At 65.8% G+C, this 57671-nt stretch carries 53 protein-coding genes (2 of these 53 running past the window's edge); 21 read left to right on the top strand and 32 right to left on the bottom strand.

Translation table 11 applies throughout. The features are described from left to right. The 4 genes in view from ODR01_RS06685 to ODR01_RS06670 are tightly spaced (each overlapping or abutting the next) and all read right to left on the bottom strand, a layout consistent with a single transcriptional unit that may run on beyond the window. Positions 1-1014, bottom strand: the 5' portion of a protein-coding gene (locus ODR01_RS06685) for an ABC transporter permease (RefSeq protein WP_316976832.1). It extends 687 nt beyond the left edge of the window; the window shows 1014 of its 1701 coding nt (coding positions 1-1014); the start codon lies at positions 1012-1014; its stop codon lies off the left edge, out of view. Next, a complete protein-coding gene (locus ODR01_RS06680) occupies positions 1011-2126 on the bottom strand; it encodes an ABC transporter ATP-binding protein (RefSeq protein WP_316976831.1) in 1116 nt (371 codons plus the stop codon). The genes ODR01_RS06685 and ODR01_RS06680 overlap by 4 nt, the downstream gene beginning before the upstream one ends. After that, positions 2123-3217, bottom strand: a complete 1095-nt coding sequence (locus tag ODR01_RS06675) for a hypothetical protein (RefSeq protein ID WP_316976830.1) — start codon at positions 3215-3217, stop codon at positions 2123-2125. Before ODR01_RS06675 ends, ODR01_RS06680 begins: the two co-directional genes overlap by 4 nt. Further along, positions 3171-4151: an extracellular solute-binding protein gene (locus tag ODR01_RS06670; protein ID WP_316976829.1), complete on the bottom strand. Its 981-nt coding sequence runs from the start codon at positions 4149-4151 to the stop codon at positions 3171-3173. Before ODR01_RS06670 ends, ODR01_RS06675 begins: the two co-directional genes overlap by 47 nt. A gap of 242 nt (positions 4152-4393) precedes the next feature. On the opposite strand from ODR01_RS06670, the gene ODR01_RS06665 reads away from it, so the two are divergent. From ODR01_RS06665 to ODR01_RS06640, 6 genes are all read left to right on the top strand, one after another. Continuing rightward, the gene (locus ODR01_RS06665) at positions 4394-5299 is read left to right on the top strand and encodes a LysR family transcriptional regulator (protein WP_316976828.1); all 906 of its coding nucleotides are present in this window, start codon (positions 4394-4396) and stop codon (positions 5297-5299) included. A 260-nt stretch (positions 5300-5559) separates the two neighbouring features. Continuing rightward, entirely contained in the window at positions 5560-6498 is a 939-nt protein-coding gene (locus tag ODR01_RS06660) for an ABC transporter permease (protein ID WP_316976827.1), read from the top strand. Then, positions 6498-7331: an ABC transporter permease gene (locus ODR01_RS06655; RefSeq protein WP_316976826.1), complete on the top strand. Its 834-nt coding sequence runs from the start codon at positions 6498-6500 to the stop codon at positions 7329-7331. Before ODR01_RS06660 ends, ODR01_RS06655 begins: the two co-directional genes overlap by 1 nt. Positions 7332-7390: 59 nt before the next feature. Beyond that, on the top strand, positions 7391-8938 hold the full coding sequence (locus tag ODR01_RS06650; protein ID WP_316976825.1) for an ABC transporter substrate-binding protein: 1548 nt from the start codon (positions 7391-7393) through the stop codon (positions 8936-8938). A 16-nt stretch (positions 8939-8954) separates the two neighbouring features. Then, the gene (locus tag ODR01_RS06645) at positions 8955-9512 is read left to right on the top strand and encodes a hypothetical protein (RefSeq protein WP_316976824.1); all 558 of its coding nucleotides are present in this window, start codon (positions 8955-8957) and stop codon (positions 9510-9512) included. Positions 9513-9525: 13 nt separating this feature from the next. Further along, positions 9526-10041, top strand: coding sequence for a hypothetical protein (locus tag ODR01_RS06640; RefSeq protein ID WP_316976823.1), 516 nt, complete (start codon positions 9526-9528; stop codon positions 10039-10041). 6 nt (positions 10042-10047) lie between these two features. Here the strand turns inward: ODR01_RS06640 and ODR01_RS06635 are convergent, their stop codons facing one another. From ODR01_RS06635 to ODR01_RS06620, 4 genes are all read right to left on the bottom strand, one after another. Beyond that, positions 10048-11277 (bottom strand): NAD(P)/FAD-dependent oxidoreductase, encoded by a 1230-nt coding sequence (locus ODR01_RS06635; protein WP_316976822.1) that lies wholly within the window; start codon positions 11275-11277, stop codon positions 10048-10050. A gap of 202 nt (positions 11278-11479) precedes the next feature. After that, positions 11480-13303 (bottom strand): aldehyde ferredoxin oxidoreductase family protein, encoded by a 1824-nt coding sequence (locus tag ODR01_RS06630; RefSeq protein WP_316976821.1) that lies wholly within the window; start codon positions 13301-13303, stop codon positions 11480-11482. 19 nt (positions 13304-13322) lie between these two features. Next, positions 13323-13805: a 4Fe-4S dicluster domain-containing protein gene (locus ODR01_RS06625; protein WP_316976820.1), complete on the bottom strand. Its 483-nt coding sequence runs from the start codon at positions 13803-13805 to the stop codon at positions 13323-13325. A gap of 405 nt (positions 13806-14210) precedes the next feature. Further along, positions 14211-15245: a hypothetical protein gene (locus tag ODR01_RS06620; protein WP_316976819.1), complete on the bottom strand. Its 1035-nt coding sequence runs from the start codon at positions 15243-15245 to the stop codon at positions 14211-14213. 230 nt (positions 15246-15475) lie between these two features. On the opposite strand from ODR01_RS06620, the gene ODR01_RS06615 reads away from it, so the two are divergent. Continuing rightward, on the top strand, positions 15476-16753 hold the full coding sequence (locus ODR01_RS06615; protein WP_316976818.1) for a hypothetical protein: 1278 nt from the start codon (positions 15476-15478) through the stop codon (positions 16751-16753). Positions 16754-16904: 151 nt separating this feature from the next. After that, the gene (locus ODR01_RS06610) at positions 16905-17765 is read left to right on the top strand and encodes an abortive infection system antitoxin AbiGi family protein (protein WP_316976817.1); all 861 of its coding nucleotides are present in this window, start codon (positions 16905-16907) and stop codon (positions 17763-17765) included. Between the two features lie 254 nt (positions 17766-18019). Here ODR01_RS06610 and ODR01_RS06605 read toward each other — a convergent pair whose 3' ends face one another. From ODR01_RS06605 to ODR01_RS06540, 14 genes are all read right to left on the bottom strand, one after another. Then, entirely contained in the window at positions 18020-18412 is a 393-nt protein-coding gene (locus ODR01_RS06605; RefSeq protein WP_316976816.1) for a type II toxin-antitoxin system VapC family toxin, read from the bottom strand. Beyond that, positions 18409-18678 carry a type II toxin-antitoxin system Phd/YefM family antitoxin gene (locus ODR01_RS06600; protein ID WP_316976815.1) on the bottom strand — a complete coding sequence of 90 codons (270 nt, stop codon included), beginning with the start codon at positions 18676-18678 and terminating at the stop codon, positions 18409-18411. The genes ODR01_RS06605 and ODR01_RS06600 overlap by 4 nt, the downstream gene beginning before the upstream one ends. Positions 18679-18919: 241 nt before the next feature. Next, on the bottom strand, positions 18920-20134 hold the full coding sequence (gene hemA / locus ODR01_RS06595; RefSeq protein ID WP_316976814.1) for a 5-aminolevulinate synthase: 1215 nt from the start codon (positions 20132-20134) through the stop codon (positions 18920-18922). A gap of 255 nt (positions 20135-20389) precedes the next feature. Continuing rightward, entirely contained in the window at positions 20390-21865 is a 1476-nt protein-coding gene (locus ODR01_RS06590) for a thioredoxin-like domain-containing protein (RefSeq protein ID WP_316976849.1), read from the bottom strand. Positions 21866-22179: 314 nt separating this feature from the next. Continuing rightward, complete coding sequence (locus ODR01_RS06585; RefSeq protein WP_316976813.1) at positions 22180-23619, bottom strand: mannose-1-phosphate guanylyltransferase/mannose-6-phosphate isomerase; 1440 nt, start codon at positions 23617-23619, stop codon at positions 22180-22182. A 57-nt stretch (positions 23620-23676) separates the two neighbouring features. After that, complete coding sequence (locus tag ODR01_RS06580) at positions 23677-24591, bottom strand: ABC transporter permease (protein ID WP_316976812.1); 915 nt, start codon at positions 24589-24591, stop codon at positions 23677-23679. Continuing rightward, positions 24588-25541, bottom strand: a complete 954-nt coding sequence (locus ODR01_RS06575; RefSeq protein WP_316976811.1) for an ABC transporter permease — start codon at positions 25539-25541, stop codon at positions 24588-24590. Before ODR01_RS06575 ends, ODR01_RS06580 begins: the two co-directional genes overlap by 4 nt. Continuing rightward, the gene (locus ODR01_RS06570; RefSeq protein WP_316976810.1) at positions 25541-26536 is read right to left on the bottom strand and encodes an ABC transporter ATP-binding protein; all 996 of its coding nucleotides are present in this window, start codon (positions 26534-26536) and stop codon (positions 25541-25543) included. The genes ODR01_RS06575 and ODR01_RS06570 overlap by 1 nt, the downstream gene beginning before the upstream one ends. Beyond that, complete coding sequence (locus ODR01_RS06565; RefSeq protein ID WP_316976809.1) at positions 26533-27504, bottom strand: ABC transporter ATP-binding protein; 972 nt, start codon at positions 27502-27504, stop codon at positions 26533-26535. The genes ODR01_RS06570 and ODR01_RS06565 overlap by 4 nt, the downstream gene beginning before the upstream one ends. 110 nt (positions 27505-27614) lie before the next feature. After that, entirely contained in the window at positions 27615-28721 is a 1107-nt protein-coding gene (locus ODR01_RS06560; RefSeq protein ID WP_316976808.1) for a glycerol dehydrogenase, read from the bottom strand. Positions 28722-28830: 109 nt separating this feature from the next. Then, complete coding sequence (locus ODR01_RS06555; protein WP_316976807.1) at positions 28831-30492, bottom strand: peptide ABC transporter substrate-binding protein; 1662 nt, start codon at positions 30490-30492, stop codon at positions 28831-28833. An 87-nt stretch (positions 30493-30579) separates the two neighbouring features. After that, positions 30580-32541, bottom strand: coding sequence for a tripartite tricarboxylate transporter permease (locus ODR01_RS06550; RefSeq protein WP_316976806.1), 1962 nt, complete (start codon positions 32539-32541; stop codon positions 30580-30582). A gap of 105 nt (positions 32542-32646) precedes the next feature. Beyond that, positions 32647-33636, bottom strand: a complete 990-nt coding sequence (locus tag ODR01_RS06545; protein WP_316976805.1) for a tripartite tricarboxylate transporter substrate binding protein — start codon at positions 33634-33636, stop codon at positions 32647-32649. Between the two features lie 200 nt (positions 33637-33836). After that, on the bottom strand, positions 33837-34583 hold the full coding sequence (locus tag ODR01_RS06540; protein ID WP_316976804.1) for a hypothetical protein: 747 nt from the start codon (positions 34581-34583) through the stop codon (positions 33837-33839). A gap of 176 nt (positions 34584-34759) precedes the next feature. Between ODR01_RS06540 and ODR01_RS06535 the strand changes: the two genes are divergently transcribed. Continuing rightward, on the top strand, positions 34760-35497 hold the full coding sequence (locus tag ODR01_RS06535) for a response regulator (protein WP_316976803.1): 738 nt from the start codon (positions 34760-34762) through the stop codon (positions 35495-35497). After that, positions 35494-36951 (top strand): sensor histidine kinase, encoded by a 1458-nt coding sequence (locus ODR01_RS06530; protein ID WP_316976802.1) that lies wholly within the window; start codon positions 35494-35496, stop codon positions 36949-36951. Before ODR01_RS06535 ends, ODR01_RS06530 begins: the two co-directional genes overlap by 4 nt. Here ODR01_RS06530 and ODR01_RS06525 read toward each other — a convergent pair. From ODR01_RS06525 to ODR01_RS06505, 5 genes are all read right to left on the bottom strand, one after another. Continuing rightward, positions 36948-37634, bottom strand: coding sequence for an orotate phosphoribosyltransferase (locus tag ODR01_RS06525; RefSeq protein WP_316976801.1), 687 nt, complete (start codon positions 37632-37634; stop codon positions 36948-36950). The genes ODR01_RS06530 and ODR01_RS06525 overlap by 4 nt on opposite strands. 105 nt (positions 37635-37739) lie before the next feature. Beyond that, entirely contained in the window at positions 37740-38168 is a 429-nt protein-coding gene (locus ODR01_RS06520) for a universal stress protein (protein ID WP_316976800.1), read from the bottom strand. A 19-nt stretch (positions 38169-38187) separates the two neighbouring features. After that, complete coding sequence (locus tag ODR01_RS06515; protein ID WP_316976799.1) at positions 38188-39588, bottom strand: TRAP transporter large permease; 1401 nt, start codon at positions 39586-39588, stop codon at positions 38188-38190. Next, on the bottom strand, positions 39585-40136 hold the full coding sequence (locus ODR01_RS06510) for a TRAP transporter small permease (protein ID WP_316976798.1): 552 nt from the start codon (positions 40134-40136) through the stop codon (positions 39585-39587). The genes ODR01_RS06515 and ODR01_RS06510 overlap by 4 nt, the downstream gene beginning before the upstream one ends. A gap of 34 nt (positions 40137-40170) precedes the next feature. Continuing rightward, complete coding sequence (locus ODR01_RS06505) at positions 40171-41172, bottom strand: TRAP transporter substrate-binding protein (RefSeq protein WP_316976797.1); 1002 nt, start codon at positions 41170-41172, stop codon at positions 40171-40173. Between the two features lie 300 nt (positions 41173-41472). On the opposite strand from ODR01_RS06505, the gene ODR01_RS06500 reads away from it, so the two are divergent. From ODR01_RS06500 to ODR01_RS06490, 3 genes are read left to right on the top strand one after another with little or no spacing between them, the layout of a single operon-like run. Further along, on the top strand, positions 41473-42456 hold the full coding sequence (locus ODR01_RS06500; protein WP_316976796.1) for a mitochondrial fission ELM1 family protein: 984 nt from the start codon (positions 41473-41475) through the stop codon (positions 42454-42456). A 20-nt stretch (positions 42457-42476) separates the two neighbouring features. Next, complete coding sequence (locus tag ODR01_RS06495) at positions 42477-43145, top strand: O-methyltransferase (protein ID WP_316976795.1); 669 nt, start codon at positions 42477-42479, stop codon at positions 43143-43145. Between the two features lie 20 nt (positions 43146-43165). Then, on the top strand, positions 43166-44719 hold the full coding sequence (locus ODR01_RS06490) for an amidohydrolase family protein (RefSeq protein WP_316976794.1): 1554 nt from the start codon (positions 43166-43168) through the stop codon (positions 44717-44719). Positions 44720-44722: 3 nt separating this feature from the next. On the opposite strand, the gene hemN is transcribed toward ODR01_RS06490, so the two are convergent. Together hemN and ODR01_RS06480 are read right to left on the bottom strand one after the other, a co-directional pair. After that, positions 44723-46072, bottom strand: coding sequence for an oxygen-independent coproporphyrinogen III oxidase (gene hemN / locus ODR01_RS06485; protein WP_316976793.1), 1350 nt, complete (start codon positions 46070-46072; stop codon positions 44723-44725). Positions 46073-46107: 35 nt separating this feature from the next. Further along, positions 46108-47442 carry an MFS transporter gene (locus tag ODR01_RS06480; protein ID WP_316976792.1) on the bottom strand — a complete coding sequence of 445 codons (1335 nt, stop codon included), beginning with the start codon at positions 47440-47442 and terminating at the stop codon, positions 46108-46110. A gap of 320 nt (positions 47443-47762) precedes the next feature. Between ODR01_RS06480 and ODR01_RS06475 the strand changes: the two genes are divergently transcribed. Then, positions 47763-48233, top strand: coding sequence for an aminoacyl-tRNA deacylase (locus ODR01_RS06475; protein WP_316976791.1), 471 nt, complete (start codon positions 47763-47765; stop codon positions 48231-48233). Between the two features lie 23 nt (positions 48234-48256). Here the strand turns inward: ODR01_RS06475 and ODR01_RS06470 are convergent, their stop codons facing one another. Then, entirely contained in the window at positions 48257-48664 is a 408-nt protein-coding gene (locus tag ODR01_RS06470; protein ID WP_316976790.1) for a hypothetical protein, read from the bottom strand. 238 nt (positions 48665-48902) lie between these two features. Between ODR01_RS06470 and ODR01_RS06465 the strand changes: the two genes are divergently transcribed. Then, on the top strand, positions 48903-50228 hold the full coding sequence (locus ODR01_RS06465) for an NAD(P)-binding protein (protein WP_316976789.1): 1326 nt from the start codon (positions 48903-48905) through the stop codon (positions 50226-50228). Positions 50229-50312: 84 nt separating this feature from the next. Here ODR01_RS06465 and ODR01_RS06460 read toward each other — a convergent pair whose 3' ends face one another. Continuing rightward, positions 50313-51161, bottom strand: coding sequence for a fumarylacetoacetate hydrolase family protein (locus ODR01_RS06460; protein WP_316976788.1), 849 nt, complete (start codon positions 51159-51161; stop codon positions 50313-50315). 251 nt (positions 51162-51412) lie between these two features. On the opposite strand from ODR01_RS06460, the gene ODR01_RS06455 reads away from it, so the two are divergent. Continuing rightward, entirely contained in the window at positions 51413-52024 is a 612-nt protein-coding gene (locus tag ODR01_RS06455) for a TadE/TadG family type IV pilus assembly protein (RefSeq protein WP_316976787.1), read from the top strand. Between the two features lie 18 nt (positions 52025-52042). Beyond that, positions 52043-52603 carry a TadE/TadG family type IV pilus assembly protein gene (locus ODR01_RS06450; RefSeq protein ID WP_316976786.1) on the top strand — a complete coding sequence of 187 codons (561 nt, stop codon included), beginning with the start codon at positions 52043-52045 and terminating at the stop codon, positions 52601-52603. Positions 52604-52746: 143 nt separating this feature from the next. Here the strand turns inward: ODR01_RS06450 and ODR01_RS06445 are convergent, their stop codons facing one another. After that, complete coding sequence (locus tag ODR01_RS06445; protein ID WP_316976848.1) at positions 52747-54219, bottom strand: TadE/TadG family type IV pilus assembly protein; 1473 nt, start codon at positions 54217-54219, stop codon at positions 52747-52749. A gap of 276 nt (positions 54220-54495) precedes the next feature. On the opposite strand from ODR01_RS06445, the gene ODR01_RS06440 reads away from it, so the two are divergent. The 4 genes from ODR01_RS06440 to ODR01_RS06425 all read left to right on the top strand — a co-directional run. Beyond that, positions 54496-54693, top strand: a complete 198-nt coding sequence (locus ODR01_RS06440) for a Flp family type IVb pilin (protein WP_316976785.1) — start codon at positions 54496-54498, stop codon at positions 54691-54693. A 157-nt stretch (positions 54694-54850) separates the two neighbouring features. Then, positions 54851-55354, top strand: coding sequence for an A24 family peptidase (locus ODR01_RS06435; RefSeq protein WP_316976784.1), 504 nt, complete (start codon positions 54851-54853; stop codon positions 55352-55354). A gap of 25 nt (positions 55355-55379) precedes the next feature. After that, positions 55380-56288: a Flp pilus assembly protein CpaB gene (cpaB, locus tag ODR01_RS06430; RefSeq protein WP_316976783.1), complete on the top strand. Its 909-nt coding sequence runs from the start codon at positions 55380-55382 to the stop codon at positions 56286-56288. A gap of 14 nt (positions 56289-56302) precedes the next feature. Then, positions 56303-57671, top strand: partial view of a type II and III secretion system protein family protein gene (locus ODR01_RS06425; protein ID WP_316976782.1) — the 5' portion only. 26 nt of this gene lie beyond the right edge of the window; the window shows 1369 of its 1395 coding nt (coding positions 1-1369); it begins with the start codon at positions 56303-56305; the stop codon falls past the right edge of the window.

The following is a 57671-nucleotide window of genomic DNA, read 5'->3' as shown; positions in this document are numbered from 1 at the left end:
CCATTTTTCGGCAAACGACGAATAGAGCACCATCAGATGGGGGAGAAGCGCCACGAACAGCAACCCCCAACAATAGGCGTTGGCGAAGATCATGGCACCCAGCCCCGTCATCTGCGCCGATCGGCGCGTGCCGCCGGTGACTGTGACGTGGCCGCGTCCCTTGTTCACCCGAGTCAGGACCAGGATGGCGCCCAGCGTCAGGATGACGTTGACCATGGCGATCGCCGAGGCGCCGTTCAGGTTGAAATAGCCATGCACCTGAAAATAGATCATCGTTGGCAGGACGTAGTATTCGCCGCCCAGAATGGCCGGAACGCCGAAATTTCCAAGCGCCTTGATGAAGACGATGATCGAGCCCGCGGCAATCGATGGCAGCACCAGCGGGAAGGTAATCGTCCGCAAGACCCGCCAGCGGTTGGCGCCCATCACGAACGCACATTCCTCGATATAGGGATCGGAGGCCGCCAGCGCGCCCTGAACGATCAGCAGGACATAGGGAAAATAGCTCAGCGAAAGGGCCAGAATGATGCCGAACGCCCCATAGATGGATGGCAACTCGACCCCGAACCAGGACTGGATGTAGTGGGTGACGATGCCGCTTTTGCCGAGAAGGATGACCCATGAGTAGGCACCGATGAACGGCGGCGAAATCAGGGGAATCACCGACAGCGAAAGAAGGACGTTGCGAAACGGCATCGAGATGCGGCTGATCGCGAACGCCGCCGGCAAGGCAAGCAGGGTGGCAAAAACCGTCGCTGCCAGCGCTACCACCAACGAATGGAAGAAGGCGCGCTGGTAACTTGGGCTGGAGAAGAATTTCTCGAAGTTGAGCAATGTGAAATTGGCAAGATCCAAGGAATCGCCACTTTTCACGAAGCTTGAAAGGACGGACTTTCCGATCGGGTAGAGCAGGAAGGCGACAAGCACGAACAGAGTCATGGCGCCGACAAAATAGGGCAGCCAATCGAGCTTTTTCTCCAGCGCTCCTCCGGAACCTGTGGCGGCGGCCGTCATTGATCAACTCCGCCATGAAAGAGAATGGCTTCGGCTGCGGGAATGGTGATCGATGCCTCGCAACCTTCCCCAATTCCGGGAATGAGGCGCGGCGAGTCGACGAAAACCTCGCGCCGGGAGTCGCGACATTCGAGCATGTAGCGGGTGTAATTGCCGAGAAACAGGATCCTCCGCACCGTGCAGGATGCGCCACCGCTGTTGGCCTGGCCGAGACCCAGGCACTCGGGGCGGGCCATCACCACCGCGTCGAATCCGGCCTCGATTGTCGCGGCTTCCTCCCGGGGGATCTGGGTCGATGCTGCCACTTCGACCTCCAGGCCCGTCGTCAATAAAACGCGCGCGCCCGAACCGTTGCGGTTGACCACGCGGGCGGGAAAGAAGTTGGCTTGCCCGATGAAGTCCGACACGAACAGCGAACGGGGTTTGGCATAAACCTCGTGGGGTGGCCCGACCTGGATGAGTCGACCAAGATTGAAGACGGCCAGACGGTCGGAAACCGACATCGCCTCTTCCTGGTCGTGCGTGACATAAATCGACATGATCCCGAGGTCTTTCTGGATACGGCGGATTTCTTCGCGCATCTGGACACGAAGCTTGGCATCCAGGTTGGCCAGGGGTTCGTCCAGCAACAGCATGCCGGGGTCGTAGACCAGCGCGCGGGCGATGGAAACCCGCTGTTGCTGCCCGCCGGACAGATCGGGCGGACGGCGGTGGGCCAGCACATCCAGTCCCAGGAGTTCGAGGATGCGCCCTACGCGTTCCTTGATCTCGGCCTCCGGAACCTTGCGGATACGCAAGCCGTAGGCGGTATTCTCGAAAACTGTCAGGTGGGGAAACAGGGCATACGATTGGAAGACCATGCCGATATTGCGCTGGAACGTCGAGAACTTGGTGAAATCCTGATCGTCGAACAGCACGCGCCCCGAGGTAATCGTCTCAAGCCCGGCCACCATGCGAAGGGTTGTCGTTTTGCCGCACCCCGATGGGCCAAGCATAGTGAAGAATTCATCACCCTGAATGGTGAGGTTGACCGCCTCGACCGCCGTGACTGGACCTTGGTCCGTATCGAAAACCTTGGTCAAGTCCCGGATCTGGAGAATATGGGATGTCACTCTGCACTCCTTTCCACGGGGCATAAGGCGCGCCGCAGGATCAGGACGGTACGGTCGTCGGTGAAAAGACCGTTGGCGGATCCCTTGGTGCTGGCATAGTCGCCGGTTTTTTCGGGGTCGACGGCCTCGATCCTGGCGAGATGCTCTTCCCAATCGGCAATGCGCGTTCCATTCGGGTAGCCGAAATAACCGTCGGTAAAAAGCTCGATGGTCTCGACGTCGTCGATGTTCCGATCGAACTGCATGATGAATTCGTGTGGAATGGGAAAACCGTTGATGCAGGGTGAGCCGAGCGGATGAATACGGTTGACGTAGAGGTTCTGCTCCCTCAACCCGCCGAGCACGGCCCTTTCGATAATGGCGTGGTCAAGCTCGCGCTGGATTCGCGCCGCATCCGCGACAGCCTTCTGTCGCAATTCCGGGAGGATTCCTTCGTCGATCCAGTCCGTCCATCGCGGAAGGACGGCGGCCAGACCCTCGACCGTATAGGCACGGGCGATTTCGTTCTTGAGCGCAGCGGGCACCCCCCGGGCGCCCAGGTGGTTCCATACCGCCTTGCGGACCGCCGCGCAGATGTCGTCCAACGGCTGGCGAAAACGGTAAACCTCGCGGCCGTTGAGCCGCAGCCCGGAGTCCCCGATGATGATGAAGCGAAACGTCGTCCGCCCCTCCAGGGCCAGCGCGAGCTGGGCCCCGAACCAGGCGGCCGGCGGCGCCTTGGATGTTCCGGAAGTGCGCATTTCATCGAGAAGAGTGCGAAAGCGGTCCTGCAGGCGGGCGGACAGCCAGTCGGCTTCAATGGTTTCGGGACGTTCGATACGGCAGACCTCGCGGATGATCTCCTCGACCGCTTGGCCGGCCGCTTGGCCGCCGGTCAGGCCTTTGTAGCGCAAACCGGTCTTGTCGCTGACCCCGTCGATAACAGCATAGGCGCGGCCCGGAACGACGACATATCGATCCTCGTTCCGGGCCGCATCGTTCGGATTCTTCGCCAGCGTGAAAGCTTCTAGATGCATTGGTATGGCTTTCGCGGTCGTCTGGACGTCACTTGCTACTGAAGATTTTGTCGAACTTGGCCAGGGCAGCGTCACGGCCGTCGGCCGCCTTCTTCGCATCGTAGGCGAAGGTCGGGACATCAGCCGTAGCCATCTGACCGACCGGCGCCACGACGTCCTTGCGCACGGACCGGCGTTTCTCGGTCTTCACCATGATTTCATGCCCTTCGCGTGAGTTCGCGAAATCGGCGAACAGCTTGGCATTTGCCGGGTTGGGGCCACCCTTGATCAGGGCGTTGGCGTCGAAACGCAGGCCAGTCCCTTCGCTCGGATAGACGCAATCCACCGGGTAGCCCTTCTCGCGCATCTCGACAACGTTGTAATCGCCCGTGATGCCGATGGCATTTTCGCCCTTGGCGACGTTCTGATAGACCAGCTTTGAGGATGTCACGAAGGTGGTGTTCTCGATGATCTTGTCGATGATGTCCCAGCCGTGCAGTTGAAGCATTTGGGCAAGCTGCGCATAGGCCGATCCCGACAGCGCCGGGTTGGCCATGATGATCTTGCCTTTGAATTCCGGCTTGGCGAGATCGGCCCAGCTTTTCGGACCGCCCGGTTCGGGCAACAGCTTGCGGTTCACCATCAGGGCCTGCAAGGGCATCGAGAACCCATAGTACTCATGGCCCTTGGCGACGACCGCGCGGTCGAAATGGCTGTCTTCCTTGGTCGTGTATGGCGCGAAAAGTTCGATCGCGGAATCGAAGGCCTCGACGCTGGCACCCAACAGCACGTCGCCTTGCGGATTGGCCTTTTCACTCGTGATCCGGGTGAATAACTCGCCGACGCCGGCATTGATCGCCTCCACCGCGATGCCGGGGTGCTTCTGTTTGAAGGCGTCGATTATCCTGTCCGCCGTTTTCGGGTTGGTCGCGTTGTAGACCACAACCTTGCCATCGGCGAACGCACCGCTGGCGCCGCCAAGCACCAGGGCGCCGGCAACCAGGGCCAATGCGGACAGCTTCTTCATCATATCCTCCTTCTGCCTCCATCTGTCGTATCGGTGACCGTTCGTACGAGCCGGGGCCACTTAGGGGACCTTCGACGGGCTGTACGACAGCCGAAACAAGCGGGATAGTCTGCGAGATTCCAACCGCTCGGGGCGAAGTCTTTCATCGCCAATATATAAAATCAAATAACGATACTGCTGTGCTATATAATTTGGATTTATAGGACGAAAGTGCATTGGCATGAAAGCACAAGGCGGAGGAGGCGATGAAGCTTCGCGAGATGGAAATTTTCCGGGCCATCATGTTGGGGGGCTCGGTCAGCGAGGCGGCACGCATTCTCAACGTCTCGCAACCGGCAGTCAGCACGGCCTTGCGTCATATGGAGGATCGCCTGGGGATGCGCCTCTTCCGTCGGGAAAAGGGGCGCATCCTGCCTACCCCGGAAACGCTCAAGCTTTATGCCGAGGTCGAGGGGGTGTTCGAAAAACTCGATGCGGTTCAACGGTTCGCCGAGGATCTTCGGGACACCCGTTCGGGGGTTCTGTCGCTGGCCAGCACCCCGACGCTGACCTATGCCTTCCTGGCCGAGGCGATTGCGCGCTTCCGATGCGAACGTCCCGCGGTTCGCGTGCTGCTGGAGGTCACCCACACGCAACGAACGGTTGAACTGGCCGCCGCCGGACAGATCGATCTCGGCTTCATTCACGCGCCTTCCGAGAATCCCCTTTTGCGGGTGGAGAAACTGGCGACGTCGGCGATCATCTGCGTTCTGCCCCAGGACCATCCGCTTGCCGACCGGCCGTTCCTGGGAGCGAAGGACATCTGTCGTTTTCCCCTGATCACCAACAACCGGAACACCATTGCGCCCAGGATCGACGAGGCGTTTCGGGCCTGTGGAGTCGAGCGGGATTTTGCCATCGCCTGCAATCACACGATGACGGTTTTCATGCTGGTCGAAGCCGGTGCCGGAATCGCCCTCGTCGACCCATGGATTCGCGAGGGGCAGTTTCCGACCCTGTTGCGCAAGCCGTTTCGGCCGACCATCGAGGTCTGCCCGCGCGCTCTATCGCAGCGTTCAACCCCGCTTACGCGCCTTGCCGAAGAATTTCTGCAAACGGTGAGGGACAAGATTGGAACGGACTCGATTTCCGCTGCTTCGGAGCCGGAGTAAAGCTCTCCGTTGCTTCCGGACGGCAATTTGTTCCTTCTAACTCACTTTTTTAGAATCGCTCTAAGGTTGCGAATGATAATCATTCTTATTGCCTTGGGGTTGCGTCGGTGATATCCAATGAGAACATTGTGGATATCGACGGAGACGGATTTTTAGGTCGCGTCCCACGGCGCGCCCTTCACCCTTAACGGCACGCGGACAGACTTGAATCAACGGCGCGGGCGGCGGAATGCCCTCGGCGCCGCAGGGATTTCTGCGTCTTGAAGAAAGCCATGCTGCGCCGCCTCGGCCAATCGCTCGCCCTGCTGGTCCTGCTGTCGATGTTCAGCTTCGCGCTGATGCACGTCATGCCGGGCGATTTCGCCGAACTCCTGCTCATCGAGCGGATGGGCGGCGACCTTCCCGCCCGCGACGTCCTGGCCCGCTTCAAGGCGGAGCAGGGGTTCAACGACCCCGTCGCACGGCAATACCTGCGCTGGCTGGGCGGCATCCTGCAAGGCGAGCCGGGGGTATCGTTTCAGTCCGGAGACGGCGTGTGGGCCGAAATCGGCCTCCGGGTCGAGAACACGCTGATCCTGGCGGCGGCCAGCATCGGCGTTTCACTGGTCCTCGCGGTACCCATCGGCGTCGTCGCGGCGGCCCGCCAGGGCTCCGCGTGGGACCGGCTTTCCATGCTGCTTGCCGTCATGGGCATGGCGATTCCCAATTTCTGGTACTCGCTCATCATGGTCATGGTGTTCTCGCTCTTCCTGGGCTGGCTGCCGGTTTCGGGGTACGGGCATTGGACCCATATCGTGCTGCCGGCCCTGGTCATCGGCACCTCGACGGCCGGCGTCACCGCCCGCTTCATCCGCAGCTGCGTTCTCGACGTGCTGTCCCGGGATTTCATCCGCACGGCCCACTCCAAGGGCCTGGGCGAGATCAGGGTCCTGTTCGGCCACGCGCTTCCCAACGCCCTGGTGCCGGTCGTCACCCTGCTCGGCCTGCAGATCGGCAAGATGTTCGACGGCGTGGTGGTGGTCGAAACCATCTTCGCCTGGCCGGGGATCGGCCGCCTGCTGGTCGAATCCATTTTCGGCCGCGACTTTCCGGTTCTCCAACTGTGCGTGCTGGTGGTCGGCGCCGTCTACATCGCGGTCAACCTGGCGGTCGACCTGCTGGTCATGGCCATCGACCCGCGCATCCGGGGGGCGCTGTGATGCGCGCCCACCCCGCCCTCGCTCGTGCCCACAGCGCCGACGCCCGCCGGTGGGGGCGGGGGACCGGCCTTGGCGCCCTGGCGCTGGTGCTTGCCCTGGTCACCGTCGGTCCGCTTCTCGCGCCCCACGATCCCTCGGCGATCGACCTCGCGAACCGCCTGCTGGGCCCCACTCTCGACCATCCCCTCGGCACCGATCACATGGGGCGCTGCGTGCTGAGCCGCCTGATCTATGGCTTCCGGGTGACGCCGCTGGCCGCCTTCGTCGTCGTCGCCCTGGCCGCCATCGCGGGAACCGCCGTCGGCCTGGTGTCGGGCTACGCCGGGGGACTGCCCGACAGCCTGATCATGCGGGTGGTGGAGGGGTTCTTCGTCTTTCCGGCCATTGCCGTGGCCCTGGTGCTGGCCGCCGTGCTCGGCCTCGGCATGGGGGCGACGGTGGTGGCGCTGGCCGCCGTCCACTGGGCCGAATATGCCCGGGTGGTGCGCAACCTGACGCTGGCCGAGAAGGCCAAGCCTTACGAACTGGCGGCGCGGGCCGCCGGGATTTCGCCGCTGCGCATCCTGTTCCGCCACCTTTTGCCCGGCATGGTTCACCCCATCGCCGTGCTGGCGACCTTCTCGCTGTCGTGGGCCATCCTGTCCTTCTCGGGATTGAGCTTCTTAGGCCTCGGCGCCGAGCCGGGCACCCCGGAATGGGGCCTGATGATCGCCGAGGGGCGCGCCTTCATGCGCGACCATCCCCGCCTGATCCTGGTTCCCGGCCTGACCATCGTGGCCATCGTCGTCCTCTTCAACGTGCTGGGCGATTCGCTCCGCGACCGCATGCAATGAGGCCGCGGACGATGCCGCAACCCCGTCTTTCCCTAAACGAACGACCACGGAGACATCCTATGACCAAGAAAGCCCTTCATGTCGCCCTGATGGCCGCCACGCTGGCCGCCCTGACGGCGGGATCGCCGCCGGCCCACGCCATCGAAAAGCCGGACAAGGACACCCTTGTCGTCGCCACCATGTGGGAATGCCTGCCGTTCTCCATGGAGGCCCGGCGCAGCCGCTTCTTCAACGAAAGCGAGATCCTGGATACCCTGGTCAAGCTCGACTACGGCATGAACCTGGTGCCCGGCCTGGCCACCGCCTGGCAACGCCACGGCCCCACCGAATGGACGTTCACCCTGCGCCAGGGCGTCACGTTCCATGACGGCCAGCCGCTGGACGCCGAGGCGGTCAAGTTTTCGCTCGAACGGGTGGCGGCGTTGCTGCCCTACGCCGGCAGTCTGCTCGATCTGGCCGAGGTCACGGTGACGGCGCCCGACGCCGTGAAGATCCGCACCAACCAGCCGTACGCGGCCCTGCCCAATCAGCTGACCGATGCCATCACCGGCATCTACGCGCGCTCGTCCTTCGACGCCGAGGGCAAGTTCGTCAAGCCGGTCGGCACCGGCCCTTTCCGATACGCCAGCTACACCAAGCAGGACCGCACGGTGGTCGAGCGCTTCGACGGCTATTGGGGCAAGGCGCCCAGCCTCAAGCGGGTGGTCTATCGCTATGTGCCCGACCACAGCGCCCGCGTGCTGTCGCTGGAAACCGGCGAGATCGATCTGGCGGTCGACATCCCGCCGGCCGACGTCAAGCGTCTTTCGGCCGCCGGATCGGGATTTCAGGTCTACCGCGAGCCCTCGGCCGGCCTTTACTACATGGTGCTGAACACCGCCGAGGGCCGGCCCTTCGCCGACGTCAGGGCGCGCCGGGCGGTCAACGCCCTGATCGACCGCCAGGCCATCGTCGAGCATGCGCTGGACGGCGTCGGCAAACCGGCCTGGCAGTTCTTCGCCCCCGGTTTCGATTGGGTGCCGGCCGGCCTGCCCGCCTATGCGCTCGATCCGGCGGCCGCCGCGTCCACCCTGGCTGCGGCCGGCTTCAGCAAAGAGGGCGGGGCGTGGACGAAGGACGGCAAGCCCTTCGCCGTCGAGATCCTCAGCTATTCGTCGCGTACCGAGATGCCCCTCATCACCGAGGCCGTGTCGGGCCTGCTGAAGGCGGCGGGCCTTGAGACCTCGACCAAGATGTTCACCTGGCCCGGCATGCTGAGCCTGGTGCAGAAGGGCCAGTACGACGCCTACGTGGTGTTCTGGACGCCCGAAATGACCGCCCACCCCGATCTTCACCTGCTGCCGCATTTCCACTCGGCGCACGGCATGGACTACAACGGCTATCGCAACGCCGAGTTGGACGAACTGCTGATCCGCGGGCGCGGCCTGAACGCCGGGCCGGAACGCCAGGCGACCTATGGCAAGGCACTGACCCTCATCCACGAGGACGCGCCGATCGTGCCGCTGGTCCACAAGATCTACGCCGCGGCGGCCAACGCGTCGGTCAAGGGGTTCCGCGTCCACCCCTCGGGCTTTTTCTACGACTTCAAGTCGGTCCGCAAGGACTGAGGCGGGGAGGGCCGCCATGCTGCGCATTTGCCATCAAGGCTCCGAGCTGGTCATCGGCCACGACGACCTGCTCAAGTACACCGGCCGCAAGAACATCATCGCCGCCGCGCTTTCCTATCGGGTTCTCAAGTGGATGCTGCCGACCCTGTCGCCCGACCGGCCGCCGGAGCGCCAGCTCCTGCGATTCCGGCTGGGGTTCGCCGGTCCGGGCCTCATCGACTGTTTCGAGATGGCGACCCGGGCGCAGTCGGACGGCAGGCTTACGGTCGACCCGGATGGCGCCCCGCCCGAGGCGCCGCCGGCCCCCGGGGGGCGGTTCTATTTCGAGGGCTTCTATCGCGAACGCGGCTGCTCGGCCTTTCCGCTGCCGGACTTCTTCCCGCCCGACTTCGTGCAGCTGGTCTGTCTTTACCAGGAAGGCGGCGGCACGCGGAGCGAACAGGGGGCCTACCTGGCCATGAAGGAGGACGTGGCGGCCACCATCCTGATGACGGCGGACAACCACCTGTTCAGCCGCTGGGTCTGGAAACGGAACGAACACGACGCCGCGGCATGCGCCCCGGCCACGAGATGAAAGGAAGCGTCAAATGAAGAACCTGCTCAAGGTGATGGACCGCGAGGACGTGCTGCTGATCGACTACGAGGACATGGTGAAATACCACGGGCGGATGAACATCGGCGGCGTCGCCCTGGCCTACAAGGTGCTGGAATACGCCTTTTCCAGGCTGTCCCCCCACACCCCGCCGCGCCGCGAGATGACCGAGATCTTCACCGCCTTCCCCGGCAGCGGGGTGATCGACGGCTTCGAGATGGTGACGCGCGCCGTCACCCAGGGGCGGTTTCAACTCGACGAGGCCTACGACGAGCCGCGGGCGCTGGCCGGCACCTCGGGCCGCTTCTATTTCCGCGTCACCTATGCCGGCACCCCGCTGGCGCTGGCCCCCAAGGCCGGGCTGGTTCCCGAGGCCTTCCTGGCCATGGGCCGCAAGATCAAGGCCGGCCAGGCGACGGCCGAGGACAAGGGCCGTTTCCAGGAGATGAAGGAATCGCTGGCCGCCGCCCTCATGGGCCTGAAGGCCGGGGAGGTCTTCGACGAACTGTGAGGCGGCTCAAGCCGTGGCGGCGACCAGGGCTTCCATGAAGCGGTAGGGATTGGCCATCAGGCGGTCCTTCCACGCCCCCAGGCGCGTCCGCTTCTGGATGAGGCCGCGCAGCGCGCCCAGGTTCTCGGTGCGGCCCACCGAGTTGACGCCGATCAGCCGGTCGCCGTCGAACTTGAGGTCCATGTAGCGGAAACGGGCGGCGTCGAGATGGACCGCCGCCTCGCCGCCCGCGACGCCCTGCCAGTGGCCGAACGACGAGGAGATGAGACCTAGGGTGTCCAGCACGTTCATGCCCAGGCTGCCACGATAGGCGACCGTATGCCCGGCCATGTTCAGCGCGGCGACGCGGCCGTGCTCGGTGGCGGTCGGCTGGATGGCGTGCACCGAGCGGGTGCGGGTCGAAAAGTCCGGCCCCTGGGCGACGTCGCCGGCGGCGAAGATGCCCTCGACGCTGGTCCTCAGGTATTCGTCGACCGCGATGCCTTCCTCGACGGCGACCCCGGCGGCGGCGGCGAATTCCGAATTGGGCCGGACGCCCGAGGCCACCACCACCAGGTCGGCCTTCAGCGCCTGGCCGTCGGCCAGCAGCACCGTCGGCCCGGCCTCGATGGCGGCCACCCGCTGGCCGGTCAGCACGGAAACCCCGCGCTCGCGGCACCAGCGCATGATCAGATCGCCGGCCGTCTCGTCCATCATGCTGCGCACCATGCGCCCGGAACTGCCGGCCACCACGGTGAGCTTCATGCCGCGTTGGGCGAGGGCCTGCATGATGATGCAGGCGACGAAACCGGCGCCGATCAGCACCACCTCGGCCCCGGCGGTGGCCCGGGCGGCGATGCGCCGGGCGTCGTCGAGCGTCCAGCAGGAGTGCACGCCGGGGGTGTCGAGGCCCGCCACCGGCAGCATGGCCGGGCGCGAGCCGGTGGCCAGCAGAAGGCGGTCATAGGCGAGGTCGGCGCCGCCGGCCAGGCGGATGCGGCCGTCGGCGGCCGAAATCGCCTCGACCCGGTCGTTGAGATAGCGGATGCCGAGGCGGGCGTAATGGTCGCCCGCATGGCGGAAATGGGTGCCTTCCTCGGCGATGTCGCCGGCCAGGAAATAGGGAATGGCCATCCGGCAATAGGGGGGGCCGGCCTCGCCGCCGATCAGCGTGATGTCGGCCGTCGGCTCGACCCTGCGCAAGGTTTCCGCCGCCGTGACGCCGGCCGGTCCGCCACCGATCAGTACATAGCGCATGAATCCCTCCCTAGAGGTAGGACTGCGTCATTTCCCCTCTCCGCCCTTCGGGGGGGGGAGAGGGAGGGGCCCGCGCCTTGAGGCGTGGGAGGGAGAGGTGGGGCTCGCGGCCAGAGGGCCCGGAGAGTCCCCCACCTCGCCCAACCCTCTCCGCCCCCGGGGGCGGAGAGGGCTTCAGTGATCGACGCCCGGCGTCCTTCCCCTAGAGCGCCAGCCGTTGCAGCGTTTCGTTGGTCGGCACGCCGTCCACCGTCCATCCCCGCAACGCATAGTATTCGGGCAGCATCTTGCCCAGTTCGGCGACCATGCCCTTGGCCGGGCCGCTTTTCGCGGCATCCTTGAGGCAGCGCTCGGGCAGCGTGTCGTCGGCCCTGGTCAGCCCGGCCTTCAGGTTGAAGGTGCGCTCCAGCGTCCACACCCTTTCCCCCACCTCGCGCATCCTTTCCGCCGTCCAGCCGCCGTCGCAGGCGGCGTCCAGCTGCGAGGCCAGGTCGTCCAGCGTCCATACGTTGGTAGCGAAGAAGCAGATGCCGGCCGAATCGATGGCCGCCACCTCGTCCTGGCTGGCCTTGACCACGTTGGCCTTGTTGTCGGTGGTGATGCGCGCGAAGTCGTCCGACCACGGCTTGGCCTGCATGTGGCAGGCGCCGCGGTTCGAGGTGGCGTAGGCCAGGCCCATGCCCTGCATGCCGCGCGGATCGTAGCCGGGAAACTCCTGGCCCTTGACCACCATGGCGAATTCGGGATGGCCGTACTTCTCGCACATCCGCTTGGCGCCGAGCCCGATGTCCTTGCCGAACCCTTCGCCGCGGGCGGTCAGTTCGGCCAGCGCCACCAGCGCCTCGGCCGAGCCGAAGGGCAGGGCCAGGCCGCCGGTTTCCTTTTCGGTAATGGCGCCGGTCTCGTAAAGCTCCATGGCGGCGGCGACCGTGACGCCGAACGAGATGGGGTCCATCCCGTCTTCGTTGCAGACGTAGTTGGCATAGGTCAGCGCCTCGAGGTCGGCAACGCCGGCCATCGGCCCGAAGGCGAAGGCCGCCTCGTATTCCAGGCCGCCCTGGGCGCCCAGGTACCTGGGCTTGCCCTGCACCGAGAAATGGCTGGGATCGATCTTCGACACCCGGCCGCAGGCGATGGAGCAGGCGAAACACCCCTTGTTGCCGATCAGGTTGGGCTTGCCGTCGGAAAGGCGCACCCGCGTCATGGTGGCGACGTTGACCTTGTCCACCCCGTCGAACTGCACCTCGCGGCAGTTGCGGGTGGGCAGCACGCCGTGGCGGTCGGCGGTGTCCATCATCGCCATGGTGCCGTGGCGGGCGAACGACTTGCGCACCGGCGACGGGTCGAGCTTGGCCCGCGCCCTGGCCACGGCCTGGATGAAGGCCTTGGGGTCGCGCACCCGAACGCCGACGGTGCCGCGCACCGCCACCGCCTTCAGGTTCTTCGAGCCCATGACCGCGCCGACCCCGGAACGGCCGGCGGCGCGGTCCAGGTCGTTCATCACGCAGGCGTACATGACGCCGGCCTCGCCGGCCCGGCCGATGGAGGCGATCTTGAGCATGGGATCGCCGTGCCGCTCGCGGATGGCCGGCTCGACCTCCCACACCGTGCGGCCCCACAGGCCGTCGGCGGGCAGCAGCTCGGCCCGCTCATCCTCGATATGCAGGTAGACCGGGCGCGGCGCCTTGCCCTCGAAGATGACCATGTCCCAGCCGGCCATCTTGAGCTCGGCCCCGAAATAGCCGCCCGAGTTGGAATCGGCAATGGCGTCGGTCAGCGGCCCCTTGGTGACCACCGACCAGCGGCCGCCGGTGGAAACCGCGGTGCCGGTCAGGGGACCGGTGGCGAAGATCATCTTGTTGTCGGGGCTTAGGGGATCGACCTTGGGGCTGACCTCCTCGGCCAGGTATTTGCTGCCCAGGCCGCGCTGGCCCAGGTATTTGCGCGCCCACTCCATGTTGAGCGGCTCGGCCACGCAGGTTCCGGCGGTGAGATCGACCCGAAGGATTTTTCCTTGCCAGGACATGAGGCTTATCTCCCCGATCTCAGGCGTGGGCCTGGGCGGTGCCGGAATCGGTCTTGCCGGCCCAGCGGCGCATCTTGTCGTAACCCGTCCAGTCGGCATCGACATAGGCGATGGCCCCGGTCGGGCACATCGCCGCGCAGGCCGGCTCGCCGCCGCACAGGTCGCACTTGATGACCTTGCCGGTCGAGTGGTTGTAGTTCACGGTGCCGAAGGGGCAGGCGATGGTGCACACCTTACACCCGACGCACAGGTCGCCCGACACCACCTTGGCGCCGGTGGCGGGGTCGACCGAAATGGCATCGACCGGGCAGGCGCTCATGCACCACGCCTCGGCGCACTGGGTGCAGGTGTAGGGGACATAGCGTCCCTGGTCGTGGAAGGCGAAGACCTTGATGCGCGACTTGGCGGGGTTGAAAACCTCCTCGTTCTCGAACGAGCAGGCCAGTTCGCACAACAGGCAGTTGGTGCACTTCCCCGGATCGATATGCAGCGACTTGAGCATCGGCCACCTCTCCACAACCGGACCCTTCCTGTTTAGAACCATTCCGGCCGCCCGGCAAGCCGGCGCGGTAGGCTCGTCATCCTTTGTCACCCGTTGTCATCATTTGTCGTCATTTTTGCCGCCCGTCGGCCGGTTTCCGCGTGGCAGACACCCCGCTCAGGACTAGAAATATATTTGCGGAATATATGCCTATAACAGAGCAAAAGTCAACATGAGGGCCCGGAGCCATCCGGACACCGCACCGATGGCCGGGAGGCACCAGGCGAAGCTCAGTTCTGATACAACGGACTTGGTTGGGGCCGTGAAGGGACGGTCCGGCTTCGGGTGCAAAACGGGGAAGGTGGACGCGGCCGGTGGTTACGGCTTCGGCAGTGAATGACCCAGAGCGGAAAAAAGATGCCCCGCCTATTCGGCCACCCAATCGTCATAGTTCGGCTGAAGAATAAATTTCCAAAGGGGCAAGACCTCGCTCTTGTAATCTGTCGATACCAGTGGAGCAAACCACCCCGGCTGCAGCGGTGCATGGACCTGGATGACCTGACGTTTATCAACCGTCATCTCAGCATAGTATTTCGCGAACATTCTGCTGAGCGTTCCGATTGTTTCGAAGCCCTCGTTTTGACGGGCGACGGGGTCCCAGCGGTACTCGATGGCTTTTACCCTATCGTCTGCTAGCTCAGCCTCCGGTCCGCTTTCATTCCATTGACCATGCTGCATAAAAATCCAGGTTATCTCGCGCTCTGTAGGGTTCAGAATTTCGTCGTCACCGCAGAACATCTCTACGCCGCCAATCGTAAAATTGGTCGTGCCGTCTGGAGCCAATGAACTAGGCTTCTCAGGATCAGCAAGCAGTCGAAAACGTAGAGGCGGCCTTGTGCCTATAGTCCGGTCTCCCAGGTCCCCCATCTCGTTCGCCTTCATCGAATTCAACATATTGAGTGTGAGATCACCATTCGCATCGACTAGCTTCGCTGGCGTGACGAGCGTCCACGTTGCCCATCTTGCCCAGAAGACAGCAAGCTTGAGTTCTCCCCCAGTAGCTGCCGCGTACGCTTCCTGCCTTTCCCGATAGGCACGGGTCATCAGTCGCCTTTCCTGATGACCCGGGTCGTCGAGGTAGACGTTTTTCACCTCAATCAGCCATTGCCTGCCGTCTTTCAGCACAACGCGGAAATCTGGCACTCCGAAATCATCTGCCGGATACACACGTCCGACATCCTCAGGCTTTAAAAGCGCATAGTCACCCAGGCTCACGAGCAACGCCTCAAACATTGCCTCGGCCCACTGGCCGTACACCAGAGCTGGATCGGCCAACGCGCGTTCGACTGCTGCCTCCACATGGGCGACAAACTCTGGTGTTGCGTTCGGATTGCGGAGAGATACTTTCTGCTGAGCACCAAATCTCGCAAACTCTGCGAACAAATCGAATGGTTTAGACACCGTTCCCTCCTATCCCCGCGATTTTAGGCGACATAGCTGGGCGAGCTTCTTTTAGTCGATACGACCAAGTATACTTACTCGCATCGGTACTCGGGGCTATTTTGGCCCTTGCAAGGCATCATGGTTAGTGAATGGCTAGTTGGGCGCCCGATACAGTTGGGCAACTTCTTTCCGTGCTGCGAACCCTCCCACTATGGCTAATGAGCGGCCTCGCCGTATCCGCGTACGCCGTGCTGTTCCTACCCACATTCGGCGGAGCAGACCTGACCAACTTTCGAACTACTTGGGGAGCATGGGCGTGGGTTTCTGCAATCACTTTTACCATTCTCGTCTTAGCTCGCTCGGTTGATCTAGCAGTTGCTACAACACGCGAACGAAGGAATGGTACAGGTGCTAAGCCCCTGCGATTCACGCTGCTTGACCACCGCTGCTGGTGGCACCTCGCTCGACAACGAGACGACAGCTTTATTTCCCAGCTTTCCTTTGAAATAACCACGGCAAATGTCACTGATCGCCCCGTCCTTATCGTCGGTGTTTCGCTCCGCTGGCCCAAGAAAAAGGGAAAGATCGTCCACGCGGATGTCATGCTACCGAGCCACGAGAACGCTTACTACAGTAGTAAGCATCCCGTTCTGGCCCACTCTGTAGCGCCGGCATCGGTGCATATTATGTTCCGCGGCATTCTTGGGCGACAGGGTAGACCTCTACGAGCTACGCTCGTCTTGAAGGACCATCTCGGCCATGAGTACCGCCTGAAACGTATCGCAGTGCCGACATCTGATGCCTTGCCTCCACGAATCTCTTGGGAGCGTCGCATCAAAAGCCTTTTGTCGCAGATGCGGCCTTTCGCAAAACCCGCAACCACCGACGTGCTGTCCGCGCCGCCGGAGTGGGCTCACGGTGGTACAAATGAACGTATCGATATTGTCTTAGATGAGGAACGGCGAAGTTACGCTGCGCGTGGCCGCGTACGGGGAGGCCTCGGTAGTCTAAATATCGGGCTTCAGAGCGAGCCCAACGGTGGATGGACGACGGAGGGCGAGATACCGAAGCTACTCTGGGACCAAGGCCAATCCAAGCAGTTGGAGTCGCGGACTCTTAAGGCTCTGTTGAAGATGCATGGATCAATGGCCAGTGCTGAGAAAACCAGATTGGAGAACTATCTTATTAGCCATCTCGACAAACGATCTTGTTATGCCGACATAGGGTACTTCCTTTTTTTGGCCTTACACCGAATGGGGCGCACTATCGATGCGTTACGCGCCGCCCGAAGCAATTTGTCTGGCGACAAGGTGTTCGGTTACAGCAACGTACTCGGAGCATTGGCCGCGTTGATTTCACACGAATATTTCCAGATGCACCCAGATCTTCTCGCTGAGATGGCGACGGTGTTGGGCACCGATGCCGATAGCGAATTTAGATTGGCTCAGAAAATAAACCTTGCGCGGCTTCGCGCGGTTGAATTGGAAGCCACAGGGCTGCCGAATTCGCCTGAGTCAGTAAGTTAAAGAGCCGGGCCGAAGGGAAACGACCTACGTCTCTTCCTGGCACGATTCAGTCGGACGCGGTGTGTGGCCTATTCGGAAGAAGTGACCCAAGGTGGGCGTTTGGTAGCGCATTATCCAAACGCATGGAAAGGAAGCGTGGAGGGGGCGACAAATGGATGTGGAGCTTAGCTACGACCGTGCCGTTCATTCCGATTTTTTGATCCATTGGACGGGCAAGGACATCGATCAAGCCCATGATCCGAAATGGTATGACGGAGACCATCGTTCGAAGCCCGATCCCATTGTTGAGGACCTCTATGCGCAGCGTCTTCAAAGCATCCTCACATACGGGTTGTGGATGACCGAGGAGAGTGAGCGCGAGGTTTCTGTCGGAGGCTCCAAGATCACGATTCCGCCAACGCCGCAATGCTGTTTCACGGAACTCAAGCTTTCGGACTCGAGGAGGCACGCCAGACGCTATGGGCGTCTCGGGATCGGCGTCAAAAGGCCCTTCTTATTTCAGCGGCATGGGAGACCCTTGGCGTACTATGGGTTTGCTGACACAAAAGCGGACGACATGTTTCTCATGGCATGTTGGCAAGACTTGCGAGACCGGAGGTTATTGAATTTTTTCAAGCCGATGAACAGTGATCAGACAGAGTTGACCTACGAGCTCTATGCTGAATCCGAATGGCGAATTTTGCTATTCGATGAACATTTAAAGGATCGCAAAATCGTTGATCCGAGGGATAGCGCGAACGTTGAAGAGAACAAATATTTCAATGGATTACCTCCTGAGCAACAGGAGAGGCTGAAATACCTGATCCCCTTAGACGGATGGTTTGCAATGATCATATACCCTTCCTTGGGTGTGAAGAACAAAGCTCGCTGGGAAGATAGCTATGGAGTCCACCGCGAAATCGAACGAATCAAAACTACTCCCGATCATGGAAACCAAGTTGAGGGCCTTCGGAGTCCAGTTCGAGGAAACTGGCCTATCGAAGTGACAGTAGACGCTTGCAGAAATTTTTAAAGGCTGGTTGCTCAGCAACGTCCGCTGTCGGGAACCCGCACCAACCTGCGGACCGACGGGGTGGGCGCTGAGCTGCCGTCCGGCCCAGACATGGCCAACGTCACCTATAGGTCACGAGCAACCCAATCGTCTCTCGGCAGCGATCAAGGCTGGCGGGCCGGGGTGGGCCGAACGCATTTCACCGTTCGGCCGCGGGCTCGCCGTCGATCCGGCGGTGGCGGCCGGCATGAATGCACGAAAGCCGGCTTGACCGCTCACGCGCCGGACGAACAACGCATGACCTGGACCGGATAGGAGGAGGCATGGCCATCTTCTGAAAGGAAGAGGGCGTTTTCCGTGATGGCCTGGGCGATCAGCAGATGATCGAAAGGATCGCGGTGATGCACGGGCAGGGTCATCAACGTCCGGCAGTGCGACCGGGCGATTTCCAGAAGAGTGAACCCTTCCGAGGAGACGGCCGTCATGATCTCCTCCAGGTCCGCTTCCAACCGGCCGACCCTGATTTTCACGGCGATTTCCCAGAACGACGCCATGCTGACCAGGATATCGTTCGCCGGGTCGGCAACCAGTTTCCGGGCCTTTTCCCCCAGCCTGTCGCTGTCGGCCAGCCACCAAAGCAGCGCATGGGTATCCAGAAGGATCTTCACTGGCCGCCTTCCATGGCGTCCAACACGTCCTCGGGAAGCCGATCGAAATCCGCGCCCATGCGGATCTTGCCCCGAAGCGCACCCGGTTGCCGCGCGGCCCGGTACTGGGCCGCCGGAGGATGGAGTTCGGCAACGACCTGATCGTGGGACGTCACGAGCAGCGTTTGTCCCTGGCGCACCTGGCGCAGGAAGGCCGTCAGGTTTCCCCGGAATTCACGCACCCCGACTTTCCGCGGCTGGTCATTTTCGGGAATTCGTTCGCTCATGGCGTCCTCTTTTGTGTTCACACAGTATGTACACATAGAGGAGCCACGTCAAGAACGGCGTTCGCCGTAGGGGCCGGAGACAGGCTTACCGATGTCTGCCGCCCGGCAAGGTGGCGGGGCCGTGTCAAACCACAATGGCGGGCGCACGAAGGGGATGCGCAGCGTCGCTCCACGGCAACCGCTCCGCCACCGGCCCTGGCCCCCGCCTGCGCGGGGTGACGATGGGATGATCTCGTCCGGCTCAGGCCGCCGCCTTCAATCCCAGGCGGGCCCACACGTCCTTGAGCGCCGCCACCAAGTGGTCCATGTCGGCGTCGGTGTGCAGCGGCGTCGGCGTGATGCGCAGGCGCTCGGCGCCGCGCTCGACGGTCGGGAAGTTGATGGCCTGCACGTAAATGTCGTGGCGCTCCAGCAGTTCCCGGCTGGCCTGGCGGCAGGCCACCGGCTCGCCGACGAACAACGGCACGATGTGGCTGACCGAGGGCATCACCGGGAAGCCGGCCTGGGTCAGGCGCCGCTTCAGCGTGGCCGCCCGTTCCTGGTGCCTTTCGCGCAGTTCGGGGTGCTTCTTCAGGTGGCGGATGCTGGCCAGCGCGCCGGCCGCCACCGCCGGCGGCATCGAGGTCGAGAAGATGAAGCCCGAGCCATAGGAGCGGACGAAGTCGCACATCGCCGCCGATCCGGCGATATAGCCGCCGACCACGCCGAAAGCCTTGGCCAGCGTGCCCTGGATGACGGTGAGGCGGGCCATCTGGCCGTCGCGTTCGGCAACCCCGCCGCCGCGCCGGCCGTACATGCCGACCGCGTGGACCTCATCCAGATAGGTCATGGCGCCGTGCTTCTCGGACACGTCGACGATGTCGGCGATGGGGGCGATGTCGCCGTCCATCGAATAGACCGATTCGAAGGCCACCAGCTTCGGCGTCTGGCGCGGCAACTCGGCCAGGATGCGCTCGAGGTCGCGGACGTCGTTGTGCTTGAAGATCTTCTTGGCGGCCTTGGAGTGGCGGATGCCCTCGATCATCGAATTGTGGTTCTTGGAATCCGAGACGATGACGCATTCCGGAATCATCGTGCCCAGCGTGCGCAGCGTGGTCTCGTTGGCCATCCAGCCGGACCCGAAGGCCAAGGCCGCCTGCTTGCCGTGCAGGTCGGCCAGCTCGTTCTCCAGCAGGACGTGATAGTGGTTGGTGCCCGAGATGTTGCGGGTGCCGCCGGCCCCGGCGCCGCAGCGCTCGATCGCCTCGTGCATGGCGGCCAGGGTCTCGGGGTGCTGCCCCATGCCCATGTAGTCGTTGGAGCACCAGACGGTGACCTCCTTCGCGCTGCCGTCCTCGGCGTAATAGGTCGAGCGGGGGAAGGCGCCGGCGTGGCGCTCCAGGTCGGCGAAAATGCGATACCGGCCTTCGGATTTCAGTTCGTCGATCTTGGAAGCAAAAAACTGCTCGTAATCCATTGCCTACTATCCTTCGGGAACGCCACCCGGGGACTGTAACCCCAGGCGGCCCGCCGCGGCAAGGAAAGCTGCCGGGCGATGAACGAAACTTCGTTTCCTCGGTTGGAGCATTCTGCGGCCGCCCGGAATCACCCCTTCATTGGTCGTCATTCCCGCGAACGCGGGAATCCAGGGCAACCGCTCCGTCACTCGTGGACCCCCGCGTTCGCGGGGGTGACGATGAAGATGATCCCGCCTGAGCGGAAAATGCTCTCGTTACCGCGTCCAGGTTCGCAACACCCTTTCTTCCGTCAACACCTCCAGCACCCGGTGGTTGTTGGTGTCGGTCATCAGCAATCGTCCCGGGCCGGCGGCGGCGACCCCGGCCGGCTCGCCGGCCGGCAGGCGCGCGTCGTCGGCGCAATCGAAGCCATTTTCCTCCACATCCCGAACCTGGCCATGATCCAGGTCAAGAATCCGAAGCTTGCCGTTGTAGCTGTCGGCGACGATCACCTGGCCGTCGCACCACGCCAGGCCCAGCGGATGCTGGAAGCGGGCCTCGCCGAAGGGGCCGTTGGCGTCGCCGAAGTCGAACAGGCCGGCCCCGACCAGGGTTTCCACCGTCGGCGTCCCGTCGAGCGAAAGCCGGCGCACCGCCGAGGTCTCGCTGTCGGCAAAATAAAGGATGCGGCCGTCGCCGTTGCGGGCCAGGCCGCTGGGCTGGGCGAGACGGGCCTTGAGCGCGGGGCCGTCCTCGATGTCCTCGGCGCTGGAGCCGGCCAGCGGCCGCACGGTGTGGGCGGCGAGATCCAGCTCGCCCAGCTGGTGGGTGCCGCTGTTGGCGAAAAACAGGCGCTCGCCGACCAGTTCGAGGTCCCATACCGAGGCCAGCTCCGCCTCGGCCGCCGGCGTGCCGCCGTTTTTCAGCGCGCAGCCGCGCTTTCCGGTGCCGGCCAGCGTCACCGTCCGTCCGCTGGCGAGGTCGATGCGGCGGATGGCGTGGTTGCCGGTATCGGCGACGAAGATGGCGTCCTCGCGGCAGATCAGGCCCTGCGGCGAGTCGAAGCGGCTGGTTTCGGCCTCGCAGTCCATGAAGCCCCGCCGCCCGGACCCGAACCGGCGAATCTCGCCGCCCGCGTCGTCGAACAGCACGATCTGGTGATGGCCGCTGTCGGCGATGGCCCACTGCCGGCCGCCGTCGGCCCGCGGAAGCGGCTTGATCTTGCCGGGAAAGCGCAGCGCGCCGCCCGTCTCCTCGACCGGGCGCAGGGCAAGCGGGGCAGGAGCGATCAGGCCCTGTTCCCTCCAGCCGCACAGCATGGCGCCGACGCCCGCCAGCAGCCGCTCGGCGTCGGGTTCGCCGGTCATGTCGCCGAAGATGCGGCCGTCGGGACCGACGAACACCAGGGTCGGCCAGGCCTTCACGCAGTAGGCGTCCCACAGGATCATGTCCGGATCGTGCACGACCGGATGGTTCACGCCGCAGCGGGCGATGGCGTGGCGCAGGTTTTCGGGGTCCTGTTCGGCGGAAAACTTCGGCGAATGGACGCCGATGATGGCGATCTCGCCGGGGAAGCGCTCTTCGAGCCGCCGCAGCGTCGGCACGACATGCAGGCAGTTGATGCAGCAGAAGGTCCAGAAATCCAGGATGACGAGCCGGCCACGCAGGTCGGCCAGGCCGAGAGGGCTCTCGACGTTGAACCAAGTGAGCCCCGGCCGGTCGAGTTCCGGCGCGCGCGTCAAGCCGTACATCCGCGTCAAAGACGAGATCCCCGCAAGCTTCTAAGTTTGACTTCCCGGTGTCGTCGCGCGCCTTTGGCGTGCCCTTCGCGGCCCCGGACTTATCCCGTCCCCGGGACTTTCTCTATGTGGGGGGGACGCGGCCGCTTTCCAGCGGTTTTTCGGGCTGATCGGCGGCGAGCCGGGGCATCGAACGGCCGCCCTGTGCACAACTCGCCGTCCGCCGTCAACGCGTTGGTCGGCAAGGGCCGTCGGGAAGATATCCCCGATCCGCAAAAACAATGCACAGCATTATGCACAGGGTTATTCACAGGCGGGAAGGCCGCTCAGCAGCGGCCGTAAGCGTCCTCGAGACGCTCGACGTCGTCGTCGCCGAGATAGTCGCCCGACTGCACCTCGATCATGCGCAGGACATCGGGACCGGGATTTTCCAGCCGATGCACGGCGCCCAGCGGGATGTAGGTCGATTCGTTCTCGCGGAGGGTGAAGACCTCGTCGCCGCGCGTCACCCTGGCGACGCCCGAAACGACGATCCAGTGTTCAGCCCGGCGATGATGCTTCTGGAGGCTGAGCGTGCCGCCGGGCGCGACGGTGATCCGCTTGACCTGGAAGCGGGGGCCGCGGTCGACCACCTGGTGGCGCCCCCAGGGACGGTAGAGGGTGGTGTTGACGCGGTGTTCCGTCCGGCCGTTCGCCTCCAGGGTCTCGACCAACTGTTTGACGTCCTGGGCGTGGTCGCGCGACGCCACCAGGACGACGTCGTCGGTCACCACGACGACCACCCCCTCCAGGCCCAGCACCGCCGTCAGGGGACCCCCGCTGCGGACGTAGGAATTCTTGACGTTGTTGATCAAGACATCGCCGTAACAGACGTTATCATCGACATTTTTTTCCCCGACATCCCACAGCGCGGACCACGACCCGACGTCGTTCCAGCCCATCGTCACCGGAACCACGACGGCCGATGTGGCCCGCTCCATGACGGCATAATCGATGGAGATGCTCTCGCATGCCGCGAAGGCCGCCTCGTCCAGCCGGACGAAGTCGAGGTCGGGCCGTCCGGCCGCGAGCGCGGCCCGGCAGCCCGCCGCCAAACCCGGCTTCAGGCGCTCCAGTTCGGCCAGATAGGTGGCGGCCCGGAAGACGAACATGCCGCTGTTCCAGTCGTAGCCGCCCTCGGCCAGATAGGCCTCGGCGGTCGCGAGGTCGGGCTTCTCGACGAAGCGTTCGACCCGGAAACACCCCTCGACCTCTTCGAATGGCGCGCCCCGGCGGATGTAGCCATAGCCGGTTTCCGGCCCCTCGGCCGGGATGCCGAAGGTCACCAGGGCGCCGCGCATGGCGGCGGCGGCGGCCGTGGCGGCGGCGGAGCGGAAGGCGGCGACGTCACGCACCACGTGGTCGGAAGGCAGCACCAGCATGACCGCCTCGGGGTCGTTGCGCATCAAATCGATGGCGGCGGCGGCGACGGCCGGCGCCGTATTGCGGCCCACCGGCTCGAGCAGAATGGCGCGGGGCTTGATTCCGGTCTCGCGCAGTTGTTCGGCGACGATGAAGCGGTGTTCGTCGTTGCACACCACGGTCGGTGCCGCGAAACCGACGCCGTCGACGCGCAGCGCCGTCTCCTGAAGCATGCTTCGCTTGGTATCGAGGGCCAGCAGCTGCTTGGGAAAGGACTGGCGCGACAGCGGCCACAGCCGGGTTCCGGCACCCCCCGACAGGATGACCGGATAAAGCCTGCCGGCCCGGAGAGTCTTTTCCGTCATCGCGCGTTCTCCTGTTGCCTTGGCCAGCCGCATATTGGATGCCTTCCGGCCCGGCGTCTAGCGTGCCGTCGCCTTGGGGTCGAGGGCGTCCTGCAGGCCGTCGCCCAGGAAATTGAGCGCGATGACGGTGAGGAAAATAAGGATGCCGGGATAGAAGGCCAGCGCCGGCGCCGACCAGATCAGCTCCTGCGCGTTGGTGAGCAGGTTTCCCCAGCTCGGCATCGGCGGCTGGATGCCGAGGCCGAGGAAGCTCAGCACCGATTCGAGAAGGATGACGTTGCCGGCCGAAAGGGTGGTGGCGACGATGATGGGCGAGGCGAGGTTGGGCAGGATGTGCACGCCCATGACGCGCAGCGGCCCGGCCCCCTGGGCGATGGCCGCCTGCACGAAATCGCGCTCGCGCAGGGCCAGCGCCGACCCCCTGACCAGGCGCGCCACGGTGGTCCAGCCGACCAGGGCGACGATGGCGACGATGCGATAGAGACTGACCGCCTCGGACCCCACCAGGCCCTCCGGCAGGCCCAGCTTGCCGAGATCGAGCGCCGCCAGCACGATCAGCAGCGGCAGCAGCGGCAGGGCGATGACGCCGTCGGTCAGGCGCATGAGGAGGGCATCCAGACGGCCGCCGAAATGGCCGGCGAGAAGGCCGATGGCGGTGCCGATCACCGCCGAGGCCAGCGCCGCCGTGAGGCCGACCATGAGCGACACCTGGCCGCCGTACAGCAGGCGCACCAGAACGTCGCGGCCGAGCTCGTCGGTGCCGAGCGGGTGGGCGGCGGACGGTCCGGCGAAGCGGGCCATCAGGTCGACCGTCTCGCCGTCGACGCCGAGCACCCAGGCGATCAATGGCGCCGCCGCCGCCAGCAGGGCGAGGAGGACCAGGAGGGCGAGGCTCGCTACCGCCAGCCGATGGCGCCGGAACCGGACCATCGCCAGGCCGAAAGGCGTCCGTGCGGGGGCCAGCGCCGTCATCGGTAGGAGATCCTCGGGTCCAGCCAGGCGTAGGCGAGATCGGCCAGCAGGTTGCCGGCCAGGGTCAGCAGGGTGGCGAACAGCAGGGCCACCAGCGCCAGGTTGAAGTCGTTGCCCATGATGGCGTCGAAGATCATCTTGCCCATGCCCGGGTAGGCGAAGATGGTTTCGGTCACCAGGGCGCCGGAGAACAGGAACCCCAAATCGAGGGCCAGCACGGTGACGACCGGGATCATCGCGTTGCGCAACGCATGGCGGAACAGCACGCGCAGGCGCCCGACGCCCTTGGCCCGCGCCATGCGGATGTAATCCTGGCGCAGCACCTCGATCATCGCCGCGCGCACGTAGCGGGTATGGCCGCCGACGCTGGCCAGCGTCAAGGTCGCCACCGGCAAGATCAGATAGCGCAGGCGCTCCCACAGGCCGGCGTCGCCGATCGCCCCGGTGCCGCCGGCCGGCAGCGCGCCCAGCATGACGGCGAACACCATGATCAGCAGCAGGCCCAGCCAGAACACCGGCACCGAGATGCCGGCGAAGGCCAGCAGGTTGACGGTGTAGTCGAAGCGCGAATAGGGACGCGCCGCCGCCAGGATGCCGGCCGGCAACGCGATGAGGATGGAAAGGACGAGCGTCGAGCCCAGCAGCCACAGCGTGTTGACCAGCGCCGGGGCCAACACCTCCGGCACCGGCCGCGCGTAGGTGCGCGAATACCCCAGGTCCCCCGCAAGCGCCGCCTGAAGCCAGTTGCCGTAGCGCTCGACGATGGGCTTGTCGAGGCCGTAGAGCGAGCGCAGCCGCGCCGCGTCCTCCGAGGTGACGTGCGGGTTGGAACTGATCATCAGGTCGATGGGATCGCCCGGCATCAGGCCCATCAGGCCGTAGATGACGAAGGACATGACGGCCAGCACGAGAAGCGATTGCCACAGGCGATGAAGCAGGAAGCGGGCCATCACCACCTCTCGTCCCGAAGATGGCAGGCCGCGCGGTGGGTTTCGTCGCCGAGCGCCGGCTCCAGGCCCGGCAGGGTATGGAAGCAGGGCGCCAGGGTGACCCGGCAGCGCGGGTTGAAGGGGCAGCCGGCGACCGTGTCCATCGCACTCGGCACCTCGCCCTGCAGGGTGTCGGCCGCGCCCGGCCGCCGCTTGCCGCGCCCGACCGCCGGCACCGCCGCCAGCAGCGCCCGGGTGTAGGGATGGCGGGGATTGTCGAACAGCTTGTCGGTCGGCGCCTCCTCGACGATGCGCCCCAGATACATGACGGCGACGCGGTCGGCGACGTGGCGGACCACCGCCAGGTCGTGGCTGATCAGCAGGAAGGAGACGCCCTGCTGGCGCTTGATGTCGGCCAGCAGGTTGAGGATCTGGCCGCGGATGGAAACGTCGAGCGCCGAGACCGGCTCGTCGGCGATGATCAGGCTGGGTTCCACCGCCAGGGCGCGGGCGATGGCGATGCGCTGGCGCTGGCCGCCGCTGAACTGGTGCGGATAGCCGTCGATGTCGATGCCGGCCAGGCCGACCGCCGCGATCACCTCGACGACGCGCCGGCGGCGCAGGGCGGCGTCGCCGATGCCGTGGATGGCCAGCGGCTCGCCGACGATGGCGCCGATCGTCAGGCGGGGGTTCAGCGACTCGTAGGGGTCCTGATAGACGATCTGGACGCGCCGACGCATCGGCTTTAAGGCCCGGCGGTCGAGGGAGGTGACGTCGAGGCCCTCGAAGCGCACGCTGCCGGCGTCCGGCTTCGCCATCAGGGCGAGCAGGCGGGTCAGCGTCGTCTTGCCGCAGCCGCTTTCGCCGACCACGGCCAGGGTCTCGCCGGCCTCCAGATGCAGGTCGACGCCATTGACCGCCCGCAGCCGGGCGGCCGGGCGGCCGAACAGGCGGCGCGCTCCGACCGGAAAATCCTTGACGAGGCCGCGGGCCTCGATCAGCGGGCTGCCCGTCATGGCGCCACCTTGACGCAGGCCACCCACCGCCCGGCGCCGGCGCCGTTCAGCGCCGGATCGCGGGTCCGGCACTTGTTTTCGACCTCCGGGCAGCGGTCCGAATAGCGACAGCCACGGGGCAGGGCGCAGGGATCGGGCACGCCGCCCCGCATGGCCGGCAGCCGTCCCGTGCGGCGGTCGACCCGGGGCAGGGACTGCAACAGGCCCAGGGTATAGGGATGCAGGGGGGCGCCGAACAGCGAGACGGCCGGCGAGCGCTCGACGATGCGTCCGGCGTACATCACCATCACCTCGTCGGCGACCTCGGAGACCACGGCCAGGTCGTGGCTGATGAACAGGATGGCGGTGCCGAATTCCGCCTGCATCTCCAGCATGAGATCGAGGATCTGGGCCTGCACCGTGACGTCGAGCGCGGTGGTCGGCTCGTCGGCGATCAGCACGTCGGGGCGGCAGATCATGGCCATGGCGATCATGACGCGCTGGCGCATGCCGCCGGAAAGCTGGTGCGGATAGTCGCCGGCCCGCGCCCCGGCGTCGGCGATGCCGACCCGGGCCATCATGGCGATGGCGGCCTCCTGGGCCTGGCGGCGCGGCGTCGCGGCGTGGACGCGCAACACCTCGGCGATCTGGTCGCCGACCGGAAACACAGGGTTCAGCGCCGTCATCGGTTCCTGGAAGATCATGGCGACGCGCCGGCCGCGCACGGCATCCAGTTCCGCCTCGGGGAGGAGCAGGAGGTCCCGGCCATCGAGCCGCACGGTTCCCCCGGCGATCCGCCCCGGCGGCGGCACCAGCCCAAGCAGGGCCAGCGCCGTGAGCGACTTGCCGCAGCCGCTTTCGCCGACCAGGCCGAGGGTGCGCCCCGGCGTCAGGTCGAAGGACACGCCGTCCACCACGCGCGCCACGCCGCGCTCGCCGGCGAACGTCACCGTCAGATCGCGGACTTCAAGCACGGGCTGACGCGGCATGCGTTCTCTGCCCCCTCTCACGGCAGGGTGGCTTCCCCGCGCCAGTTTGCCAGAGACGGCGGGAAAGCGACAGGATCGTTGCGTGCCGGAGGAACGGCTTGCTTTGAGACTTACGCGGCCGTCAGGATCTCTTTGCGGCGTCGACCTTCGGCATCGGCGGTCTTCAAAGCCCACAGGACCGTCTGCGGGCTGATCTCGTGGGGCTCGTTGTGGATGGTCTCGCCGGCGGCGCAGGTGGCCTCGGCAACCCGCATGAGGGCGTCGTCGGAAACGTCGGCCAGGCCGATGTCGGCAAGGGTGGTCGGCAGATCGACCGCCTCGCAAAAGTCGTAGACCATCTCGACCAACTCCGGCGGCCGGCCGGTCAGGAAAAGCGACGCCAGAACCCCAATGGTCACCTTTTCGCCATGCCAGAACTTGTGGGTCTCCGGCAGCACGGTCAGGCCGTTGTGGATGGCGTGGCAAGCCGCCAATCCGCCGCTTTCGAAGCCCAGGCCCGAAAGCAGCGTGTTGGCCTCGACCACCTTCTCGAGGGAGGGCGTTACCGCGCCTTGTTCGACCGCCCGCAGCGCCAACGGCCCATGTTCCATCAGGGTGTCGAAACACAGCCTGGCCAGCGCATAGGCGGTCATCGGGCCAAGCCGCCCGCTCATGTTGGCGGCCCGGGCCACGCGGCAGCTTTCGGCCTCGAACCAGGTCGACAGGGCGTCGCCCATGCCGGCCGACAGGAAGCGCGGCGGCGCCTTGGCGATGACTGCGGTATCCACCAGAACGACATCCGGATTTCGGGGCAACAGCAGGTAGCGGGCGAACTCTCCCTCGGGCGTGTAGATGACGGAAAGGGCGCTGCACGGCGCATCGGTCGAGGCGAGGGTCGGCACGACGACAAGCGGCAGTCCGCCGGCGTGGGCAACGGCCTTGGCGGTATCGAGCGTCTTGCCGCCGCCGATCCCGACAACGACATCGGCGTGGCGGTCGGCGAGCAACGTCTTCAGGCGGTCGATTTCCGGATCGCAGCATTCTCCGGTGAAAACCTCGTCGACGGTTTCGATCTTGCCGGACATGCCCTTGCCGATCGCGTCGGCAAGGGTTTTGGCGACGAAGGGGTCCATCAGCACGAGGGCGCGCTTGCCAAGCCGTGCGGCTTCCTCACCCAGGACGGAAAGGGCGCCCGCGCCCTGGACGTATCGACCTGGGAAGACGGCGGTTGTCAGCATGATGAACTCCTTTGTTGCAGGGGATGGCAGCGGACTGGACATGTCCGCCTGCCGTCGGTTCCTCCCGGCGGCGATACAGAGTTGGAATAGGGTTGCCGCGATGCCTGCGTCAACCCGGACGCCAGTTCTCCACCCACAGGGTCGTCGGATACTGGTGGCCGGTCGGCTCCACGCCCTTCAGCCACCTGGGAAGGACGAAGGCGGCGGCGCGGAAGAAGAGGGGGATGGCCGGCAGTTCCTCGACGTAGATCTCCTGGAGGCGCCGCCACAGGGCCTTGCGCTTGGCTAAATCTAGTTCGACCTCAATGCGGTCGAGCAGGTCGTCCATCTCGGCGTTCCTGAAGCCGGGATAGTTCTGGCCGGCATAGCCGTTGGCCGCACTCGGGATGTGGGCCGAATGCAGCGTCGTGCGCGGCACGTTCTCGGGCGAACTCATCCAGGCGTACATGGCCATGGCGGGGAACTTCCGCGGCGTCACGCTCTGGCTGAACATGACGCGGGCCGGCTGGTTTCTGATGCGCACGTCGATGCCGACCTGGCGCCACTGGCTTTGCAGCACCTGCTGGACCAGCTCGCGGGTGCGGTCGCCGGCGGTAGTGATGATTTCCAGCGACAGCGGCTCGCCCTTGGCGTTGACGCGAAGCCCGTTGCGGGTGCGGTCCCACCCCGCCTCGGCCAGCAGCCGGATCGCCCGCTTGGGATCGTAGGCATAGCGGGGAACGTCGTCGGCATAGACCTCGTCGAGCGGGCTCACGCTGGTGTGGGCCACCGGCTGGCGGCCGGCGAAAAGCTGCTGGCTGATCGCCTCGCGATCCAGCGCATAGATCAGGGCATGGCGCACCCGCTTGTCGGCGAGGATCGGGTTGTCGAGGTTGAGGTCGACGTGCTCGTAGACCAGGCTCGGCTTATAGACGAAGGCGAAGCGCCCGCCCTGGCGCTTTTCCAGGGCCAGGGCCTGATCGAGGGTGAGGCCCAATTCGCCGGCGATCATGTCGATGGCCCCCGACAGCAGGTTGGCCTCCAACGCCGCGGTGTTTTCGATCACCCTGACCACGATGCGCCGGAAATGCGGCTTCGGCCCCCACCAGCGGGGATTGGGCTCCAGCACGACGTGGGCGCCGGTCTTCACCTCGGCGATCACATAGGGACCGAAGTAGAGGCCCTCGTTCAGGGTATCGGTGTCGAACGCGGTGCGGTGCCGGTACTCGGCGGGGTTGGCGAACGGCACCTTGTCGACGTGAGCCGGCAGCAGATCGAAATCGTTGATGGCGGCATAGTCGAAGCCGAGCTTGTCGAAGTGCAGCGTGAAGGTCTTGTCGTCGGCGGCATCGACCTTGTAAAGGCTGCGGTAGAGCTCGATGTTGGTCAGCCCGCTCTTCGGGTTGCGCCCGACCTCCCAGGTGAACTGCACGTCCTTGGTGGTCACCGGCACGCCGTCGCCCCAGAAGGCGTCCGGGCGGATGGTGTAGGTGACGGCGATGCCGCGCCGGCCGTCCGGCGTGCGCTCGGGCCTGGCCAGGCCGTTCTCGATGGTGGGCAGCTCGGTGCACAGCATGCACACCAGCTTCCAGTTCGCATCGAAGGTGGTGAAGGGGCGGCGCGTCATGCCGAGCACGTAGCTTTTGGCCGCCATGGCGTCGATGCTGGGATGGAAGGTCGAGGGGAACTGGGTGATGCCGATGACCAGCTCGTCCTTGGCCGCCTGGGCGGCCCCGGCCAGCCCCCAGACCAGGGCCGCAACCAACGCCGATCGTCCGAACCGCCGCATCATCCGCCGTCTCCCGCCACCTCGTCCATCGCACGGCTGAGCATTCCGGTCGGCGGCCGTTTTGGCAACCCGGAATCGCGAGCCGCCCGGCTAGAGCAACAGTCCGGTCGGGAACGGCACGTGGAAAATCATGCCAAAAACGACATAGAAGGCGCCGCAAAGGACAACCGCCATCAGGAGAACCTGCGGCAATCGCCGGTTGCGACGATCCGGCATTTCAAGGATCCAGCCGAGAAACACGATGGCGGCAAAGGTGGCTGCGTAAAATCCAAGGGCCGGGATCAAGACGGCATAGATCACCGCCGCGAGCATCGCCACCGCGGCAAGGCGACGATCCGTCCCGTGACGTTCGGCGCGCGGCGCCGGCCCGCTCCGGAACCGGATCTGCGCCGCCTTGAGCACGAAGCCGGCCGAAACAAGGGCGATCAGGGCGGACGCGACACCGGGAACCACCGCCGTCTGGAGGTCGACGTCGACCAGTTGCTGGAGGGCAACGCCGGCGATCAGCGACCCGGGAATGCCCAGCCACAGGTAACCGGCGACCTGGCCGGTGGCGTCCTTCGCACCGGCCTTGCCTCGTTTCGCCGCGACGTTGCCCCGCCAGCGGCCCCACGCCTTGACGATCGCCGGCCAGAACACCGAGATCAGGGTGAGGGCGATGAGGACCAGCGAAAGCGGGCGCGTGAACAGAAGCTGCCACAGACCGCCGGTGGCCCTGGACAGCATCATGGACTCGACCAAGCCACGCTCGGCGATGGGCCCGAGGATGATGCCCAAGGCGATCGGCGCCGCCGACAGGCCGATCTTGAGGCCGCCGTAGGCCAGCAGCCCCAGGGCCAGCATCATGCCGACATCGAACGGGTTGTTGCGCCCGGCGAAGGCGCCGACCACGGAAAGCGCCAGGACAACCGGCATCAGCAGGTTGTTGGGCAGATTGAGCGCCCGGGCGTAGAGGCGCGAGGCCGAGATGCCGATGCCGAACATGATGAGGTTGCCGAGAAAGAAGGACAGGATGAAGGTATAGGTGATTTCGGCGCCACGTCCGGTGAACAACTCGGCGCCCGGCCTAAGGCCGTGCAGCAACAGCGCGCCATAGAGCACCGCCGCCTGCGGCGACCCGGGAATGCCCAGCGTCAGCAGCGGAACCAGCGACCCCTCGACGGCGGCATTGTTGGCGGTTTCCGAGGCGATGACCCCCTGGATGTTACCCTTGCCGAAAGACTCCTTGTCGCGCCCGGCCCGCACGACCTCCTGGTAGGCCAGAAGGCCGGCGACGTTGCCGCCGGCCCCGGGGATGATGCCGATGACGGTGCCGATGACGGACGAGCGGATGAGGTTGCCCCATGAGCGGAGAACCACAAGGAACGTACGGAGCGCGCGGCCGCGGTCGGGCTTGAAAAGGACCAGTCCTTCCTGCCGGTGCGCCTGTTCGGCCATGATGATGACCTGCGGCAGACAGAACAGCCCAATGAGGGCGACGATGACCTCGACGCCGCTTAAAAGATCGGCGGTGCCGAAGGTCAGACGAACCTCGCCGGTGCTGGGCGACAGGCCGATCGTGCTGAGCAGGACGCCGATCAACCCGCCGAACAGCCCCTTGTAGATGTTGCTGGCCGCCAGGTTGGCGATGATGGCGAGACCCATGATGCCCAGCCAGAAGTATTCGGGAGGGCCGAACTTCAGCGCGACCACGGCCAGCGCCGGGGCGAAGAACAGCAGGACGACCGTTCCCAGCAGGCCGCCCACGCCCGAACCGGTGGCCGCCGCGCACAGGGCCTCCTCGGCCCGTCCCTGGGTGGCCATGGGGTAGCCGTCGAATGTGGTGGCGATCGACGCCGGAACGCCCGGCGTGTTGATGAGGATGGCCGAGATGGAGCCGCCATACATGGCACCGACGTAAATGCCGCCGAGAACGATGAGGGCGGTTTCCGGCGACATCGGGTAGGTGAAGGGCACCATCAGCGCGATGGCCATGGTTCCGGTGAGGCCGGGAAGGGCGCCGACCAGGATGCCGCCGGCGACGGCGAGGAAAAGCCAAAGCAAATTGCTCAACGCGAAGACGTTCGCGACTGCGGGGCCAAGCCAGTCCATGCCGCCGTTACCTCGTCGAGAAGAGAAGGAGGGCGGCGCCTGGCGCCGCCCCGAATGAAAGCCGGCCTACTTCAGGAAGCCGTTGTCCTTGAGAACCTTCACGTACTGCTGCTTGCGCTTGTCGATGAAGGCGGCAAACTCTTCCGGGCCGAGGTTGAACAAGTCGAAACCCAGCTTCCGCATGCCGTCGATGAATTCCTTCTTGGCGGTCGCATGGCGGATGGCGTCGGCCAGGACCTTGATCCGCTCCTTGGGCGTTCCGGCCGGAACCGTGACCCCGCGGTCGATGCCGCCCACCAGATCGATGCCCAGTTCCTTGAAGGTCGGGGCGTCGGGAAAATCGGCCAGGCGCTTTTCGGTGGCGACGGCGAGAACCCGCAGTTCCGCCTTCTTGTCGGAGAAGATGAACGTATCGCCATAGATGGCCATGACGTGGCTGCCAAGCAGGGCCGCCGTTTGCGGCGCCGCGCCGTTGAAGCTGACATAGCTGGCGTCGATACCGGCCATCTGGGCGAATTGCAGGTAGCCCAGGTGGTTGCCGGTGAACTTGCCGGTGCCGCCGATGGACAGCTTGGCCGGGTTGGCCTTGGCGAAGTCGACGAGATCCTTGAGCGTCTTGAAACGATCGTCGCTCTTGAGCACGGCGATGCCGCCCGGAGAGGACGCGTACAGATAGACCGGAGCCAGTTCCTCGGTCTTGTACTGGACGCCCTTGGTCATCAGCGGCTGCACGATGATGTGGGGGAGGTTGGTCACCGCCATCGTGTGGCCGTCCGCCTTTTCGCGGGCCAGCATGGTCCAGCCGACGGCCCCGCCGCCGCCCGGACGGTGCTGGGCGACGACATCGACGCCGAGTTTCTCCTCCAGGCCGGAACGCATGAGAATGACGGCGGTATCCGACTGCCCGCCCGGATCGAACGGAATCATGAATTGGATCGGCTTCTCGGGGAACTTGTCGGCGCCGATGGCTGAATGGGTGACAAGGGAAACGGAAAGGATCGCGAGGACCGCGACCAGCGAATGAATGGCGGCGGTGTGCGGATTGGAGGTTTTCATTGTCTCTCCGTGGAAGCTGTTCCCTATGGATCGAGGGTCGATCTTGCTCTTTTTTTATACCTTCCACCCTATCAATGGCATCTCCCGGTTTCAATCCCGTTAGGGATTTTCGCTCGCCCGACACCGTGGCTACGCACCATAAAAAAAGCCGGCCCCGCAAGGGGCCGGCAGGCATCAGTCAGAGTGGGGGAGGAATGGGGTTAGCGGCTTTGGACGGGGAAACCGCTCTTGCGGTCGAACTCCATGTGCTGGACCAGCGATCCGTCCTTGGTGACGATGTCGGCGGAAATCAGGGCACCCTTCTCCTTGACGTCGCCGACCTTGAGGTTGGGGTTGTTCCACATGGTCAGGTGGCGCTCCATCAGGCCCTTGACCTCGGCGACCGAAAGCTCGCCGTCGGCCATCAGGCCGGCGTGCATACCGGGGCCGGAGCCGAAGCCGAAGCCGAAGCCATCGAAACCGGCCTGCCGGCCGTGCCCGAAACCGCGGCCCCAGCCGCCGCGCCCGCCGCGCATGCCTGGGCCAAAGCCGTCACGGCCAGGCGCGTTGACGAGGGTCGCATCGACCTTGCGCGGAAATTCCATGGTGCGCACCAGCGCGCCTTCGGCGGTGACGATCTCGGCGGTCAGGGTATTGGCATCCTTCTCCTTGATGGTGCCGACCTTGAGGTTTTCGAAACCGGGCCGGTCGTGGCGGGCCTCGAGGAAGGTCTTGACCTCCTCGACGGTCAGCGTGCCGTCATGGTTGGCGTCGGCCCAGTAGGCGCCGCGGACGCCCGGTCCCATGCCGGGACCCATGCCCATGCCGGGACCCATGCCCATGCCGGGACCGTAAAAACCGTAAGGCGGGGGAGGGGTGTCGTCGGAAGCCGCATAGGCGACACCCGCCAGACCGAAGGCGACCGGCAGGGCGACAAGGACGGCAAAGCGAAGCGGAAAGCGTTTCATGATGTTCTCCATTGGGCAGCGGTGATCTCGATTGCCCCCATTAGACCGCCGCTCTGTAACCGGCGGATGTCCCAACACCGGGTTTTTTGTAACCGAACATTTCAAGACGGCGGGGCGATACAGTCGGTAACGGATTTTCCGTCACAGCCGGCGCGCCCGAGGCTATAGTCGCCGCCATGGAAAGTTCGCCGCACATCCTTGTCGTCGACGACGACCGCGAGATCCGCGACCTCCTGGGCCGCTTTCTCGGCAAGCACGGCTATCGGGTGACCACCGCGCCCGACGGCCGCGAAATGGCCAAGGTCCTGGCCGACTGGGCCATCGACCTGATCGTGCTGGACCTCATGCTGCCGGGCGAGGACGGGCTGACGCTGTGCCGCAACCTGCGCTCCTCGTCCGCCGTGCCGGTGATCATGCTGACCGCCATGGGCGAAGAGACCGACCGCATCATCGGCCTCGAAATGGGGGCCGACGACTATCTGCCCAAACCGTTCAATCCGCGCGAGCTGCTGGCCCGCATCAAGGCGGTGCTGCGCCGGGCCGACGCCCAGCCGGGCCGACGCGCGGCCAGGACCATCGCCGACGGCGAGGGCGAAACCGTCGTCGCCTTCGCCGGCTGGAACTTCAATCTGGACTCGCGCGAGCTGACTTCGCCCGACGGCGTGCGCGTGGAGCTCAGCGGCGGCGAGTACGAGCTTCTCGCCGCCTTCGTGTCGCGGCCGCAGCGGGTACTCAGCCGCGATCAGCTGCTGGATCTGGCGCGCGGCCGCGATTCCCAGCCGTTCGACCGGGCCATCGACGTCCAGGTCAGCCGGCTGCGCCGCAAGATCGAGGCCGACCCCGCCAATCCGCAGATGATCAAGACGGTGCGCGGCGGCGGCTACGTCTTCACGCCGGCGGTGGAAACCCCATGAGGTACGGCTGGCCTTCCAGCATCGTCGGGCGCACGGTCATCGTCCTGCTGCTCGGCCTCATGATCTCCAACCTCGTCGGCTTCGCCTTCTATTGGACCGAGCGATCGCACACGCTGTCCTCTTCGCTGGCCACCCAGGTGGCCGAGCGCATCACCTCGCTGGCCCAGATCGTCGACGAACTGCCCATCGAGGAGCGCCGGCCCTTCGTCCGCGACATCCGCCGCGGCCCCGGCCTGCGCGTCACCTGGACCCGCAACGCCCCCGTGGCCGCCGGCAAGACCGCCGATCCCTGGGCGCTCAGCGTGCGCGACGCCGTCGTCGAGGAACTGGGAAAAGGCGGCGAGGAGCGGGTGCGGGTGTCGGTTGCCGACCCCGGCAGTCCTCCCATCATCGACGACGGCGAAAACGACCGCCCCGACCGCGGCGTCCGGGGCGGCAGGGACGGGATGTGGAATCACTTCGGTCGCGGCTTCGGCCCGAATCGGGGCCCCGCGTTCGGCGGACCGCCGGGCCTGCCCCAGCCCATCATGGTCCTGTCGCTGAGACTTGCCGACGGCAGCTGGCTCAACTTCTTCGCGCCGCCCCTGGTCATCCGGCCGTTCTGGTCGTCCAGCATCCTGGTGCCGATGCTGGCGGCGACGCTGGCCGTCATCGCCATCTCGGTGTGGGCGGTATGGCAGGCCGCGGCGCCGCTCGCCTTCTTCACCCGCGCCGCCGAACGGCTGGGCCGCGACGTCAACGCGCCGCCGCTCGACGAGCGCGGCCCGCGCGAGGTGCACCGCGCGGCCCGCGCCTTCAACGAGATGCAGACGCGGCTGCGCAGCTTCATCGAGGACCGCACGCGCATGCTGGCGGCCATATCGCACGACCTGCGCACCCCCATCACCCGCATGCGGCTGCGCGCCGAATTCGTCGAGGACGACGAGCAGCGCCGCAAGATGCTGGGCGATCTGGCGGAGATGGAGGCGATGATCGCCGCCACGCTGTCCTTCGCGCGCGAAGACGCGGCCGGCGAAAAGCAGGTGCCGCTCGACCTCGCCGATCTTCTGCAAAGCCTGTGCGACGCCGCCGTCGATGCCGGCCATACGGCCAGCTATACCGGCGAACGGCGGTTTTCCTTCAACGGGGCGCCGATGGGCCTCAAGCGCACCTTCGGCAACCTCATCGACAATGCCATCAAGTACGGCGGGACCGCGCGCGTGGCCCTGAAGCCGGCAAGCGAGGCCGTCGTCGTCACCGTCGAGGACGACGGGCCGGGCATTCCGCCGGCCGAACTGGAAAAGGTGTTCACCGCCTTCTACCGCGTCGAAGGCTCGCGCAGCCGCGAGACCGGCGGGGTCGGCCTTGGCTTGGCCGTGGTGCGCACCATCGTGCGCGCCCACGGCGGCGAGGTGACGCTGGAAAACCGCGAGGAAGGCGGCCTGCGGGCGGTGGTGACGCTGCCGGCGGCCTAGGCCGCGCGGCCGCCGCGCGCCGCCGACCAGCCGACCGGATCGGCCAGGAATTCGCGCACGCCCGCGATGGTTTCGGCCGGAAAGTCGCCGCCCGCCTCGGCCTCGGCGAGCACATCTTGCCAGGTGGCCAGGTAGTGAAGGCGCACGCCCTCCTTGGCAAGGTCGGCCTCGGCGCCGGCGAACACCCCGTAGAAGAAGACGACGAAGGCGTCGCCGACGGCGGCGCCGGCGGTGCGCAGCGCGTTGACGAAGGTTAGTTTGCTGGCGCCGTCGGTGGCCAGGTCCTCGACCAGCAGCACGCGGCGGCCGTCGGCAAGGTCGCCCTCGATCTGGGCGTCGCGGCCGAAGCCCTTCGGTTTTTTGCGCACGTAGAGCATGGGCAGCGACACCGCCTCGGCGATCCAGGCGGCGTACGGAATGCCCGCCGTCTCGCCGCCGGCCACCATGTCGACCGCCGGCCAACCCATCGCCTCGCCCAGCTTTTCCACCGCCATGGCGACGATGCGTCGCCTCTCTTCGGTGAACGAGATGACCTTGCGGCAGTCGATGTAGACCGGGCTCATCCAGCCGGAAGTCAGCTTGTAGGGCTCGGCCGGCCGGAAGTTGACGGCCTTGATGTCGAGCAGGATGCGGGCGGTCGGGCGGCCGAAACGGGCCGCGGATGCGGAAGCGGGCGAGGGCATCGGTCCTCCGGAATCGGTGGCTGGCGGCGTCAACCCGCCGTCGCCGCTTTGTAGTGGCAAGACCGGCAAGACGCAATCCCCGGCGAGTGGGCCGGGGAGGGATCGTCAGGCCCGCACCACCAGCACCGAGCGGGTGGAATGACGGACCACGCGGGCGGCATTGGGGCCCAGCAGATAGTCGCGCATGGCCGGCCGGTGCGAGGCCATGATGATGAGGTCGGCGTCGATGGCCTCGGCGGTATCGAGGATGCAGGTGTAGATGGTGCCGTGCGCCACGTGCCGCTTGACGCGGAAACCGATCGGGACGCGCTTCTCGACGAAGTCGGCCAGATCCTCCTTGGCCGCCTTGACCAGGCGCGCCCCGGCATCGTCGGCGAAATAGAGATTGACCACTCCCATCGGCAGCTCGGGCACCACGGTCAGTATGTGGAGGTCGGCATCGAACGCCTGGCAGTGCTGCAGCGCCGCCGGCAGGGCCTTCTGCCACGAGGCATCGTCGTTGAGATCGACGCTGAAGAGAATTCTCTTGTACATGGGCGCCTCCCGCTTCCGCCTATTTGTAACCCTTCAGTCGGTCGATGTATTCGGGCAGGAACAGCGAAATATCCGGCACGTAGGTGATGATGACCAGAAAGACCAGAAGGACGGTGAGCCAGGGAAATGCCGCCTTGATCACCCACAGGATGGTCTGCCCGGTGATGCCGGCGGTGACGAACAGGTTGAGCCCGACCGGCGGCGTAATCATGCCGATCTCCATGTTCACCACCATGATGATGCCGAGATGGATGGGATCGATCCCCAGTTGGACGGCGATGGGAAACAGGATCGGCGCCATGATCAGCAGGATGGCCGACGGCTCCATGAAGTTGCCGGCGATCAGCAGCAGGATGTTGACGACGATGAGGAATCCCCACGCCGGCAGTCCCCATCCGGTGATGACGGCGGCGATGGCGTGCGGGATGCGCTCGGTCGTCAGCACGTGGGCGAACAACATGGCGTTGGCGATGATGAACAGCAGCATGATGCTGACCTTGGCGCCGTCCATCACCACCCGCCGGACCTCGGCGTCGGTGACCGAGCGCGGCACCGCCCACGCCATCTGAAGCAGGTTTCGCGAGACCTGTCGGATCGCGGATTCGTCGGCCTGCCGCCAGGGAACGCCCTTGAGCGGCCCGATATCGCGGTATCCCATGACCGCGACTCCGTAGGCGTAGACGGCGGAAATGGCGGCCGCTTCGGTCGGGCTGGCGACGCCGCCGTAGATGGACCCCAACACGATGACGATCAGCAGAATGCCGCCCGAGGCGCTGAATCCGGAAGCGAAAACTTCGCGGAATCCGGCCCATTCCTGCGCCGGCAGCTTCTTGATGACGGCGGCAACATAGATGGCCAGCATCAGCATGCAGCCCAGCATGATGCCGGGGATGAATCCGGCCATGAACATGCGGGCGGCCGAAACCTCCGTGGCCGCGGCGTACACCAGCATGACGATGGAGGGCGGGATCAGGATGCCCAGCGTCCCGGCGTTGCAGATGACCCCGGCGGCGAAGCTTTGGGGATAGCCGGACTTGACCATACCGACGATGGCGATCGAGCCGATGGCCGCCACCGTCGCCGGCGACGATCCGGACACCGCCGCGAACAGCATGCAGGCCAGCACCGAAGCCATGGCGAAGCCGCCGCGGATGTGCCCGACGACGGCGATGGCGAAGCGGATCAACCGGCGCGCCACGCCGCCGGTCGAGAGAAAGGCCGAGGACAGGATGAAGAATGGAATGGCCAATAGCGTGTAGTGGACCGATACCGCCTCCATCAGCTTGAGCGCGATGGAAGCGAGCGAATCATTGGAAAAGAACAGGATCGTCACGACGCTGGACAATCCCAGCGCGATGGCCACCGGCATGCCCAGAATCATGCAGACGAACAACAGGACGAACAGGACGACGGTGGTCATGGTTCCCGCCTTTCGGCCACGCCGCCGTCCTCTACAACGTCTTTCAACGCGTCGGCCACCTCGTTGGCCAGCCGGAACCCGCTCGCCTTGCCAAGAATGAACGCCCACAGGAGTTGCAGGAGTCGAAAGGCGAGAAGGACGAACCCGATCAACAGGAACGAATGGGCGATCCACCGGGGAACCGGGACATCCTGGAGGTGGATGCCGATGAGGTACATCTTGCTCAGGTAGATCCAGGACCCGTAGATGAAGATCCCGCAATAGGCGAGGGCGAGGACGGTGGCCACGATGCTGACCCATCGGCGTGGCCCGGAGGGGATCAGGCGCACCACGGCATCGACGCCGATATGGCAGCCGACCTTGATGCCGTACGAGGCGCCGATAAGAACCATCCACGCCGAGGTGAGCAGCGTCACCTCCTGGATCCACCCGAGCCCCGTGTTGAAGACGAACCTGAGGATGACCTCGTAGAAGACCAGCAAGGTCATGCCGACCAGGAGGAGGGAGATCACTCCCTCCTCCAGACGGTCGACGATGCGTTTGAGCATCGGCTTAGCGATCCTTCGGGGATTGAAACGACGTTCAGCTTCCGGAGTTCGAAGCTGCAGCGGCCTCGATCAGGTCCTTGCCGATGTCCTTCTCGAACTTCTTCCACACCGGCTTCATGGCCTCGACCCATTGGGCGCGCTCGGCGTCCGTCAACTGGATGATCTGGGTGCGCCCGGAGTCGGCAACCTTCTTCCGGTCGCCCATTACCTTCTCCATAGCCACTTTGTTGCCATGGGCGATGGATTCGTCGAGCGCCTTCTTGACCTCGCCGCGGATGTCCGCCGGCAGGCCGTTCCAGAAGGACGCGCTGGTCACCACCATGTAATCGATCAGGCCGTGGTTGGATTCGGTGATGTAGCTTTGCACCTCGTGGAACTTCTGCGAGTAGATGTTGGACCAGGTGTTCTCCTGACCGTCGACGGCACGGGTCTGCAGCAGGGTGAAGACCTCGGAGAAGGCCTTTTTCAGGGGAACCGCGCCGACCGCCTCGAACTGCGCGGCGAGAACGTCGGACTGCTGAATCCGGAATTTCTGCCCCTTGGCGTCGGCGGGGGTCCTGAGTGGCTTGTTGGCGGAAAGCTGTTTCAAGCCGTTGTGGAGATAGCCGAGGCCGATCAGCCCCTTCTTTTCCATCGACATGAGCAGCTTCTGACCGGCCGGGCCCTGCTGGAAGCGATCGGCTGCCGCCATATCCTTGAACAGGAACGGCAGGTCGAACACGGGAAGCTGGCTGGTGTACTTGTCGAACTTGGAAAGCGACGGCGCGGCCAGTTGGACGTCACCCAGCAGCATGGCCGACAGCACCGCGTCGTCGTCGAACAGCTGCGTGTTCGGGAAGACCTCGACCTTGACCTTGCCGGGCAGGCGTTGTTCGACCAGTTCCTTGAATTTGTTGGCCATCTGGCCCTTGGGCGTGTTCTCGGCGACCACGTGCGAAAACTTGATGACGATCGGACCCGCCGCCTGGGCGACGGGCGTCGTCAGCACGAAGGCCGCCGCGGCGACCGATGCGGCCGTAATGGTGAGGAAACGCATGATTAAAGTCTCCCTGATGTCCCAGTTGCCAAGCCGCTCTCGCGGCCTGCGTGTTGCCTCGACCTTCTCGGACGCTCACCATTTTTGACGGCTTTTGGCGTCTCTTGGCTTTTTAGGTTTTGAAATACCCACCCAATTTATAACAGAAATAAATGATGGTTGCATACGATCAACCCAAAGGAGCCGCATTTTGGCGTGGATACCCGGAATCGGACTTGCCCCTGCGGACGGGCCGCCGCCCCTTCGCGATGGCGGCGATCGGGCTTGACCCGGCCGGCGGCTGCCCCTTTACTCGGCGCCATGACCAGCCCCCGCCAGATCCCCGCCAATCCCGCCGTCTGGGCCCTTCTCGACGACCGCGCGGGCAACCGCAGCCAGGTTCTCGGCGTGGCGGAAGCCCTGGGCCTGCGCTTCCAGGTTCAGGAACTCGCCTACACGCCGGCGGCAGCGCTGCCCAATTTCTTCGTCGGGGCGTCGTTCGCCGGACTGACCGCCAGCAGCCGCGTCAATCTGGTGGCGCCGTGGCCGGACCTGGTCATCGCCGCCGGCCGGCGCACGGCGCCGGTCGCGCGCAAGATCAAGAAGGACAGCGCCGGCCAGGCGGTGCTGGTGCAGATCATGTATCCGGGCGACGCCGGCGCCGACGAATTCGACCTCATCGCCGCGCCGCGCCACGATTCCATCGGGCCGCGCCCCAACCTGATCGAGGTCACCGGCGCGCCGCACCGCGTCACCCCGGCCAAACTGGCCGAGGCGGCGGGCCAATGGCAGGGCCGCTTCGACCATCTGCCGCATCCGTGGATCGCTGTCATTGTCGGCGGCTCGTCGAAGCGCCGGACCTTCAGCGCCGAGATGGCCCGCGACATGGGGCGCACGGTGTCGGCGATGGCCGCCAGGGCCGGCGGCTCGCTTCTGATCACCACCAGCCGGCGTACCGGCGAGGCCGAGGGACCGCTGTTCGAGGAAATCACGGTGCCGCATTTCGCGTTCCGCTGGGGCGACGCCGGCGACAACCCGTATTTCGGCTTCCTGGCGCTGGCCGACGCCGTGGTGGTGACGGGGGATTCCGCCTCCATGGCCTCCGAGGCCTGCGCCACCCCGGGGCCGGTCTACATCTATGCGCCCAAGGCGCTGACGCCGTTCAAGCTGGCCAAGCTGCACGCCGAACTGTTCCAGGGCGGCTTCGCCCGGCCGCTGGCCGACAGCCTGGAGGCCTGGACGCACCCGCCGCTCAATACCGCCATCGACATCGCCCAGGAGATCCGCCGCCGTTTCGGGGCTTAGACGCTTGAACAGGAGACCCCATGGCCCGCCAGACCATCCTCTTCGATGACCGCCTGTTCGATTACATCCGCTCGGTTTCGCTGCGCCAGCCCGCCATCCTCGCCCACCTGCGCGAGGAGACCCAACGGTTTCCCCGGGCCGGCATGCTGCTGACCCCCGAGCAGGGCCAGTTCCTGGCCCTGCTGGTGGAATTGATGGGGGTTCGCCAAGCCATCGAGGTCGGCACCTTCACCGGCTACAGCGCCTTGTGGATGGCCCTGGCCCTGCCCGAGGACGGCCGGCTGATCTGCTGCGACATCGACGAGGAGTCGGCGGCGGTGGCCCGCCGCCACTGGGCCGAGGCCGGTATCGCCGCCAGGATCGACCTTCGGCTGGCGCCGGCCCTGGATACCCTTGATTCCCTCATCGCCGGCGGCGGTGCGTCCCGCTTCGATCTGGTCTTCATCGACGCCGACAAGGCGAACTATATGGCCTATTACGAAAAGGCGCTGGTTCTGCTGAGGCCGGGCGGCCTGATCGCCATCGACAACGTGCTGTGGGGCGGCGAGGTCGCCGATCCGGCAATCACCGGCGACGAAACCGTGGCTGCCCTGCGCGATTTCAACGCCCGCCTCCATGCCGATTCCCGGGTCAGCCTCAGCCTGGTGCCGATCGGGGACGGCCTGACGCTGGCCCGCAAACGCGCCTGACGGCAAGAAAGGAAAACGCCATGCCCACCACGTCGCTGCTTCTGCGCGGCCGTTACGTCATCACCGACGCCGCCAGGGACGGCTGCGGCCTGATCGAGGATGGGGGCGTGCTGATCGCGGGTCAGCGCGTCGCCGAAACCGGCCCCTTCGCCGACCTCGCCAGGCGGCATCCGCAGGCCCGGGTCATCGGCGACGGTTCGCATCTGGTGATGCCCGGCCTGATCGATGCCCACAGCCATGGACACGGGCTCAGCCGCATCCAGGCCGGGGTATTCTTCGACTATCTGGAGAACATGATCCTCGACTGGCCGTGGCGGGTCGCCCTGCCGCAGGAACTGGCCTGCCCGCTGACCGCCATCCGCCACCTGCGCATGGGCTTCACCACGGTTCATCACAACGGCTGGGACAACATGGGGGCCAAGGCCCTGGCCCAGGCCCGCGCCGGCATCGCCCGCTACAAGGAGACCGGCATCCGGCTGGCCTATTCGCCGGCCGTGCGCAACATCAACCGCTTCGCCTGCGACGAGCGCGAATTCCTGCAATCGCTGCCGCCCGACCTCAGGGCCCTGGCCGAGCCGTTCACCGCCTATGACAGCCAGGCCGTCGGCGAGCAGTATCTCGAGCTGTTCGAGGCGCTCTACGCCGAGCACAATTCCGACGTCCATCATATTTTCCTGTCGCCCAGCTGGGCCCACGGGGTGACGCCGGACCTTCTGCGGCGCATCAAGGCCAGGGCCGACGAACTGGGCGGCATCCCGCTGCATATCCACACGCTGCAAACCCCCCACCAGCGGGCCTACGGCCTGATGAAGCACGGCAAGTCGCTGCTGGCCTACCTCGACGACCTGGGCCTGGTCGATCGCAACATCACCTACGGGCACGCCATCTGGGTCGACGAAAAGGACATCGCGCTGCTGGCCCGACGCGACGCCTCGGTCTCCAACCACCCCAGCTGCAACTTCCATGTCCGCAACGGCATCGCGCCGGTCTACGAATTCCTGAAGGCGGGGGTGAACGTCGCCATGGGCGTCGACGACAAGTCGATCAACGACGATGACGACCCGTTCATGGAAATGCGCATGATGCACAAGGTGCACAGGGTAGGGGGGTTCGACCTGGAAAACACGCCGCCCCTGAGCGCACGGGACGTCATCCGGATCGCCACCCTCAACGGGGCGCGTGTCCTTGGCTTCGAAGGCCAATTGGGGGCCCTGGCGCCCGGACAGTTCGCCGACGCCATCGTCCTCGACATCGACGAGATGATGACCGACCCCTGGGTGAAGCCCGGCATCGACATCCCCGAACTCGTCGTCCATCGCGCCAAGGGCACGCAGGTGCGCACCGTCGTCGTCGGCGGCCGGGTGGTGGTCGAGGACCGCCGGTTCGTCGACTACGACGTCGACGCCCTTTTCCGCGAGGTCAGGGCCTTCTGCGACAGGGGGGTGTCGCCGGCCGCCGCCAAGGATGCCGACGCCATGAAGCGCCTGATGCCGCACCATCAGCGCTGGCACAACGCCATGCTGAAGCACCTGGACGTCAGCCAGCCCTTCTACCTGATGAACGGCCGGCGCTGAGGCCTAAACTGCCTTCGAATGGCGGGCCTGCCCCGTTTGCAGGTAGGTGTCGAAGGCGGCGGCAACGAGGCGCACGAACGGCCGGCCGGCCTCGGTCAGGGCGATCCTGCGCCCGTCGAGGACGACGATGCCGTCGGCCCGCAACGGCGTCAGCCCGGCCAGTTCGGTCCCGAAACCGCCGGCCGATGCGCCGTGCTTGCGGGCGACGTCGTCGAGGTCGACCGCCAGATCGCACATCAGCCGCTCGATGATCTCGGCGCGCAGGCGGTCGTCGGCGCTGAGCGCGACACCGCGCCCGGTGGCCAGGGTGCCGCCCTCGATGGCCCGCGCGTAGTCCTTGAGCGGCGAGACGTTCTGCACGTAGCCCTGGGGCAGCGAGCCGATGGCCGACGCCCCGAAGCCCAGCAGGACCGCCGCGTCGTCCACCGTGTAGCCCTGGAAGTTGCGGTGCAGCCGCCCCTTGCCGAGGGCCACCGCCAGGGCATCGTCGGGCCTGGCGAAATGGTCGAGCCCGACGGCGACGTAGCCGGCGGCGATCAGGCGCGCCGAGGCGGCGGTGAATTGCCGCCAGCGTTCCACCGTGTCCGGCAGGGCGGCCTCGTCGATCAGCTTCTGGTGGGCCTTCATCCACGGCACGTGGGCATAGCCGAACAGGGCCACCCGCTGGGGCTCCAGCGTCAGCGCCTTTTCGACCATCGCCTCGACGCGGGCCACCGTCTGGTGCGGCAGGCCGTACATCAGGTCCATGTTGAGGCTGCCGATGCCGTGGCGGCGCAGCCACTCGACCACCCGCCGGGTCACGTCGTAAGGCTGGTCGCGGTTGATCGCCTTCTGCACCTCGGGATCGAAATCCTGCACCCCGATGCTGGCCCGGTTGACGCCGGCCGCGGCGAGGTCGCGCACGTAGTCCTCGGTGGTGTCGCGAGGGTCCATCTCGACCGCAACCTCGGCGTCGGCGGCGACGTCGAAGCGGGCCCGGATGCGCTCCAGCGTGCGCATCCAGTCGGCCCCCGTCAGTAGCGTCGGGCTGCCGCCGCCCCAATGCAGGTGGCGGGCCGGAAAGCGGGCCGGCAGACGGTCGGCCACCTCTTCGATTTCCTTGATCAACACTTCAAGATAGCTGGCGATCGGTTTGTATTGTTTGACGATTTTCGTATAGCAACCGCAGAACCAGCACATCGAATCGCAGAACGGGATATGGAAATAGAGCGACAGCGCCCGCGTCGCATCGAGCCCCCCCAGCCACGCGGCATAGTCGTCGGGCCCGATCCCGTCGGTGAAATGCGGGGCGGTGGGATAGCTGGTGTAGCGGGGAACCCGCTGGTCGTAACGCGAGGCAAGGTCTGCGGTCATGTCGGGTCGGCTCGCTCCGTCTCTGTCGGCGTCCCCTAAGGTAGCGATTGTGCCGCCGTCTTGCCACTCTCGCCGACCGGACGGCACCGGGTGTCGCGCATGCAAAGGGCGGCGGCGACGGCCAGCGCCCCGCAGGCGGCCAGGCTGAGGAAGGCCATTTGGTACGTTTCCACCGAATACACCCGTGCCCCGCCGTCGATGACGCCTTCCCAGCCGAGGTCGAGCAGCCAGCCGATGAGCGGCTGGTAGATGGCGGTCAGGCCCATCGAGAGGGCGTTGATCAGGCCCATGGTCGTTCCGGACACGGCGGCGCGGGTGTTTTCGCGCCCCGCCGCGTAACAGGTCACCACCGCCGCGCCGGCAAATCCGTTCATGGCCAGAAGGCCGAAAATCAGCCAGCGCGGCAGCCCCGGCACATAGATCAGGAAGAGAATGGCCCCGAAGGACAGCGTGGTGCCGGTCAGGATCGGGATCTTGCGGCTTTGGATGCGGTCGGACAGCCAGCCCAGGATCGGCGCCCCCAAACCCCACGAGGCCAGGATCACCGACATGCTGGCCGCCGCCTCGGGGCGCGTCATGCCGTGCGCCTGGACCATGTAGGGGACCCCCCACAGGCCGCCGAAGGCCATCAGCGGCACGCTGACGGTGGCGACCACCAGGCCGGCCGCCCATACCTGGGGAGCCGCCGCCACCTCGCACAGGCTGCGCCACAGCCGGGGATGCTGCGCCGCCGTCGCCCGGCCGGCACCATCGTCGCGGCGGTCGCGCACGACGCGCAGGACAATGACGGCCAGGACCACGCCATAAAGGGACGCCCAAAGCAGGGTCGGACGCCAGCCGAAGCGGCTGACCACCGCGGCCAGCGGCGCCTGGCCGCCGACCGCGCCGACCATGCCGATCAGCGAGGTCAGCCCGGTGACCAGGGCGAAGCGGCGCGGCGGGAACCACAGCGTGATGAGGGTCAGCGTGCCGATCCAGCCGAAGGCGGCGCCGGCGCCGATCATGGCGCGCCCGACATAGGCCATCTCGACCGACCCGGCGACGGCGAAAACCGCCGTGCCCAGCCCGCAGAAGGCCGCCGCGCAGGCGATTACCCGGCGCGGCCCCCAGCGGTCGAGCATGTTGCCGAGCGGGATCTGCAGCAGGGCGTAGGGATAGAAATAGAAAGCCGACAGGGTGCCGAGGATGGCGCCGCCCACCTGGAAATCGCGCATCAGGTCGCTGACCATGACGCTGGGCGCCACGCGGTGGAAGAAGGCGTAGCAGAACAGCAGCGTCCCGGTGGCCCAGACAAGCCAGGGATACAGCGGATGGAGGGAACGGCCGCCGGCGACGGCGACGGAAGATGCGGAGGGGCTGGATTCGGGCATCTTTGGACCTGTTGAAGAGGTCATTTAGCGCATCGCGGAGGGCTTGTCACGAACGGTCGGCGGCGGATCGGCCGGGCGGCCCGCCTTTCCGGAACGCCCGAAAACTGATACACTGAAAGGCAGAACGGACCCGGCTTCCGCGTCGGAGCCGGAAGGGAAGAAAGGGTGGGGCGCGGTCGCCCGATTCGAGGATCGGCCGGGCGCCCCGCCGGAAGGACGTGGCCGCCGAAGCCGGGTCCCATGAGGACCGGCCACGTTCGGGAAACCGACAGCATCGAGCCTGCGGCTCCGCCGCCTCCAACGCGAGAAGGAGGTAAGCCATGGCGATTGCCAAAAAAATCGACAAAACACTCGCCGAAACCGGCGTCAAATACGAGGTCATTGCCCACCAGCGAACCGAGTCGGCCAGCCGCACGGCGCAGGCGTCGCATGTTTCCGGCAACCAGGTGACGAAGACGGTGGTCCTGCACGACGGCGACCGTTACGTCATGGGGGTCGTTCCCAGCACCCATCGGGTCGAGTTGGACACCCTGGGGCAGTTCCTCAATCGCCGCCTGACCCTGGCGACGGAGGCCGAAACGGCGCGCCTGTTCGACGACTGCGCGCTGGGGGCCGATCCGCCGCTGGGGGCCGCCTACGACCTGCCGGTGGTGATCGACGAGGCGCTGTTCGACGAAGGCGACATCTATTTCGAGGGCGGCGACCACCAGTCGCTGGTCCACGTCTCGTCGGAAGCCTTCGCGGCCCTGATGCGCGACGCCCAGCGGGCTCGCTTCAGCCACCACACGTAAGGAAAGGGGGCCGGGGTCCGGCCCTATTCCTTCTTGAGGCGGCGGTACAGCGCGCGCAGGTAGCGGCGGTCGTCGTCGGCGAACTCGCCGGCCTCGATGTCGGCCTTGTAGGCGGTCAACTCGGCCCGCAGTTCCTCGGACGTGCCGGCGGAGTCGAGCAGCCGGGCGATCAGGCGAAGGGACTCGGCGTTGTCGGGAAGCGGCCCGGCGGCAATCGGCTGGGCGTCGTCGGCGGCATCCTCGCGTTCGTCGGAAAGCGCCGGTTCGCCCACCGCGGCCGATGGGGCGGCCAAGAGGTCGTCCCAGGTCTGCCCGCTGGCCGCAACCGTGGCATGGATGGCCCGCGCGGCCGACAGGACCGTCTGGTCGCTTTCATCGCCCAGTTGTTCGAGCAATTTGATCAGTTCGTCCCGATCCATTCCATCCGTCATCGTCCACCTCATCCCTTCTTGTTGGGCGCCTCCCTCGTGGGGTCGGCGTCAACCTAGACCATTTCGGGCAGCGGCACCACAGCCGCGTGCCGCCCGCCGCGTCGCGCCGTCCCGGCCGCTTTTTGGGGGGGCGCCGCCGGCAATTGTAGATTAGAATAAGCCGACGTGCGTAGGCTCGAAACACGCGGGCGGCGGGCATCGTACCGGCCGAACCCGGCGCCGGGAGGAGTCCGAGACGATGACGATCAGCGTGGCCATCGTGGGAACGGGGCCGAGCGGTTTCTACGCCGCCCAGGCCTTGCTGGAGTCCGGAATCGACTGCCGGATCGACCTGATCGACACCCTGCCGACGCCGTTCGGCCTGATCCGCGGCGGCGTCGCCCCCGATCATCAGCACACCAAGCGGATCACCCGCACCTACGAGGAGATCGCCGCCCAGCCAACCGTCAATTTCTACGGCAACGTCGAGGCCGGGCGCGACATCACCATCCTCGAACTGCGCTCCCTCTATGACGCCGTCGTGCTGGCCATCGGCATGCCGATGGACCGCGGCCTCGATCTCATCGGCGGCGCCAAGAAGGGCGTCTACGGCGCCGCCGAATTCGTCGGCTGGTACAACGGCCATCCGGCCTACCGCCACCTCGATCCGCTGCTCGACGACAAGCGCGTCGCCGTCATCGGCAACGGCAACGTGGCGCTGGATATCGGCCGCGTGCTGTGCAAGACCAGGGACGAAATGGCCAAGACCGACATTCCCGAGTATGCCATCGAGGCCATCCAGAACGCGCCGATCACCGACATCTGCATCTTCGGCCGGCGCGGCCCGGCCGAGGCCAAGTTCACCAACGTCGAGCTGCGCGAGATCGGCCAGTTGGCCGACTGCGCGCCGATGGTCGACCCCGAGGAGATCCCAGACGAAATTCCCGGCGAGATGTCCGATCGCGACCGCCGGCTGCGCATGCGCAACATCGAGACCTTTCGTTCCTTCGTCGCCCTTAACCCCACCGGCAAGCGCAAGCGCCTGCACTTCTGCTTCCGCTCGATGCCGGCGGAAATCCTGGGCAAGGAACGGGTCGAAGGATTGCGCCTGCAACGCACCGTCGTGGTGAACGGCGAGGCGGTGGGGACCGGCCACTACTACGACACCCCGTGCGGCACGGTGATCGCCGCCATCGGCTATCGCATGGGGCCGCTGCAGGGGGTGCCGCTGGACATCCGGCGCGGCATCGTCATCAACAGCGACGGCCGCGTCGCGACCGGGCTTTACGTGGTCGGCTGGGCCCGGCGCGGGCCGACCGGCGTCATTTCCAGCAACAAGCCGGACGGCGACGCCGTGGCCGCCCACATCGCCGCCGATATCGCCCAGCCGGCAAAACCGGGGCGCGCCGCCTTCGAGGAACACCTGCGGGCGCGCGGCGTGCGCTGGGTGACGTTCGAGGACTGGAAGTTCATCGACGAGGCCGAGGTCGCCGCCGCCCAGGAAGGGGCGCCGCGCCGCAAGTTCGTCGACGTCGAGGCGATGATCGGCCTCATCGACAAGGGCCGGGCGGGCGGGACCTCCTGAACCCGGCGTGCATAAGGAAACGGGCCGGGCCACCCATCGTGACCCAGCCCGTTTCCTGTTTGCGTCGCGCCGTGCGGACGGGGTTCAGGCCTTCCAGGCCTTGACCTCCTGGCGCTGCTCGCCCAGCCCCTCGACGCCCAGGCGCATGACATCGCCGGCGGCGAGGAAGACCGGCGGCTTGAAGCCGAGGCCGACGCCGGGCGGCGTGCCGGTGGTGATGACGTCGCCCGGCAGCAGGGTCATGAAATGGCTGACGTAGCTGACGATGTGGGCCACCCCGAAGATCATCGTCGCGGTGTTGCCGGTCTGGCGGCGCACGCCGTTGACCTCGAGCCACAGGTTGAGCTTCTGCGGATTGCCGACCTCGTCCTTGGTCACCAGCCAGGGGCCGAATGGCGCCGAGGTGTCGAAGCTCTTGCCCTTCACCCACTGGCCGCCGCGTTCCAGCTGGAAGGCGCGCTCCGAGACGTCGTTCATCACCGCATAGCCGGCGACGTAATCCAGGGCGTGGCCTTCCTCGACATACTGGGCCTTGCGGCCGATCACGAAGGCCAGCTCGACCTCCCAGTCGGTCTTGGTCGCGCCCTTGGGCATGATCACCGGGTCGTTGGGGCCGTTGATCGCCGTCACCGCCTTGGTGAACATCACCGGCTCCTTCGGCAGCTCCATTCCCGATTCCTTGGCGTGGTCGGAATAGTTGAGCCCGATGGCGATGATCTTGCCAATGCCGGCGACCGGCGGGCCCATGCGGGGCGAGCCTTCGACCAGCGGCAGGGTCTTGGCGTCGAGCTTGCCCAGCGCCGCCAGACGCTCGGGGGCCAGCACCGAGCCGTCGATGTCGGCGACCTGGTTGGAGAGGTCGCGGATGCGCCCGTCGTCGTCCAGCAGGCCGGGTTTCTCGGCGCCCTTCGGCCCGTAACGCAGCAGTTTCATTCTTCTCTCCCTTGATTGGCCGATAGCCCTGAATATCGGCCGCAGAATGACCCAATTTGGGAAAAATGCACAGAAATTCTTTTGAAAAGACAAGGGCAAATAAAGCGCGTCCGAGTGACCTGGATCACAAGCCGGCGGCCGAATTTCGGCCCATACTGCCCCCGGTCAGTCAACTCACCGATCACATCCGGGAAAAGGCGAAACGAAACGAACCTGGGTTCCGCCTTTCCCGGATGACTTTCCGACCAGGAATGAACCCCAGTGGCCGCCCGATGATCACCCGCTTCCCAGCCAGCCCACGGCTTCGCCCGGCCGGCGTTCTCGCCCGCCTGGGCGGCGCGCGGGACGGAGCAACCGCGGTGGAGTTCGCCTTCGCCTTTCCGATGATCGCCATGATGGTCGTCGCCATCATGGAATTCGGCATGATCATGTTCGTCGGCGTCCTCATGGAAAGCGGCCTGCGCGACGCCTCGCGCTATGGCATCACCGGTTATGTGGAAACCGGCCTCACCCGGATGGAACGCATCGTCCAGATCGTCGGCGAGCACACGCTGGGCCTGGTCGACATGGCCAAGGTCGACTTCGACGTCCTGGTCTATCCCAGCTTCGGCAACGTCGGCGGCGAGGACTTCGTCGACGGCAACGGCAACGGGAAATACGACTCGGGCGAAACCTTCACCGATCAGAACGGCAACGGCGCCTGGGATTCCGACATCGGCACGCCCGGCCCCGGCAATCCCGGCCAAGTGGTGGTCTATCGCCTCGAATACGCCTGGCCGCTGATGACGCCGTTCGCCTCCACCTTCATCGGCACCGACGGCACTTTCCCGATCAAGGCCTCGCTGGCCGTGCGCAACGAGTAGGCGGAGGCCGAAAAGCCGATGATCCGCCGCATCCTCAACGCCCTTGCCCGGGACCGCCGCGGCTCCATCCTGGTGGAAACCGCGATGGCGGTGCCGGTGCTGGCCCTTCTGCTGCTGGGCGGCGTCGAGATCACGCGCTTCGTCCTGCTCAACCAGAAGCTGGAGCGCACGTCGGCCACCATGGCCGACCTGGTGTCGCGTTCCGTAAGGGTCTTCGCGGCCGACCTGCCCGACCTCTTCACCGCCGCCGGCTTCACCTTCGAGCCCTTCGACCTGGCCGGCGACGGCCGCGTCATCGTTTCCTCGATCTACAAGACCAGCGGCACGCCGCCCCGCATCGTCTGGCAGCGCGCCTATGGCGCCGGCAGCGGCGCCAGCGCGTTCGGGGTGCAGGGCGCCTATGCCGTCCTGCCGGCCGGCTTCGTGGTGCGCGACGGCGAGAACGTCATCGTCAGCGAAGCCTTCTTCGATTTCGTGCCGCTGTTCGCCGGCGACTTGGTCGGGGTCCTGGAGACCAGGACCCTTACGACGTATTCCGTCATGCGGCCGCGCTTCGGGCCGCTGACCGCCCTCTACTGAGCGGCCTGCCAGAGCCGCATGTGACCCTATGGGATCGCCCTTTTCCTTCTCGTCATTCCCGCGAAAACGGGAATCCAGGGCAACCGCTCCGTCGCTCGCCCTGGACCCCCGCCTGCGCGGGGGTGACAAAGAAGTAGATCCAGTTACTTGGAAAGCCGCAATTCCGAGAGGTTGTTGGCGATCTCGTGAAAGGCGGCGTTGAGCGCGGCGGCGTCCGGGGCGTTGTGGTAGTAGGGGGCGTCGGGACCGCTCGCCACCTGCTTGAGCAGGGTTTGCAGGGTGGAGCCGCTGTTGGCGAACTGGATGACGTAGAGGATGACGCCGCTGGCCTTGATGTTGGCGGCCAGCAGCCGCAGGCGGGCGTCCATGTCGGGCCGGGCCGTGCTGCCGGTGCCGAACACGCCCTTATAGCCGTCGCCCGAACCGCCGACGTTCTCGCCGTCGGTCAGAAGCACGATGGCCTGCTCGCGGCGGAAGGGCGGGTTGGGATCGGCCTGGGTGAAGGGCGCATCCGGCGTCAGCACCCGCCACGCCCAGCCCAGGCCTTGCGGGATGTTGGTGTTGCCGGCCGGCGACAGCAGGTTGCCGATGGCAGTCAGGATCGGCTGCTTGTCGTTTTGCAGCGGCGTAATGCCATAGTCCAGGCAGGCGCCGCATTCGTTATAGCCGATCGCCGACGTGCAGCGGGCCGAGCCGGAAACCGGCTCGCCCTCGGGTCCGATCGGCTGCCAGGCCGGCCACTCGGCGCCCGCCGTCTCGGTCGGGCCGTCGAAGATGTCGGCATCGGTCGCCGGGTCCTCGTCGTCGATGAAGCGCGAATAGACGCAGCCCTGCCAGTCGGCGGGCGGCGACGACAGCAGCGGCACCGGCGTGTTGTCGGCGTAATAGACCGTGCTCTGCCCCGCATTCGTCACCGGGTTGGTGAACGGCGCCACCGATTGGGGCAGGGTCGAGGTGGGATGATAGATCTGCCCCTCGACCATGACGTTGACTTTGCTGTTCCACGGCACCAGGCCGATTTTCAGCAGCGGGTTGGTGGCGTTGGCGCCGAACAGGATGTTGACCAGCGTGGTGGCGGCGGTGCGCGCGGCGGCGATGCGGGTGGTGCCGCCGGTCGAGGACGTCATCGATCCCGACATGTCGATGGAAAGGACGACGTCGAGCAGGGTCTGCTGGCGCGTGACCTCGGCGCTGGCCGATACCGTGATGTCGTCGTAGCCGAACAGGCGCATGAAGGCGGTGGGCACCGTCGCCGAGGCCGTCAGTTGAATGACCTGGGTCGTTCCGGCGGCGCCGGTGATGACGACCGTGGGGCCGCTTACCGTCGAGCCCATGTAGCCGGCCGGGAAGTTGGCGTTGAAGAACATCGTCATGTCGGCTTCGCGGGTGGTCAGGAAGAAGGCCTTGCCGCCGGCCAAGCCTGCGGCGTCGAGCGCCGTGGACAGGCGAGACTTCACCATGAAGGCTCGCGCGGTATCGGTGCCGATGCCGATAAAGCCGACCAGCGGCACGACGGCGAGCGCCAGGAGAACGGCGATGGCGCCGCTCCGCTCGGCAGCGAGCCGCCGGCCGAGCCGCGCCAAGCCGGCGAGGGCCGCCCTGCCCAGGACCCGCATGTCGTTCACGTCGACGGCCCTCCGGCGAAAATGAAAAATCATACCTTATTATATAAGCAACGATGTCGGGCAGGGATGTGTCGTCCATCACAAGTCAAACATCGGGCGCTTAAAAGATGCCTGCAATTTTAAGCATTTTTCAGGTGTCTTTTTGTTGAAATAGAAAGTAAAAAAAATTTTCTATAGTGACGAAGATCACAGCATTGGACGCAGTAATCCATAATAGTCACGCTCGATAAACAAATTCGTTTTCTCCCTGCTGAAAGGACAACCCCAATGTTCACCACCCTGTGCAACGTCCTCAACGACGAATCGGGTGCCACCGCCATTGAATACGGCCTGATCGCCGCTCTGGTGTCGGTTGCCGCCCTGGGCGCTTTCACGGCGATGGGCGATTCCCTGGATGGAATCTTCCGGTTCGTGTCGAAGACTCTGGACGACGCCAAGACCGCCGCCACAACCTCCGGCACCTGATCTGCGCGTCACCCTGTCCTGCAACCTCCGCCCCAGGGCGGAGGGCCCTCTCCCGGGCCGTCCACCGGCGGTCCGGGGAGGGTACCCCCGAACGAAACCCGGCGCCCCCCAGCGTCACCCCCCAGGGTTTCCGACGGATCAATTCGCGAGCCCCCCGATGCTTTCGATCCCCAGCCTTCCCCACGCGATTCTTCTTGGACTGATCGGCCTTTTGATCTGGGCCGTGATCTGCGATTTCACGTCGCTGCGCATTCCCAATCGCCTGCCGCTCGCCGTCGCCCTGCTGTTCGCCGCCTATGCGACGGCCGCCCCCGGCGCCGTCGACTGGCTGGGCGGCCTGCTGATGGCGATGATCGTCTTCGTCGTCGCCACCGTGCTGTTCCATTTCCGGGTCATGGGCGGCGGCGACGTCAAGCTGATGGCGGCGCTCGCCCTGTGGGCCGGGCCGCAAGGCATCCTCGGGTTCCTGGTGATCACCAGCCTGGTCGGTGGCCTGCTGGCCCTCATCGCCATCACGCCGCTGCGCTTCGTGTTCGCCGAGGCGGTCGCCGCCCTGGGCGGTGCCAAGGCGGTTCGCGGCGCCTTCCGGGGCGTCATCCCCTATGGCATCGCCATCGCCGCCGGCGGCCTGTTCGTCGCCTCTTCCCTGATGGGAGCTTGATTTCGGCCCGCCGGGAGACCCCGCCATGAGCGCGCGCACCCTTCTTCTGATCCTGCTGGCCCTCGTCACCGCCACCTTCACCGCCTTTTACGCCCGCAGCTGGATGCAGGCCCAGCGGGCCGCCATCCTGGCCTCGGGCGCGCAGCCGGCGGCCGTGCAGGCGGCCCCCGCCGCCCTGGTGCTGGTCACCAACAAGGCGCTGCCGGCCGGCAGCTTTCTCAAGGCCGAGCACCTGAAATGGCAGGCGTGGCCGGAAGACGGCGTCATCGACAGCTATGCCGTCAAGGGCCAGCGCGAGGAGAAGGACTTCGTCGGCGCCGTGGTCCGTACGGCCATCGCCGTCGGCGAGCCGCTGACCGACTCCCGCGTCGTCCATCCCGGCGACCGCGGTTTCCTGGCCGCCGTGCTGGAGCCGGGCAAGCGCGCCATCTCGGTGCCGGTCAACGCCACCACCGGTATCTCCGGCTTCATCTTCCCCGGCGATTGGGTGGACGTCATCCTGACCGTGCGTTTCCGCGTGGTGGAGGATGGCGAGGCCAAGGGCGAGCCTCGCTATTTCAGCGAAACCCTGCTGACCGATGTACGGGTACTGGGCGTCGACCAGGCCGTCGAGAACACCAAGGGCGAGGCTGCCGTCGCCAAGACGGCGACGCTGGAGGTCGACCCCAAGCAGGCCGAGAAGATCGCCATCGGCCTGGAAATGGGCGGCCTTTCGCTCAGCCTGCACAGCCTGGCCCGCGAACAGGACCCGTTCTCGCAGATCGCCCGCGCCATCGGCGCCGACGCCGTCGAGACCGCGCCGGACCGCAGCTACACCATGGACTACGACGTCTACTACATGCGCGAGGATTTCCTCGCGGCCCGCGGCACGAAGCAGGCCAAACCGAAGGTCACCGTGCTGCGCGGCAGCAAGGCCGAAGCGGCGGCGTTCTAGGGAAGGAAGGCATCATGCGTCGATCCCACCACGCGGCCCGCCACACCCTCATCGGCGGCTTGCTGGCCGTCATCGCGGCAAGCCTGGCCATCCCGCCGGCCGGCGGCGCCGAGATCGTCGCCGCCGCCGCCACCACCCTTCAGCTCGAAGCCAACCGCGGCCGCCTGGTCCGCCTCGAGCGGGCGGCCGCCACGGTGTTCATCGCCAACCCCGACATCGCCGACATCCAGGTGAAGTCGCCGACCCTGATCTACCTGTTGGGCAAGAAGGCCGGCCAGACCACGCTGTTCGCGGTGGACGCCGCCGAGGCCGTGCTCGCCAACATCGAGATTTCGGTGACCCACAACCTGGAACGCCTGCGCAGGGCGGTGCGCGACCTGCACCCCGAGGCCGACATCCAGGTCAGCAGCATCGACGGCGCCATCGTCATCGACGGCATCGTCGCCTCGGCCGCCGCCGCCGAGAACGTGCGCCGCCTGACCGAAAGCTTCGCCGGCACGCCGGCGGCGGTGATCAACCGCCTGTCCGTCGCCGCCCCCAGCCAGGTCAACCTCAGGGTGCGGGTCGCCGAGGTGTCGCGCGACATCGACAAGCAGCTGGGCATCAACTGGAACGCCATCGGCTCCATCGGCGGCCTGTCCATCGGGCTGGTCACCGCCAACCCGTTCGCCGCCAACGTCACCACCCAGACGCTCAGCCTCGGCGCCAGCCTCGGCAAGAACTGGGACCTCAACGCCGTGGTCGACGCCATGGAAGGCGAGGGGCTGGTCAAGGTCCTGGCCGAGCCCAACCTGACGGCGCTTTCGGGAGAGACGGCAAGCTTCCTGGCCGGTGGCGAATTCCCCATCCTGGTCCCCGATTCCGACGGCCGCGTCACCATCCAGTTCAAGATGTTCGGCGTGTCCTTGGCTTTCACGCCCACGCTGACCGGCGGCGAGCGCATCAACCTGCACGTCCGGCCCGAGGTCAGCCAGCTTTCCAACACCAACTCGGTGACCCTCGGCAGCTTCGAGGTCCCGTCGCTGGTCACCCGCCGCGCCGAGACCACGGTCGAGTTGGGCAGCGGCCAGAGCTTCGCCATCGCCGGCCTGCTGCAAAACAACGTCACCCACAACATCAACAAGTTTCCCGGCCTCGGCGACATTCCGGTGCTGGGCGGCCTGTTCCGCTCCGACCGCTTCCAGCGCGAGGAAAGCGAACTGGTCATCCTGGTGACCCCCTACATCGTGCAGCCGACCGCCAAGGCCAAGCTGCTGGCGGCCCCCACCGACGGCTTCGCGCCCCCCGACGACAAGCAACGCTACCTTTACGGCGGCACCCACCGGCGCAACCCGCAGGTCGGGCCGGCCCGCACCGTGGCCCCCGACGGCACGACGCTGATCG

The sequence above is a fragment of the Shumkonia mesophila genome (assembly GCF_026163695.1).
Classification (GTDB): domain Bacteria; phylum Pseudomonadota; class Alphaproteobacteria; order Rhodospirillales; family Shumkoniaceae; genus Shumkonia; species Shumkonia mesophila.
This window is presented reverse-complemented; position numbering and strand designations above follow the sequence as displayed.

Coding starts and splice junctions, on each gene's coding strand:
- hemA (WP_316976814.1), bottom strand. CDS start 20,134: ATGGATTACGAGCAGTTTTTTGCTTCCAAGATCGACGAACTGAAATCC.
- ODR01_RS06460 (WP_316976788.1), bottom strand. CDS start 51,161: ATGAAACTGCTGCGTTACGGGCCGAAGGGCGCCGAGAAACCCGGCCTG.
- ODR01_RS06570 (WP_316976810.1), bottom strand. CDS start 26,536: ATGACGGGCAGCCCGCTGATCGAGGCCCGCGGCCTCGTCAAGGATTTT.
- ODR01_RS06590 (WP_316976849.1), bottom strand. CDS start 21,865: ATGTACGGCTTGACGCGCGCGCCGGAACTCGACCGGCCGGGGCTCACT.
- ODR01_RS06645 (WP_316976824.1), top strand. CDS start 8,955: ATGCTGCGCATTTGCCATCAAGGCTCCGAGCTGGTCATCGGCCACGAC.
- ODR01_RS06625 (WP_316976820.1), bottom strand. CDS start 13,805: ATGCTCAAGTCGCTGCATATCGATCCGGGGAAGTGCACCAACTGCCTG.
- ODR01_RS06520 (WP_316976800.1), bottom strand. CDS start 38,168: ATGTACAAGAGAATTCTCTTCAGCGTCGATCTCAACGACGATGCCTCG.
- ODR01_RS06540 (WP_316976804.1), bottom strand. CDS start 34,583: ATGAAACGCTTTCCGCTTCGCTTTGCCGTCCTTGTCGCCCTGCCGGTC.
- ODR01_RS06585 (WP_316976813.1), bottom strand. CDS start 23,619: ATGACGGAAAAGACTCTCCGGGCCGGCAGGCTTTATCCGGTCATCCTG.
- ODR01_RS06575 (WP_316976811.1), bottom strand. CDS start 25,541: ATGGCCCGCTTCCTGCTTCATCGCCTGTGGCAATCGCTTCTCGTGCTG.
- ODR01_RS06655 (WP_316976826.1), top strand. CDS start 6,498: ATGCGCGCCCACCCCGCCCTCGCTCGTGCCCACAGCGCCGACGCCCGC.
- ODR01_RS06470 (WP_316976790.1), bottom strand. CDS start 48,664: ATGACGGATGGAATGGATCGGGACGAACTGATCAAATTGCTCGAACAA.
- ODR01_RS06500 (WP_316976796.1), top strand. CDS start 41,473: ATGACCAGCCCCCGCCAGATCCCCGCCAATCCCGCCGTCTGGGCCCTT.
- ODR01_RS06600 (WP_316976815.1), bottom strand. CDS start 18,678: ATGAGCGAACGAATTCCCGAAAATGACCAGCCGCGGAAAGTCGGGGTG.
- ODR01_RS06650 (WP_316976825.1), top strand. CDS start 7,391: ATGACCAAGAAAGCCCTTCATGTCGCCCTGATGGCCGCCACGCTGGCC.
- ODR01_RS06610 (WP_316976817.1), top strand. CDS start 16,905: ATGGATGTGGAGCTTAGCTACGACCGTGCCGTTCATTCCGATTTTTTG.
- ODR01_RS06565 (WP_316976809.1), bottom strand. CDS start 27,504: ATGCCGCGTCAGCCCGTGCTTGAAGTCCGCGATCTGACGGTGACGTTC.
- ODR01_RS06455 (WP_316976787.1), top strand. CDS start 51,413: ATGAACCCCAGTGGCCGCCCGATGATCACCCGCTTCCCAGCCAGCCCA.
- ODR01_RS06480 (WP_316976792.1), bottom strand. CDS start 47,442: ATGCCCGAATCCAGCCCCTCCGCATCTTCCGTCGCCGTCGCCGGCGGC.
- ODR01_RS06465 (WP_316976789.1), top strand. CDS start 48,903: ATGACGATCAGCGTGGCCATCGTGGGAACGGGGCCGAGCGGTTTCTAC.
- ODR01_RS06435 (WP_316976784.1), top strand. CDS start 54,851: ATGCTTTCGATCCCCAGCCTTCCCCACGCGATTCTTCTTGGACTGATC.
- ODR01_RS06495 (WP_316976795.1), top strand. CDS start 42,477: ATGGCCCGCCAGACCATCCTCTTCGATGACCGCCTGTTCGATTACATC.
- cpaB (WP_316976783.1), top strand. CDS start 55,380: ATGAGCGCGCGCACCCTTCTTCTGATCCTGCTGGCCCTCGTCACCGCC.
- ODR01_RS06665 (WP_316976828.1), top strand. CDS start 4,394: ATGAAGCTTCGCGAGATGGAAATTTTCCGGGCCATCATGTTGGGGGGC.
- ODR01_RS06640 (WP_316976823.1), top strand. CDS start 9,526: ATGAAGAACCTGCTCAAGGTGATGGACCGCGAGGACGTGCTGCTGATC.
- ODR01_RS06445 (WP_316976848.1), bottom strand. CDS start 54,219: ATGCGGGTCCTGGGCAGGGCGGCCCTCGCCGGCTTGGCGCGGCTCGGC.
- ODR01_RS06580 (WP_316976812.1), bottom strand. CDS start 24,591: ATGACGGCGCTGGCCCCCGCACGGACGCCTTTCGGCCTGGCGATGGTC.
- ODR01_RS06490 (WP_316976794.1), top strand. CDS start 43,166: ATGCCCACCACGTCGCTGCTTCTGCGCGGCCGTTACGTCATCACCGAC.
- ODR01_RS06560 (WP_316976808.1), bottom strand. CDS start 28,721: ATGCTGACAACCGCCGTCTTCCCAGGTCGATACGTCCAGGGCGCGGGC.
- ODR01_RS06525 (WP_316976801.1), bottom strand. CDS start 37,634: ATGCCCTCGCCCGCTTCCGCATCCGCGGCCCGTTTCGGCCGCCCGACC.
- ODR01_RS06630 (WP_316976821.1), bottom strand. CDS start 13,303: ATGTCCTGGCAAGGAAAAATCCTTCGGGTCGATCTCACCGCCGGAACC.
- ODR01_RS06440 (WP_316976785.1), top strand. CDS start 54,496: ATGTTCACCACCCTGTGCAACGTCCTCAACGACGAATCGGGTGCCACC.
- ODR01_RS06555 (WP_316976807.1), bottom strand. CDS start 30,492: ATGATGCGGCGGTTCGGACGATCGGCGTTGGTTGCGGCCCTGGTCTGG.
- ODR01_RS06505 (WP_316976797.1), bottom strand. CDS start 41,172: ATGCGTTTCCTCACCATTACGGCCGCATCGGTCGCCGCGGCGGCCTTC.
- ODR01_RS06670 (WP_316976829.1), bottom strand. CDS start 4,151: ATGATGAAGAAGCTGTCCGCATTGGCCCTGGTTGCCGGCGCCCTGGTG.
- ODR01_RS06535 (WP_316976803.1), top strand. CDS start 34,760: ATGGAAAGTTCGCCGCACATCCTTGTCGTCGACGACGACCGCGAGATC.
- ODR01_RS06450 (WP_316976786.1), top strand. CDS start 52,043: ATGATCCGCCGCATCCTCAACGCCCTTGCCCGGGACCGCCGCGGCTCC.
- ODR01_RS06515 (WP_316976799.1), bottom strand. CDS start 39,588: ATGACCACCGTCGTCCTGTTCGTCCTGTTGTTCGTCTGCATGATTCTG.
- ODR01_RS06635 (WP_316976822.1), bottom strand. CDS start 11,277: ATGCGCTATGTACTGATCGGTGGCGGACCGGCCGGCGTCACGGCGGCG.
- ODR01_RS06545 (WP_316976805.1), bottom strand. CDS start 33,636: ATGAAAACCTCCAATCCGCACACCGCCGCCATTCATTCGCTGGTCGCG.
- ODR01_RS06510 (WP_316976798.1), bottom strand. CDS start 40,136: ATGCTCAAACGCATCGTCGACCGTCTGGAGGAGGGAGTGATCTCCCTC.
- ODR01_RS06530 (WP_316976802.1), top strand. CDS start 35,494: ATGAGGTACGGCTGGCCTTCCAGCATCGTCGGGCGCACGGTCATCGTC.
- hemN (WP_316976793.1), bottom strand. CDS start 46,072: ATGACCGCAGACCTTGCCTCGCGTTACGACCAGCGGGTTCCCCGCTAC.
- ODR01_RS06475 (WP_316976791.1), top strand. CDS start 47,763: ATGGCGATTGCCAAAAAAATCGACAAAACACTCGCCGAAACCGGCGTC.